Origin of the sequence: Methanosarcina flavescens, assembly GCF_001304615.2 — an archaeon.
GTDB lineage: Archaea > Halobacteriota > Methanosarcinia > Methanosarcinales > Methanosarcinaceae > Methanosarcina > Methanosarcina flavescens.
Window position 1 is genome coordinate 1,499,460 of record NZ_CP032683.1, and the last position, 57,671, is coordinate 1,557,130.

At 40.5% G+C, this 57,671-nt stretch carries 53 protein-coding genes, 1 tRNA gene and 1 other RNA gene (1 of these 55 only partly in view); 22 read left to right on the plus strand and 33 right to left on the minus strand.

Annotated elements, in window-relative coordinates:
* Positions 1-110: 110 nt before the first annotated feature.
* The 7 genes from AOB57_RS06725 to ffs form a co-directional block, all read right to left on the minus strand.
* On the minus strand, positions 111-296 hold the full coding sequence (locus AOB57_RS06725) for an MM0924 family protein (protein ID WP_054299902.1): 186 nt from the start codon (positions 294-296) through the stop codon (positions 111-113).
* A 200-nt stretch (positions 297-496) separates the two neighbouring features.
* Complete coding sequence (locus AOB57_RS06730) at positions 497-676, minus strand: MM0924 family protein (protein ID WP_054299811.1); 180 nt, start codon at positions 674-676, stop codon at positions 497-499.
* 1,314 nt (positions 677-1,990) lie between these two features.
* Positions 1,991-2,344 (minus strand): P-II family nitrogen regulator, encoded by a 354-nt coding sequence (locus tag AOB57_RS06735; RefSeq protein WP_054299810.1) that lies wholly within the window; start codon positions 2,342-2,344, stop codon positions 1,991-1,993.
* The gene (locus AOB57_RS06740; RefSeq protein ID WP_054299809.1) at positions 2,334-3,062 is read right to left on the minus strand and encodes a DUF1538 domain-containing protein; all 729 of its coding nucleotides are present in this window, start codon (positions 3,060-3,062) and stop codon (positions 2,334-2,336) included. Before AOB57_RS06740 ends, AOB57_RS06735 begins: the two co-directional genes overlap by 11 nt.
* Positions 3,059-3,751, minus strand: a complete 693-nt coding sequence (locus AOB57_RS06745; protein WP_054299808.1) for a DUF1538 domain-containing protein — start codon at positions 3,749-3,751, stop codon at positions 3,059-3,061. The genes AOB57_RS06740 and AOB57_RS06745 overlap by 4 nt, the downstream gene beginning before the upstream one ends.
* Positions 3,752-4,764: 1,013 nt before the next feature.
* A tRNA-Ser gene (locus tag AOB57_RS06750) sits at positions 4,765-4,849 on the minus strand.
* 155 nt (positions 4,850-5,004) lie between these two features.
* An RNA gene (gene ffs / locus AOB57_RS06755) (signal recognition particle sRNA) lies at positions 5,005-5,319 on the minus strand.
* A 303-nt stretch (positions 5,320-5,622) separates the two neighbouring features.
* Here ffs and AOB57_RS06760 point away from each other — a divergent pair.
* Positions 5,623-7,248 carry a methylamine methyltransferase corrinoid protein reductive activase gene (locus tag AOB57_RS06760; RefSeq protein ID WP_054299806.1) on the plus strand — a complete coding sequence of 542 codons (1,626 nt, stop codon included), beginning with the start codon at positions 5,623-5,625 and terminating at the stop codon, positions 7,246-7,248.
* A 66-nt stretch (positions 7,249-7,314) separates the two neighbouring features.
* Here the strand turns inward: AOB57_RS06760 and purB are convergent, their stop codons facing one another.
* Positions 7,315-8,661, minus strand: coding sequence for an adenylosuccinate lyase (purB, locus tag AOB57_RS06765; RefSeq protein ID WP_054299901.1), 1,347 nt, complete (start codon positions 8,659-8,661; stop codon positions 7,315-7,317).
* Positions 8,662-9,067: 406 nt separating this feature from the next.
* Here purB and AOB57_RS06770 point away from each other — a divergent pair, with 406 nt between their 5' ends.
* The 4 genes from AOB57_RS06770 to AOB57_RS06780 all read left to right on the plus strand — a co-directional run bounded on the left by AOB57_RS06770 (position 9,068) and on the right by AOB57_RS06780 (position 12,323).
* Positions 9,068-9,217, plus strand: coding sequence for a 50S ribosomal protein L40e (locus AOB57_RS06770; RefSeq protein ID WP_048167348.1), 150 nt, complete (start codon positions 9,068-9,070; stop codon positions 9,215-9,217).
* A 6-nt stretch (positions 9,218-9,223) separates the two neighbouring features.
* Positions 9,224-9,967 (plus strand): geranylgeranylglyceryl/heptaprenylglyceryl phosphate synthase, encoded by a 744-nt coding sequence (locus AOB57_RS06775; protein WP_054299805.1) that lies wholly within the window; start codon positions 9,224-9,226, stop codon positions 9,965-9,967.
* A 22-nt stretch (positions 9,968-9,989) separates the two neighbouring features.
* Complete coding sequence (locus tag AOB57_RS15030) at positions 9,990-10,112, plus strand: pentapeptide repeat-containing protein (RefSeq protein ID WP_394339705.1); 123 nt, start codon at positions 9,990-9,992, stop codon at positions 10,110-10,112.
* A 456-nt stretch (positions 10,113-10,568) separates the two neighbouring features.
* Positions 10,569-12,323, plus strand: a complete 1,755-nt coding sequence (locus AOB57_RS06780; protein ID WP_054299804.1) for an ABC transporter ATP-binding protein — start codon at positions 10,569-10,571, stop codon at positions 12,321-12,323.
* A 194-nt stretch (positions 12,324-12,517) separates the two neighbouring features.
* Here AOB57_RS06780 and AOB57_RS06785 read toward each other — a convergent pair whose 3' ends face one another.
* From AOB57_RS06785 to AOB57_RS14955, 3 genes are all read right to left on the minus strand, one after another.
* Positions 12,518-13,249, minus strand: a complete 732-nt coding sequence (locus tag AOB57_RS06785; RefSeq protein ID WP_054299803.1) for a flavodoxin family protein — start codon at positions 13,247-13,249, stop codon at positions 12,518-12,520.
* 93 nt (positions 13,250-13,342) lie between these two features.
* Positions 13,343-14,002, minus strand: coding sequence for a flavin reductase family protein (locus tag AOB57_RS06790; protein ID WP_054299802.1), 660 nt, complete (start codon positions 14,000-14,002; stop codon positions 13,343-13,345).
* A gap of 178 nt (positions 14,003-14,180) precedes the next feature.
* Positions 14,181-14,459 (minus strand): hypothetical protein, encoded by a 279-nt coding sequence (locus AOB57_RS14955; protein WP_054299801.1) that lies wholly within the window; start codon positions 14,457-14,459, stop codon positions 14,181-14,183.
* Between the two features lie 350 nt (positions 14,460-14,809).
* On the opposite strand from AOB57_RS14955, the gene AOB57_RS06800 reads away from it, so the two are divergent.
* Positions 14,810-16,147, plus strand: a complete 1,338-nt coding sequence (locus AOB57_RS06800) for an ATP-binding protein (RefSeq protein WP_054299800.1) — start codon at positions 14,810-14,812, stop codon at positions 16,145-16,147.
* Positions 16,148-16,388: 241 nt separating this feature from the next.
* Here AOB57_RS06800 and AOB57_RS06805 read toward each other — a convergent pair whose 3' ends face one another.
* From AOB57_RS06805 to AOB57_RS06835, 7 genes are all read right to left on the minus strand, one after another.
* Positions 16,389-17,642, minus strand: coding sequence for a COG1361 S-layer family protein (locus tag AOB57_RS06805; protein WP_054299900.1), 1,254 nt, complete (start codon positions 17,640-17,642; stop codon positions 16,389-16,391).
* Positions 17,643-17,691: 49 nt separating this feature from the next.
* Positions 17,692-18,561 (minus strand): ABC transporter ATP-binding protein, encoded by an 870-nt coding sequence (locus AOB57_RS06810; protein ID WP_054299799.1) that lies wholly within the window; start codon positions 18,559-18,561, stop codon positions 17,692-17,694.
* A gap of 601 nt (positions 18,562-19,162) precedes the next feature.
* Positions 19,163-20,377: an ABC transporter permease gene (locus AOB57_RS06815; protein WP_054299798.1), complete on the minus strand. Its 1,215-nt coding sequence runs from the start codon at positions 20,375-20,377 to the stop codon at positions 19,163-19,165.
* A 41-nt stretch (positions 20,378-20,418) separates the two neighbouring features.
* Positions 20,419-21,660 (minus strand): COG1361 S-layer family protein, encoded by a 1,242-nt coding sequence (locus tag AOB57_RS06820; protein WP_054299797.1) that lies wholly within the window; start codon positions 21,658-21,660, stop codon positions 20,419-20,421.
* A 12-nt stretch (positions 21,661-21,672) separates the two neighbouring features.
* Positions 21,673-22,380: an ABC transporter ATP-binding protein gene (locus AOB57_RS06825; protein ID WP_082384315.1), complete on the minus strand. Its 708-nt coding sequence runs from the start codon at positions 22,378-22,380 to the stop codon at positions 21,673-21,675.
* Positions 22,381-26,018: 3,638 nt separating this feature from the next.
* Entirely contained in the window at positions 26,019-26,852 is an 834-nt protein-coding gene (locus tag AOB57_RS06830) for an ABC transporter permease (RefSeq protein ID WP_054299795.1), read from the minus strand.
* Positions 26,853-27,839 carry an ATP-binding cassette domain-containing protein gene (locus AOB57_RS06835; protein WP_054299794.1) on the minus strand — a complete coding sequence of 329 codons (987 nt, stop codon included), beginning with the start codon at positions 27,837-27,839 and terminating at the stop codon, positions 26,853-26,855.
* A 1,248-nt stretch (positions 27,840-29,087) separates the two neighbouring features.
* Between AOB57_RS06835 and AOB57_RS06840 the strand changes: the two genes are divergently transcribed.
* Together AOB57_RS06840 and AOB57_RS06845 are read left to right on the plus strand one after the other, a co-directional pair.
* Positions 29,088-29,396: an Hsp20/alpha crystallin family protein gene (locus tag AOB57_RS06840; RefSeq protein WP_054299793.1), complete on the plus strand. Its 309-nt coding sequence runs from the start codon at positions 29,088-29,090 to the stop codon at positions 29,394-29,396.
* A gap of 123 nt (positions 29,397-29,519) precedes the next feature.
* A complete protein-coding gene (locus AOB57_RS06845; protein ID WP_054299792.1) occupies positions 29,520-29,729 on the plus strand; it encodes a DUF1059 domain-containing protein in 210 nt (69 codons plus the stop codon).
* Between the two features lie 13 nt (positions 29,730-29,742).
* On the opposite strand, the gene AOB57_RS06850 is transcribed toward AOB57_RS06845, so the two are convergent.
* On the minus strand, positions 29,743-30,225 hold the full coding sequence (locus AOB57_RS06850; protein ID WP_054299791.1) for a TspO/MBR family protein: 483 nt from the start codon (positions 30,223-30,225) through the stop codon (positions 29,743-29,745).
* Positions 30,226-30,587: 362 nt separating this feature from the next.
* On the opposite strand from AOB57_RS06850, the gene glnA reads away from it, so the two are divergent.
* From glnA to AOB57_RS06875, 5 genes are all read left to right on the plus strand, one after another.
* A complete protein-coding gene (gene glnA / locus AOB57_RS06855) occupies positions 30,588-31,931 on the plus strand; it encodes a type I glutamate--ammonia ligase (protein WP_054299898.1) in 1,344 nt (447 codons plus the stop codon).
* A 558-nt stretch (positions 31,932-32,489) separates the two neighbouring features.
* Positions 32,490-33,542 (plus strand): class II glutamine amidotransferase, encoded by a 1,053-nt coding sequence (locus tag AOB57_RS06860; RefSeq protein WP_054299790.1) that lies wholly within the window; start codon positions 32,490-32,492, stop codon positions 33,540-33,542.
* On the plus strand, positions 33,539-35,050 hold the full coding sequence (locus tag AOB57_RS06865; RefSeq protein ID WP_054299789.1) for a glutamate synthase-related protein: 1,512 nt from the start codon (positions 33,539-33,541) through the stop codon (positions 35,048-35,050). The genes AOB57_RS06860 and AOB57_RS06865 overlap by 4 nt, the downstream gene beginning before the upstream one ends.
* 5 nt (positions 35,051-35,055) lie before the next feature.
* Entirely contained in the window at positions 35,056-35,799 is a 744-nt protein-coding gene (locus AOB57_RS06870) for a GltB/FmdC/FwdC-like GXGXG domain-containing protein (protein ID WP_054299788.1), read from the plus strand.
* Between the two features lie 6 nt (positions 35,800-35,805).
* Positions 35,806-36,840 (plus strand): Coenzyme F420 hydrogenase/dehydrogenase, beta subunit C-terminal domain, encoded by a 1,035-nt coding sequence (locus AOB57_RS06875; RefSeq protein WP_054299787.1) that lies wholly within the window; start codon positions 35,806-35,808, stop codon positions 36,838-36,840.
* 71 nt (positions 36,841-36,911) lie between these two features.
* On the opposite strand, the gene AOB57_RS06880 is transcribed toward AOB57_RS06875, so the two are convergent.
* The 4 genes from AOB57_RS06880 to AOB57_RS06895 form a co-directional block, all read right to left on the minus strand.
* A complete protein-coding gene (locus tag AOB57_RS06880; protein WP_054299786.1) occupies positions 36,912-38,090 on the minus strand; it encodes an outer membrane lipoprotein-sorting protein in 1,179 nt (392 codons plus the stop codon).
* Between the two features lie 244 nt (positions 38,091-38,334).
* Positions 38,335-38,550 carry a hypothetical protein gene (locus AOB57_RS06885; protein WP_167829569.1) on the minus strand — a complete coding sequence of 72 codons (216 nt, stop codon included), beginning with the start codon at positions 38,548-38,550 and terminating at the stop codon, positions 38,335-38,337.
* Between the two features lie 644 nt (positions 38,551-39,194).
* Entirely contained in the window at positions 39,195-39,632 is a 438-nt protein-coding gene (locus AOB57_RS06890; RefSeq protein WP_054299784.1) for a hypothetical protein, read from the minus strand.
* A gap of 257 nt (positions 39,633-39,889) precedes the next feature.
* Positions 39,890-41,083, minus strand: a complete 1,194-nt coding sequence (locus tag AOB57_RS06895; RefSeq protein WP_054299783.1) for a M24 family metallopeptidase — start codon at positions 41,081-41,083, stop codon at positions 39,890-39,892.
* 384 nt (positions 41,084-41,467) lie between these two features.
* Between AOB57_RS06895 and AOB57_RS06900 the strand changes: the two genes are divergently transcribed.
* The 4 genes from AOB57_RS06900 to hdrB all read left to right on the plus strand — a co-directional run bounded on the left by AOB57_RS06900 (position 41,468) and on the right by hdrB (position 45,019).
* Positions 41,468-42,007, plus strand: coding sequence for a DUF2284 domain-containing protein (locus AOB57_RS06900; RefSeq protein ID WP_054299782.1), 540 nt, complete (start codon positions 41,468-41,470; stop codon positions 42,005-42,007).
* 217 nt (positions 42,008-42,224) lie between these two features.
* Positions 42,225-42,932: an NADPH-dependent F420 reductase gene (gene npdG, locus AOB57_RS06905; RefSeq protein ID WP_054299781.1), complete on the plus strand. Its 708-nt coding sequence runs from the start codon at positions 42,225-42,227 to the stop codon at positions 42,930-42,932.
* Positions 42,933-43,619: 687 nt separating this feature from the next.
* Positions 43,620-44,105 (plus strand): CoB--CoM heterodisulfide reductase subunit C, encoded by a 486-nt coding sequence (gene hdrC / locus AOB57_RS06910; RefSeq protein WP_054299780.1) that lies wholly within the window; start codon positions 43,620-43,622, stop codon positions 44,103-44,105.
* A gap of 11 nt (positions 44,106-44,116) precedes the next feature.
* Positions 44,117-45,019, plus strand: coding sequence for a CoB--CoM heterodisulfide reductase subunit B (gene hdrB / locus AOB57_RS06915; protein ID WP_054299779.1), 903 nt, complete (start codon positions 44,117-44,119; stop codon positions 45,017-45,019).
* Positions 45,020-45,126: 107 nt separating this feature from the next.
* On the opposite strand, the gene AOB57_RS06920 is transcribed toward hdrB, so the two are convergent.
* Complete coding sequence (locus AOB57_RS06920) at positions 45,127-45,594, minus strand: DUF1284 domain-containing protein (protein WP_054299778.1); 468 nt, start codon at positions 45,592-45,594, stop codon at positions 45,127-45,129.
* A 52-nt stretch (positions 45,595-45,646) separates the two neighbouring features.
* A complete protein-coding gene (locus AOB57_RS06925) occupies positions 45,647-46,180 on the minus strand; it encodes a DUF1847 domain-containing protein (RefSeq protein ID WP_054299897.1) in 534 nt (177 codons plus the stop codon).
* Between the two features lie 450 nt (positions 46,181-46,630).
* On the opposite strand from AOB57_RS06925, the gene AOB57_RS06930 reads away from it, so the two are divergent.
* From AOB57_RS06930 to AOB57_RS06945, 4 genes are all read left to right on the plus strand, one after another.
* The gene (locus tag AOB57_RS06930; RefSeq protein WP_054299777.1) at positions 46,631-46,969 is read left to right on the plus strand and encodes a DUF134 domain-containing protein; all 339 of its coding nucleotides are present in this window, start codon (positions 46,631-46,633) and stop codon (positions 46,967-46,969) included.
* Between the two features lie 52 nt (positions 46,970-47,021).
* Positions 47,022-47,864 carry an Mrp/NBP35 family ATP-binding protein gene (locus AOB57_RS06935; RefSeq protein WP_054299776.1) on the plus strand — a complete coding sequence of 281 codons (843 nt, stop codon included), beginning with the start codon at positions 47,022-47,024 and terminating at the stop codon, positions 47,862-47,864.
* Between the two features lie 501 nt (positions 47,865-48,365).
* Positions 48,366-48,932, plus strand: coding sequence for a thioredoxin family protein (locus AOB57_RS06940; protein ID WP_054299775.1), 567 nt, complete (start codon positions 48,366-48,368; stop codon positions 48,930-48,932).
* Positions 48,933-49,059: 127 nt separating this feature from the next.
* Positions 49,060-49,743, plus strand: coding sequence for a cytochrome c biogenesis CcdA family protein (locus tag AOB57_RS06945; protein WP_054299774.1), 684 nt, complete (start codon positions 49,060-49,062; stop codon positions 49,741-49,743).
* Between the two features lie 311 nt (positions 49,744-50,054).
* Here the strand turns inward: AOB57_RS06945 and AOB57_RS06950 are convergent, their stop codons facing one another.
* The 7 genes from AOB57_RS06950 to cbiT all read right to left on the minus strand — a co-directional run bounded on the left by AOB57_RS06950 (position 50,055) and on the right by cbiT (position 54,542).
* Entirely contained in the window at positions 50,055-50,786 is a 732-nt protein-coding gene (locus AOB57_RS06950; RefSeq protein ID WP_054299773.1) for a precorrin-8X methylmutase, read from the minus strand.
* Positions 50,776-51,576, minus strand: coding sequence for a precorrin-3B C(17)-methyltransferase (gene cobJ / locus AOB57_RS06955; RefSeq protein ID WP_054299772.1), 801 nt, complete (start codon positions 51,574-51,576; stop codon positions 50,776-50,778). Before cobJ ends, AOB57_RS06950 begins: the two co-directional genes overlap by 11 nt.
* Positions 51,545-51,898 (minus strand): cobalamin biosynthesis protein, encoded by a 354-nt coding sequence (locus tag AOB57_RS06960; protein WP_054299771.1) that lies wholly within the window; start codon positions 51,896-51,898, stop codon positions 51,545-51,547. Before AOB57_RS06960 ends, cobJ begins: the two co-directional genes overlap by 32 nt.
* A 78-nt stretch (positions 51,899-51,976) precedes the next feature.
* Entirely contained in the window at positions 51,977-52,495 is a 519-nt protein-coding gene (locus tag AOB57_RS06965; RefSeq protein WP_319592652.1) for a cobalamin biosynthesis protein CbiG, read from the minus strand.
* A gap of 23 nt (positions 52,496-52,518) precedes the next feature.
* Positions 52,519-53,247 carry a cobalt-precorrin-4/precorrin-4 C(11)-methyltransferase gene (locus AOB57_RS06970; RefSeq protein ID WP_054299769.1) on the minus strand — a complete coding sequence of 243 codons (729 nt, stop codon included), beginning with the start codon at positions 53,245-53,247 and terminating at the stop codon, positions 52,519-52,521.
* 71 nt (positions 53,248-53,318) lie between these two features.
* Positions 53,319-53,927, minus strand: coding sequence for a cobalt-factor II C(20)-methyltransferase (locus AOB57_RS06975; protein WP_054299768.1), 609 nt, complete (start codon positions 53,925-53,927; stop codon positions 53,319-53,321).
* Between the two features lie 60 nt (positions 53,928-53,987).
* Positions 53,988-54,542: a precorrin-6Y C5,15-methyltransferase (decarboxylating) subunit CbiT gene (gene cbiT, locus AOB57_RS06980; RefSeq protein WP_054299767.1), complete on the minus strand. Its 555-nt coding sequence runs from the start codon at positions 54,540-54,542 to the stop codon at positions 53,988-53,990.
* Between the two features lie 749 nt (positions 54,543-55,291).
* Here cbiT and AOB57_RS06985 point away from each other — a divergent pair.
* Positions 55,292-56,620: a homocitrate synthase/isopropylmalate synthase family protein gene (locus tag AOB57_RS06985; RefSeq protein ID WP_054299766.1), complete on the plus strand. Its 1,329-nt coding sequence runs from the start codon at positions 55,292-55,294 to the stop codon at positions 56,618-56,620.
* 23 nt (positions 56,621-56,643) lie between these two features.
* On the opposite strand, the gene AOB57_RS06990 is transcribed toward AOB57_RS06985, so the two are convergent.
* Positions 56,644-57,671 carry the 3' portion of an isocitrate/isopropylmalate dehydrogenase family protein gene (locus AOB57_RS06990; protein ID WP_054299765.1) on the minus strand. The gene runs 1 nt beyond the window's last position, so 1,028 of the gene's 1,029 nt are visible here — the last part of the coding sequence; only part of the start codon is in view: it crosses the right edge, with 2 bases visible at positions 57,670-57,671; it ends in the stop codon at positions 56,644-56,646.

The following is a 57,671-nucleotide window of genomic DNA, read 5'->3' on the forward strand; positions in this document are numbered from 1 at the left end:
TGGCAGGACAGCTTGAGTCTTTTGAGAGCTTAAAAACTGGTGGAAAAGGAGGAACTTCTTACTTCCAGACTTTTCCATTATATCCAGTATACCCTCATTCAGTAAATTTTTTATGGAGTTTGTGCACGCCATACAGCTATGATTTTATCCATTGCTATATACGTATACCTTCCATTCTGTTCAAGACAGAGCACATTGTCTGCGCAGCTTTCTACGCTTCCGCTAAAGACATCTGGACCCCCACAGTAGACATCTATAACCTCACCTCGAAGGTTTTCCACTATAAAAGACTGCATTTCTTTGCACCTCAGATATTTTCCCCATATGACGGACTCTCTTACCCTGCTGGTTTGAACTAACTTCTTTTTCCGGGAACAAAGTCCGATCCAGTCGCCAAGCACTTTATCCAATTTTATCCAGGTTTAGAAAACAAATAAGATTTCACCTGTTCCGGTTATCCCAATTAATATGATGTTTTTAATATATAATCTTGAGCTTATTGACCCCACAGGGCTATTATTTTGTCGATTGCTATATGGGTAAGTTTCCCTTCACTATCAAGCGTCAATACATTATCGGCACAGGCTACTACATTTCCCCTGAAAACGTCAGGCCCACCACAGTAAACATCTACATCCTTATTTAGATAATGTTCTACTATAAATGATTGCATCATAGATTACTCCTCCTGATTATTTTCTTCTTAACCTGTTTATTCAGGCTTCAGATTGACTGATGGCATAAGCTAGCAGTCGTTATATCCACAGATGCCCATTAAATAAATTATCTTCCATTCTATATAAATATATTTGGAAACTAAAATTGATTTTCGAGATGCTTTGCCATTAATCCATGGAAGAAAGATTAACTTACTAATCCGGAGCCGCACAGTTGCCAGGTCTCGTTTTTCAGGAAATAAAAAAAATTATTTTACTTTTTTTCTGCGGGTTTATTTGCCTCATGGAATCGGGAAAGCTAAGTTTATCTGAATAAATTTTATGGATTTAATATTTTGGTAAAAGAGATTAAGTTTCAGGCTTGCCACTAGTTTCTGATGAAGAAACCCTCTACCGTTAAATAAGCGATGTTTTTGTCTCAAAATGAAGCCAATCGAGTTTTTCATTCCGAACTGTCAGCTTCACAGCCTTCATACATGAAAATATTTTCAATACAAGTGCCGAACTTAAGACTGGGTGATAGAAATAGAGAAGCAGTTAGAAAGCATATTAAGTATGTGTATATATAAACTGAGTTTTTAAGCAGATTGTACATACTATCCTTTTGCCCAAATCTATTTTATAGCAATTTTAAGTTTACTCTAGTTATTACTTAAGTTTTTTAGGCTAGAGTATTTTGCCTATATGAGAATGCTCCGAAGATCAAGACGCAAATTAAGGATACATGTTAATATTTGAAGGTTTCAACCTTGCTTTGGAAATTTTTACATTTAAATTTTATGCTGTACAGATGAAACAGGAGAAATAATTTATAGGGGTTTAGTGTATACTAAAACTATGGAAGATAAGTTTTTAAAATATATTGAGATTATATTTTGTGTTTGCCTTACCATACTTTTTCTGATTTCTTGCTTTCATACTGCGTAAAAATCTAACTCATATTGCATAAAATCTAGGGTCCCATTCTCTCCAACAGTATATAAGATTAATAGGATCCTCTTAAATCTACTATTTAATCAGAAACTATTTTTCCTCTTTTTTACTAATTAAACCAGAGAATAGTTTCCCCCCAAAAAAGTGCATCTTATATTCTATCTAAATAACAATTAAAGCAGAAAAAACTGTAAATTTCACTAAGCGAAGATTTCAAACCGACTCTGTAGAAAGTTCATTTAAATTAGCTCAAAAAAAGAAAAAAATAAACAAGCAAGAAGACATCATTTTTATTAATTCAAATATTGAAGTCCTCTTGCTTTAGAGATCTCTACAGAACCAAAAATTATAAGCTTCATGAGCTCAGAACCCTCAAAAGCTCAGGTTTCTTTCTCAGGACACCCCATTTCATAAAAAGGATGACAAATCCCAAATACTTTATCCAGGGAAACTACAAATCCTATGCCAGTTCCGGGTTCGTTAAGGTTTATAGCCTCAATAATACTATTCCTAATATCATCTTCAATATCTGACTTGGCTATTGTAAGTACAATTTCTTTTTCCGGTTCAATCATCAAGCCAAGAATTTTTTTATTTTCATGAATCCCTGTACCACGACCAAATAAGATTGTTCCCCCCTGAGCACCGGCTTTTCTTGAGGCTTTAATAACCTCATCGCCCCAGCCCTTTTTGACAATTGTTACTATTAACACAAACTCACTCTTATTGCACATTTTTTATACCTCCATTAAATCTTATATAAACACCCAGCAACATAACAAAAATAATAGGTGCGAGTGCTATCATTGCGATCAGACCGAAGCCGTCTGCTACAGGGTCTGCACCCTCATATGCTGTAGCTACTCCTACAGCCATAGACATAAGAAAAGATACAGCCATCGGACCTGTTACAGCTCCTCCTGCATCGAACGCTATACCTATAAAATCTCTGTCACAAAGCCATAATAGAACAAGGGCAAATAAATAACCTGGAACTATTATGTACAGGAATGGAATTCTATAGACAATTTTTGCCATTGTAATAGCAGCAAACAGGGCAACTGCTAAGGAAAGCGTGTAAAGCATAAGATTTGATCTTATATACCCATTGGAAGACACCTCGACCTGATAACATAATACTCTTACAGAAGGTTCTGCAAGAGTAGCAAGTAAACCGAGGATAAAACCTATGGGGATCAAGAAATTTCTTCTAGAATCACCAAAAAATTCGCCTATTTTCGTTCCCGCAGGAAGAAAGCCATTATAGATTCCATAAAGAAACAAAATCAGACCTATTGCAGTGAAAGCTAACCCTGTATAAAGTTTCACCAACTGTGACGGTGGCAATTTTAAGTACAATATCTGGAATACTGTGAAGAAAATTATTAGAGGAGCAATTGACTGAATAACTTCTAAAATTACAGGTAAAATTCCTCCTATGCTCAAACTCATGAAGATAGAACCCCCAGAAGCATGAGACTCAGTATGGGACCTGTAGTCGCCAAGCCTATAAGCCCAAATCCATCCAGTTCAGATCTATCCTGCAATACTGAAGCTACCCCGACTCCAAGTCCCATAAGCACAGGCACAATTATAGCCCCGGTAGTTACGCTTCCGGAATCAAAGGAGATTGCCAGGAAATCAGCAGGTACGAAGAAGGACAGCACGAGTATAAATGAATAAATTGCAGCAAATAAATATCTGATCGGAGTTCCATAGATTATCCTCAGAATGGCAATAGCCATAAGGAAACCTACTCCAAAAGCTATGGAGAATAACAGTAAATTGTTATCTATGCTACCCTGCAGAGCTGAATCAACCAAGTTAATTAAAACAATTACATTGGGTTCCGCAATGGTTACAAAGAATGAGAATAAAAATACTGCTAATGCAATGAACCCCAGTGAGTTATGCTTAGGCAAGTCACCTCCAATTGCCACTCCTATCGGGAGCATACTTACCTTAACCCCCGTTAGAAAAAAAATCATTCCTATTGCAGTTATTGCCGTAGCTATTAAAAAGGAAATAAGATCGTTCCAACTTATACCGACGAACAAAATCAGCAGCAACCCTATTGCTAGCGCTAAGGGAAAGACCGCTTGGGCTACTTCCTGAAAAGTTTCTTTAATAATATTAGTCATAAAAGCTCCACCAGATTATATATATATTAAACAAGATGCGTATATATTACTGTTTGTGTGTACAGGAATGCATTAAAAATTCAGTAAATATATTAATTCTCAATTTGACTCCCAGAGAGATTAAGATTTAATTTGACCCGTTAGAGAATTGAAGCCTGCATCTTAAGCTCTTTATGTAATAACTTGGATCTGTATGTACAAATCTATCTGAATTAAAATCTATCTGAATTAAAATCTATCTGAATTAATATGATATAAAGATTCATCTTGAAAATTGACGACTTTTATGATAGAAACTCCAAAACTGAAGACTTAATATTTCCTGACAAGGATTCTAAACACGTTTCGCACGTTTACAGGTTTTCTCCCTTTTCTGCATGTGGTCCCTGTTGATTGCCTTTAAATTTTCTTTTCCAAGAACCAACAAAGACCTTCAGATTTTCTGGTTTTAACCGATTATTTTCAGTTAGTTTGGTTTTCAAACAGGAAGGCAATACAAACAAGGGTTAATATCATATTATTCTAACGATAATATGAAAAAGTATAGCAATAGAAGAAAGGATATGGTGACTAAAACCTCCAGCCTCAAAAACCACGGGGTCTATGTTTTTTTATACAGAGAGTATTTGATTTTTATTCCAAACTATCTTCGCAAAGCTTTCTAATCTCATCGAGCAATTAGTGTTTTTACGACCTATTTTGGTGTTTTTACGATCTATTTATATCTGTACTAATCTCTGACACCTATTTTGGTCATGCTTTCAATACTGAGGGATTCATCCTGCTGTAAGGTAGCTACGTTAAAAAGGTGTATTCGAGAAGTCTGATAAGTTTCGTATGGGAATAGTTAGAATCTATGAGTTCAGTATAAAAATAATCAGAAACCAGAATCTATGAATTCGAGATGAAAACCTGCCAGGATAACAGTTTGTATAGAATCCAGTTGCAGATTGCTATAAAACAGATCAGGAAATTAAAAAGAAATAATTCAAGGATAAACTTGAAAAAGAGAACGACGAGAGGGGGATTCGAACCCCCGAGATGCGGAGCATCACGGGATTAGCAATCCCGCGCCATACCGGGCTTGGCTATCTCGTCACAAAGGATTTTAAGAAGCGCGTCCCCTTAAACGCAGTCCATATATTTAATCTTTTCCGGGGAAAAGGTCTCGCACAGACTATCTTTTAAGAGATACATAATTGTGCTATAAAACTAAATTACCTTATTTGTTCCAAATTACCTTATGTGTTAAGTGATGAGCACGCCTCAGGTTGCTGCATCTTGGAGACCCCAGTAGGCTGGACCCTCTCCTCCACCCCGCACCCCTGCAAGCGACAGTTGCCCACGGTAAGTCTGCTCCCTTCCGGGCCTCGACCGGTTTCCGCAGTTAGGGTATGAGAACCTGCTCTCCAGCAAACCCTCATACCTGCACCATCCCAGCAGGACGGGGCTTCTCCGTTGAGGTTCCAGGCTGGAACCCCTTCGACGCATCTTCCCTTGGCTTCGTCCCCCGCATATCGGCGATTTCGGGTTACAGGTAACGCCGGGCTACCCGGACTAGCTCATCAGCTATAGAAAGACACTTTTAATATATAAGTATATCGTAACCATATTCCTCCCGATATCTATTTTCTAATTATAGAATCAAAATGTTCAATTCCTCCAAAAGAAAAGGACAAAGATAAAAAGGCATTCTTTAAAAAACTGAGAAGAAGTAATAAACTGGAACTCAACAGATCTTAAAATATAAGGGGAGGAATAAATCCCCCTATTTATTTATACGTTATTTTTCAAAATAATGTATAATAAATCTCAAACGGCTTATTAGCAAATTAAATACCCGGCAAAATAGGGAGATAAAGGGGAGTTCTATGAGTTATGGAGTTGCAATTGACCTTGGAACCAGCGGGTATCGAGCTCAGAAAATCGATCTGGATACAGAAGAGATCCGAAGAACAGTGATAACTTTGAGGAACCCTCTGCCCGGAGCGAATGTGATGGATCACATGGACTTTGGAATTCGCTACGGGCAGGCGCTTGCACATGGGCTTTCCATAAATGCGGTGAAGATTCTGTTCCGTGCTCTTGATGTGAAAAGTGAGGAACTTGAAAGACTCTCAATCTGCGGAAATCCAATCCAGCTATCCATCTTTCAGGGGATAAGCATTGAAGACCTGGCCTATGCAGGGGAACGTAAGAAAAAGAAGTACAACATACAGGAACAGGATAGAAGCGCCAGAATAATACATAGCAGCGAAATCTCCGGGCTTGATGAGTATGATTGTGAAGTCGTAGTTCCTCCTGCAATAAAGCACGAAGTCGGGGCAGATGCTCTTGCCCTGATAGTAAAATCTGGAATGCTTGATAGCAACGATATCTCAATTGCTACGGACTACGGGACAAATGCAGAAATGGCCCTTAAAGTAAAAGATATAATTTATACGGGGTCTGCAGCTGCCGGCCCTGCTCTTGAAGGACAGCAGATAAAGCACGGAAAACTTGCATCTCCATATGCCATATCAGATATCGAATTTGAGGATGGAGCATTAAGGAATTTTGTCCTTAGCGAAGAGATGAAATCTGTTCAGGGAGATCTCGTAGACCCGGCAACAGGAGAAGTGCTTAATGAAGGTCAGATCAAAGCTAAAGGAATTACAGGTACCGGAGTTATAGCGCTAATAGAGAAAGGAATGGAAAGCGGCCTTATAGAGCTCCCTAAAATTAATACCCCTGACAGACTCATTCATCTGCAGAACAAGATAGATTTCTCTGAGAAAGACCTGGTAGAAGCTGGAAAAGCTATAGGTGCTATCCGTGCAGGGCATATTACGCTCTGTTCCGTTGCAGGTATTGAAATGACGGATATCGACACAGCTTATATGGCGGGCGCTGCCGGCACATATATGGATGCGGCAAAAGCTCAGAAAGTGGGGTTGATCCCATACGCGACAGGAAAAATCTGTCAGCTTGGGAACACCTCACTTGCAGTAGCCCGCGAAATCCTCCTTTCAGAAGAGAGGTTATGGGAGCTCCAGGACATTGCAAGCAAGATAATAGGCACACACATAATGTTTGCTACCGCTCCGGAGTTCAGGGATACATATGTACTCGAACTTGCATACTGGGAAGAGGGTATGCCCTTTAAGATGTTTAAGAAACACCTCAAAAAGAAGGGACTTCCTGCGCTCGGAGATCCTATAGAAAAGCCCAGTATTGAGAAACGTGTGGAGAGAGACATTCCGGTTCTCGGAGAGGAGGGGCTTCATGTACTTGAAAGAGTCGGAACCTACATGACCATGGTTGTCGATTGCCCCGAGTGTAAGAAGTGTATTAAAGTCTGTCCAACTGGAGCCATATCAATTGATGAAGAAAACAGAATTATGATAAGTACTGATCTGTGTGAAGGTGCCCATTGCCAGCGATGCATACGAGCCTGCCCTCCGGAAGAATTTAGCTGGGAGAATCTTGAGGTTTTCGAGCAACAGTTGCAGGAATAAAAAGTGTGCTCTCATGACAAGTGTTCTCAGGATCTCTCGTCAGGTGGTTTCAAAAAGAGAAAAAGGTTAGAGGGAATAGGTCTCGCGAAGTTTTGTAACAAGTACTTCAACCTGCTCAACTGCAGTCCCTATGTATTTGTCGGGGTTTACAAGGTTCTCAATATCCATAACGGTTAGATATCTTGCAATTTCGGGGGTTTCCAGGAGTACGGTTTTAAAATGCTGCCCCGTATCATGGGCTTTCATTGCCGCAGTCCGCACAAGTTCGTGGGCTTCCTGCCTGCCTACTCCTCGCTTTGCAAGCTCGATCATTACAGCTTCGCCCATATTGAGACCTCTGAGCAGCTCCAGATTCCTCCGAATGTTCTCAGGATAGAACCTCAGGTTTTCAATCACGTCTATCCCGAGCTTAAGGATGTGATCCGTAAGCACGCAGGCTTCAGGGAAAATTATCCTCTCAGAGGAAGAGTTTGTCAGGTCTCTTTCATCCCACAGGGTATTATTTAAAAGCTCAGGCTCGACCATAGCCCTTACAATTTTTGCAAGTCCGCATATCTGCTCGGACTTTATAGGATTACGCTTATGAGGCATGGTAGATGAACCTACCTGCTTTTTTCCAAAACTTTCCTCAATCTCAGCAATTTCACTGCGCTGGAGAGTCCTGATTGCTATACCTATCTTATCCAGAGTCGTGACTGTATTTGCCATCCACATTACAAATTCGGCATGCCTATCCCGCTGAATAATCTGGTTGGAAACATCTACAGTCCCGATTCCAAGATGCTGCATAGTAAGTTTCTGGATAAGAATTCCGGCCTTTCCAAAGGCAGCCTGGGTCCCGACTGCTCCGGTCATCTGCCCAACTGTCACTCTCGGAGTGAGTTGATTGAGACGGTCCAGATGCCTTGAGATCTCCGAAGCCCAGATCGCAAAACGCAATCCGTAAGTTGTTGGAACCCCGATTTGTCCATGGGTTCTTCCGCAGCAGACCGTCTGCTTGTGTGCTTCAGCCTGGTTAACCAGGGCCCTGAGTAAAGTTCTGAGTTTATCTTCCAGAATATCGATTGCGTCTCTAATCTGGAGAGCTGTCGCCGTGTCCAGGATATCATTTGAAGTAGCTCCGAAATGTACCCATTTTCCGGCATCATCTCTGCACTGTTCAGAAATCGCAATGACCACAGCCATCATGTCATGGTGGATCTCAGCTTCAATTTCATCAACCCTTTCGGCTTTTACAGAAGAAATACTCTGGGATATGATTTCAGCCGCATCTGCTGGAATCAAACCCATATCTGCCTCAGCAAGGGCAAGGGCAGCTTCTACCTGCAGGATCTTTGCAAGTCTGTTCTCCTGGCTCCATACGTGTTTCATTTCTGCCGTACCATAACGGTAGTCTATAGGATGAATCGCCACATCAATCACCATTCATAAGATAAGAATTAATTAATTCTGAGGGAATTAAATTAATAGGGAATTATATTTCGAATCTGAAAGTCTCAGGTTAAATTAATGATTTTAGCCTTAGTTAGCCTTATTGATTCTTAGTATCATTAGATTTCGATTAACTTAATTATAGCTCAATGCCAACTTGATTACAGTTTAGCTTTTGGGTTAAGCATAGAGCCAGGGAATAAACAACGTAACCAATAAATAAACTTTGAGTTGGCAGGACAAAAGAACAACGAATTTGTTAAAAGTAAAAAAGATTGCAAACTCAATAAAAGACGGGCTTTTTTGATGAAAAACGTTATATCCCTTAACATCCATTAAGCGGGCTATATACCTTATCAATATTGAAAAATAATAGCAGGTTACAAAAATGGCTCGTTTTCCAGAAGCAGAAGAAAGATTATTAAATAAGAAGATTTGTATGAAGTGTAATGCTAGGAACGCAATAAGAGCAACCCGCTGCAGAAAATGCGGCAGCAGTGCTCTTCGGGTTAAATCCAAGGAATCCAAGGGAGCATGATCTTTTTTGCAGGTGGAAGCACACCTTCAGAAAATCATTGATCAAGAAGGAAAAGTTCATCTTACCCTTATAGATCCCGCTTCCCAGACGCCTGAACGAGCCGCTGAAATCGCCCTTGCAGCAGTTAAGGGAGGCACCGATGCCATCATGATAGGGGGTTCAACCGGAGCGTCGGGAACCCTGCTTGATGAAACCGTCATAAAAATAAAAGAAAAGGTAGATGTCCCAACCATTCTTTTTCCGGGAAGTTCAGCCGGGCTCAGCAGGTATGCAGATGCCGTATTTTTCATGAGCCTGCTGAATTCGAGAGACATAGGGTATGTGATCACAAATCAGGTGCTTGGAGCTCCGCTTGTGTACAGAAGCAAGATCGAACCTATCTCCATGGCATATATTATTGTCGAGCCCGGAGGAACGGTTGGCTGGGTAGGAGACGCAAAACTGATTCCCAGGAAGAAGCCTGAAATTGCTGCTGTATATGCCCTTGCAGGCAAATATCTTGGCATGCATTACACCTACCTTGAGGCTGGCTCTGGAGCTGATACGCCTATCAGCCCTGAGATGATAGGAGCTGTCAAGCAAGTACTCGGAGAGAACAAACTCATAGTTGGCGGTGGGATCAGAGACGCAAAAACTGCAAAGCTTTGTGCTTCTGCAGGTGCAGATATGATAGTTACCGGCACCATTCTTGAAGAAGTAAAAGATGTTACTGCAAAGGTGGCTGAAATTGTATCAGCGATAAAAAGATGATGCCTGAAAAAAGACTCGGGATGTGCTGCCTGCTCTAAAAAGAACTTATTTAAAAAAAGCTCATTTAAAAAGAGCTTATTTAAAAAGAGCTTACTTAAAAAGAGCTTACTTAAAAAGAGCTTATTTAATTCCATACTTCTTTTAAAATATTTATTTTTCCAGAAAACTTTTCCAGAGCGGAGACTATCTTTAACGCCTGCGCAGAAATTAAAATTCACTTTTTAGTAGCTGAACAGGAATGAAAACTCATTTATTTGATTAAGTAGATTTTATTAAGATCAGAAGAGGCTAAATAAAAATAAATAAGGTTTTCAGTCCTAGGAAACTTCTCATTTAGTTTTAAATTTGAGATATTGTTGTTCCGGAAAATTTTGAACATTCAGGGCGAAATTGTATGCTGTTGAAGCCCAAGTCACAGCAGCCGATTGTAATAAATAGTTATAAGGTAATATTTGACTCCTATTTTAGTATAAGACTGTATGGCGCAAAAGGATCCGAAAAATGGAGAGAATGAAAACAAATTACCACATACGATTGGCAGAATTGCAGAACAGAGTACGGGTCCGGCATTAACTTGCGATCAACACTAAGAGGTATGATTATGCTCAGAATTTCCAACCTGGTTAAAGATTATGAGGTACGTTCCGAAAAGATAAGAGTGCTGGACAATATCGACCTCACGGTGGAAGATGGAGAAATTCTCGGGATTACAGGTCGAAGCGGAAGTGGGAAATCAACACTGCTGCGCATTATCCGGGGAGTGGAACCCTTTCAGCAGGGAACCGTGGAGGTCGATGGAGAAATTATAACCCCTGATTCAGGAATTGAAGGGGAGAAATTTCTAAAAAGCGTAAGTGCAATACACCTCCAGCGGAATTTCGGACTCTGGAACGGACCTGCAATTGAAAATGTAATGAGAAAACTAAATTACCTTAGAGTAGGGCACGAAGCCCTCCCCCCGATTGAACACCTTCCTCATGAGATAACTAACGATTACGATGAACTCTTTGAAGAAGCAATGGAGTACATGAAGCTCGTGGGCCTGGAGCATAAAGCACTTCATTCAACCAATCTCCTTAGCGGGGGAGAAAAGCAGAGAGTCGTAATGGCAAGGCAGCTTGCCGCAAAGCCAAAGCTCCTTCTCCTCGATGAGCCTGTTACAATGACCGGGCCAGACACAAAACAGGAAGTTCTTGATGTAATAAAGAGCCTGAAAAAGAAATTGAATATCCCGATTATAGTGGTTTCTCACCTTCCGGAAATTCATGCCTATCTTGCTGACAGGTTAATCTTTCTTGAAAATGGAAAAATCGTAGCCGACGGAGACCCTGCGTGGGTGCTAAAAAATTTCCTCAGGAATATGAAACCAAGGGAAGAGCTTGCACAGCCTGAGAAAAAAGAGGTCTGCATTAAAGTTAAGGGAATCTCGAAACGCTATTCCCTTATCCGGATGGGGGAAGTCCTTAATATAAAAGATTTTTCTCTCGACATTTACAGAGGAGAGATTCTTGCGCTTATAGGCTCATCTGGAGCTGGAAAAACAACGCTTATGAAGCTTATGGAAGGGCTCATCAAGCCGAAGGAAGGAACTGTTGAGTACCTCTGCAACGGAGAATGGGTAGATGTCACCCAATATAGCAAAAAGCGTATGGAACTCAGGCGGATTATGAGTATCATGAATCAGGAGTTCTCTATGTCCGTTAACTCTACTGTCAGGGACCAGATCCGGTTCAGGCTAAGCATGAAGAAGCAGGGTGCAATCGAATACGCAAGGAAAAAAGCTATGGATATGGGGCTTTCAGATGAAACCCTTGATACGATATACCGCTTGCCTGATATGCCCGAAGATGAAAAAGCAACTGCACTGCGGGAGTTAAACCTGAGCGATACCATCTATTCCGAACTCTTTCCTTCAATCCCGATAACTGATGTTGATGCATATGCAAAGCCCGTCTTTGAAGCACTTGATCTCCCAATGGAGGTTCTTGACAAGACACCCTACCAGATCAGTGGAGGAGAGCATGTCAGGGCTTTCATTGCCTTAAGCCTCGCAACTTCTCCCGAGTACCTTATGCTTGACGAACCCTTCGGAGACCTTGACCCTGTAACCCTCAGGGATGTCACAAACTCCTTAAAAAGAATCAACGAACGCTTTGGCACAACCATTGTGCTTGTGAGCCACCATATGGATTTTGTCCGTGAAGTTGCCCATAGAGCCATATTGATTGAAAACGGAGCTCTTATAATGGATGGAAAACCGGATGAAGTCTGCCAGGAACTTATTAACAGGAGCAATGCCCCTTACATGGAATACAGCCTGCAAGACCTTGTAGAAGGCAGTTCTTGGGCTAATTAAAGACAGCAGATGGTCTGTAGAAGAGCAGTCCACAGGTCAAAAAAAGCCCAGCTGAATTATTTAGTGAGGAGAAAAAAGTTTTTTTTCTTTTCTCGTAACTAAAAGAGAGTTCGGTTTACCAGAACTGCTCCTTTTTTATTTATTTTGAGTACCCGATAATGCTTGAGATGTCTTCATGCTTTTTGCAGCCTCTTTCAGTCAACCCTGTTTTGCTCGCACAGTCTATCCCATTCTTCATTCCCGAATTTTATATACAGGCTTGCGGGCACAATTTGTTTTTCAAGTTCACGGACTACTTTTTCTGAGAGCTTCTGGTTTTCGACAATCTCTCTTCCTGCGCACCTGAGCAATTTTTTATATTTTCCCAGAAGAGGTTTTAGTATGATATTGCTTTTGCCCCTGAAAATCTCTCCTTCTTCCCTGTAAATCTCAGCAACGAGTTCAGTGTGAAAGGTTCTTGCAAGCCTCCTGAAAAAAAGGCTTTCAACCTCAAAATTTGTCTGACCGGGCAACCCGGCATTTGAGATTACAGCAATTTTAGGAAACTTCTCATAGCGTTTTGCATGCCTGTACTCACCCCTTTCGTCCTCTTCAAAATGAGGCAAAAGGACAGGAGCAAGCCTGTCTATGAAATTTTTCATAACAGCTGGCACGTTATCAAAATAAACTGGGCATGCAAATACTGCAATATCCGATGCCATAAAAGCCGGAAGCAGGTCATCCATATCATCCCGCATCGTGCACATTCCAGGTGTCTTGAGCCAGCACTCAAACTTTCCTTTACAGTACCCAATGTTTTTCTCGATCAGGAAAATATTTTCGGTTTCTGCTCCTGCTTCCTCTGCCCCTTTCAGGAATTCCTCAACCATAATTAGAGTGTTTCCTTCCCTGCCTTTATGGCTCCCGCTGAATACTGTTATCTTCAATTACTAAACCCCCATTCCCCCATAAATAAAGTACCTGTGAGCTGAACCAGTGATCAGGATAGTCTTTCCAGTAAAAGGCCGATTTTATATTTCTTAGTTTTTGCTTATTTCCTTCCAATCACACCTGCAATATTTATTTTCCTTCAGCTCATTGTTTTCAGCTTTTTTTTCATTACTGCTCTCGCCGAACTTTTTCCCGGCAGACCAGGCTTTGCCCAGGCGCTCTCCTATTCCCCAGTAATTGTTATCATACATTGAAAAAACTATAGGCTCGATCTTCTCGATATCAGGAATCTCATTACAGAGAAACCGTTCTTCTGCATAGCTCTCAATAATTTCTCCTATGAACACTTCGCTCGCGCCTCCGAGATCCAGTGTATCTACAAGCCTGCACTCAAGATTCACAGGGCATTCCCGAATCATTGGAGCCTTTTCAAGTTGTCCATAGAAAGTTTCGAAAATTTTGGATTTGTCAATTCTTTTTCCGGAGACTATGCCGCAGTAGTCTGTGACCTCAATCATATGCCTGGAAGGGATATTTACACTAAAACACTGGTTTTCCTTTATTCCTACGTTTGTATAGTGCATCTTCCCCAGGGTCACCGCGATCATAGGAGGGCTTGCCTGTACTATTCCACAAAATGCGACTGTCAGGTAATTCGGCCTTCCATTTACTTGAGCCCCTACGAGGGTAGTAGGCATGGGATAAAGAAAGTTCTTGGCTCCAATTGCCCTTTTCTCTCCAGTTTCCATATTCAGTCCTCCTCAAAACTGCGCAGGTCAACCCTGGTTCTGGCTTAAGTTATATAGCGAAATCTGTCGGCAAAATACACCGGAAGTTATATTTTCAAAGTTATTCTCAGGATACATAATTAGTGTTCCGGTTTTTATCAATATAAATTAGGATATAATTTACCGGAGAAAATCCTCCTTAAAGTCCGAAATTAGAGCCCTGAACGCTTATCTCCTGCTCAAAAAGAACTTTGAAACTCTCCTCAAGAGAGACATTTGCAGCCACTGCAGCAATTCCTATAATAATTCCGAGCGTTGTCAGGGCTGAGCGCAGTTTTGCACCTCCAATACTCCCAAAAGAGATTTTGATAGCTTGCCTTATACTTACATAAAACCTTCCAATTCTTATCCCTGACGCCGTAACCTTACTTGAGACTTCATATCTGAACTTTAGTTTTCGGATGCAAAAATGCAGCACAGACTATTTTTTGAGAATAACGTAAAATAAGGCATGTTTCGAGCAGTTCCTAGAAACCCAAATAAATATTAATTGCCAGATATTAAGCTGCTTTTAAAAAGAACAGTATAAACTAGAATACTTCTTATATATGCTAACGACATACATAGAAAAAATGAAATGTAGGTGTAAAGTGTTATAAATTTAGAAAGAGAATAATATTGCTTGGAATTCTTTGATCAATCTAATACACTAAGTCACCTTAAACTGCTGAATATTAAAGCTTATGCCTCTATAGAGTCTGTCTCATACCCTATTCAAACTCCGTTGCAAAATATTAGAACACACTTGAGATGTTAGGGGGAAAGATTTTGAGAAAAAATATTGTTGAAGACCCCAGATTTTTTTCAAACTCTCCGCAGAGTCCCCGGATTTCTGCTATATACAAGGATATCGAAGAATTGACAGAACTACTTGTCGCCTATTTTAAGGAAGGAATTGAAAGGGGAGAATACTGCTTATGGATTTCCCCTGATAAACTAACCGCTGATCGAGTAAAACTTGAATTTGAGAAGGCAGGATTGTGCGTCGAGCACTCTCTCGCTTCCTCTCAGCTGGACATTTTACCGGCGCATCCATTCCCCGAAGACCTTACCCTCTTTGCATCAGCAGTAAAAGAACTTACAGAAAACGGATATAGGAAGACCCTTTCTGGAGGATTTTCAGGATTTAGAACAAACTTTGATTTTAAAGGGTATGGAGACCTCCTTAAGCCCTGTCTTGAGACGTGCGAGAAGGCTGTCGAAACAACGGCTTTCGAGAATAACAAACGTCTCACACTGCTCTGTACCCTCCCTCTTGAAGAACTTTCAGGTAAATCATTGCTTGAAATAATGGAAGAAAATAATGTTCTTGCCAAAAGAAAGGGAAAATGGAAGCTTTTGAACAAACCAGAAGGCAAAATAGAACTCAAAAATATCTTTCTCGAAGCAGAAAAGAATATAGAAGCCACAAACTGGACCAAGAACGGGTTAATAATGAATATGAGTCATGAACTTCGAACTCCCCTTAATTCGGTCATAGGTTTCTCGGATTTACTGTTAGAAGGGGCTTTCGGATCCCTGAACACAAGGCAATCAAAATATGTAGGTAATATTCTCATAAGTGGGAAGAATCTTCTGGAAATTATCAACAATTTGCTTGATATCTCAAAGCTTGAAGCCGGTGAAAGAAGCCTTCACTATGAAGATGTGGATATTGCCAGCCTTATAAGGGAAGTGAGAATGAGTCTCCTCTCATTTGCCTCAAATAAGAAAATCAGTATGGAAGTCAAGGTTGATGCTTCCCTTGAGAATATCCGGGCTGACAGAATAAAACTAAGACAGATCCTGTACAATCTAATGAATAACGCTATAAAATTCACCCCTGAAAAAGGAAGAGTTACAGTAAGTGCCCGCAAAAATGAAGGGATGCTCGAGATTAAAGTTTCTGACAGCGGGATTGGGGTGTCAAAGGAGGATCACGAAAAAATATTTATGCCTTTTATTCAGGCTGATTCTTCCACGGGATACGGTGGCGCTGGACTCGGGCTGTATGTTGCTAAAAATTTCATAGATCTTCACGGAGGAAAAATATGGGTGGAATCGGAGGTGGAAAAAGGCAGTATGTTTATCTTTACTCTTCCGTTGGATCAGAAAGAGAGAATTTGAAAGAATATTGACTAAATTGGTAATCGTTTTGTACTCTCTATCAGGATACAATCTTAAAGGTAAAGAACAGTACAAGGCTGACTCTATATTCCAAAGAGAGCTGACTGGCAACCGTTTCTTTCAAAAGAAACGGTTGACCGAAAGACTGAGATGCCTCTATGTTCTAAAGAGATCCGATTGGATTTCCCGACCTTTAAATCTTTTGAAGTTTAGTTTTTAGGAATTTCTATCCCGGAAATACTCATTTTTTGCTCTTTTTCTTCTTTCTGTAAATTAAAATCCCTACGACAGCAATAAAGGCGAGTAATAAACCCTGGATAAGCAGGTTTGAACTGCTCCCTGTTGATTCCTCTACAGGCTGAATATACAGGTTGCTTACTATGTTTTCGTGCTTGTTTATTCCATTGTTATAACTTGCTGAGAGTGTCAGGTTTACAGGCTCTGAGGTTTCTCTAGTATCTGATGAATCGTCTGCTACTGCATTGAATTCAATGGTAAAAAGCTCGTCCGGATTCATTGGACCTATGAAATATTCAGCAGGGAAAAATCTTATACCCTCAGCTTCAGGTTTTATGCTTACTGAATTAAACTCATTAGGATGAGTATTTGCCACATCAAATTCAAGGGTAGATTCACCATTTACTATCTGGAGCTCCTTTGAAGGGATTACTTTTATGTTTGAAGAGTCGACCTTTAGAGGAATGTTCTTTCTGCTATTGTAATCGAAGGAGTTACCCTCTATTGCGAGTTCAAGGTTATGAGTTCCGTCTGTAGCTTCCTCTGTAACCTTTACATTGAAGGTCAGCTTGATACTGTCTCCAGGCCCCAGAATACCCATATCCCCGTAGGGGGCGTCAAGCACAACTATCCCGTCAGATAAAGGCCTTAAAACCGCAGCCTGAATTCGGGCATTGGTATCAAAATCACTACCATCAATAGTAACAGTCGGGGTGGTTGCAGTATTAGTGAGAGTTACAGTGATTGTACCCCTGTCCCCTGGCATGAAAACCTGAGGCTCCGAAACGACTTCCTTAAGTTCAACTGTACCTTTGCTGTTAAACGTTTCAGTACCTATTCGTATATCAAAACTTTTCTCACTCCAGGGACTGTCTTTACCAGTTTTTGTACGGATATCAATAGAACGTACACCTTTCTGTGCATTCTTGTCTACAAAAAGGTAAAACTCCTTTGTAGCAGTCCTGCCAGGATTGAGGGCTCCAACATTCTTTACAGCATTTGCCTGGGAATCAAGAGAGAAAGGATATTGAGGTACGATTTCTATATCAACATTGTCAGCTTTATCCCCTCCGATATTCTCCACCTGAACGGTTAGGGTCAGGTATTCTCCTATTTTAGCCGGATAAGGATTTGTTTCGATTATTGTAACTTTCAGGTTGGCTCCCCCAACAGCTGCACAGGCAGGAACTGCAAAAAGAGAAGAAACAAAAAGCAAAGATAATACAAGAGGAATAAGTGAGTTTTTGATTTTTATCATTACAATTTCACCCCTATTAGCTTGAATCTCGAGATTTGAGTGCCAGAGATTATTCCGCATTGCTCTGAATTATCCCATCCTTTAAGAACACTATCCTGTCCGCATACCCTGCAATTTCTGAATCGTGGGTAATCATTATAATGGTTCTGCCATCTTCGTTAAGTTTTTTAAATATATTTAGAATTTCACAACCTGTTTTCGAGTCAAGGTTTCCGGTCGGTTCATCTGCAAGAAGGATCGCAGGGTCATTTATAAGAGCTCGGGCGATGGCAACTCTCTGTGATTGCCCTCCTGAAAGCTCACCCGGCTTATGGTGCATCCTGTCCTCCAGCCCCACGAGTCTAAGCAACTCCTTTGCTCTCTCATGAGTATTAACCCCACTCCTCGAGTTAGCATAGGTAGGAAGTTCAACATTCTCAAGAGCTGTAAGTCGGGGGATCAGGTTGAATGTCTGGAAAATAAAACCGATCTCCAGCCCTCTGAGCCTGGCAACTTCTTTGTCAGATAATTTATTGATATCAAGACCTTTAATTATGATTTTCCCCCTCGTAGGTCTATCAAGAAAACCTATAAGATTCATGAGTGTACTCTTCCCCGAACCAGAAGGTCCCATGATGGCAAGGAATTCTCCCTCCCGTACTTTTAGGTTGATATCGTGAAGAATCGGAACTTCCACGTCTCCAAGAATATAACTCTTTTTGACATCAATCACTTCAATAATGGGAGCTGCTGTCAATAATATTTCGTCACTCTGTGGTTTTTTCAAACGGCGCAAATCACATTTAAACGGTTCTTCATTTGAAGTAACCATGTTTTCTCCTGAGGGCAGTTGTCCTTCAAGTCTGGAATTTTCAGTTCCTGTCTCCAATATTGAATTTCCGGGAGCAGAAACATCATTAATGGATGTCTTCGTTTCCATATCTACTCCTCTATCTTTCAAATGATCTAATCAGCTCATACGTACCTAATATAGCCTAGTATAATATCCATGTTTTAAATTTCAAGTAATAGGACGAATTTTCAGGATGCTAAAACCAGAACTATAGAGAAGTAATTACTGTTTTTCGAATTAGGAGAGATCACCTATTCAGTGCCACACATGTTTTTAGTTTCTCTTAGGTTCCATCTTCGTTCAGGTTTTATATATCTGTCATACTGTGATATCTTCGGAATCCTCACAGTATGAGACTGAACTGCCAGGGAATAGGCAGTCTCTCGAGAGCTATCCAGTTAGCTTTCTATTAGAAGTTTCCTGTTATTCGGCAAAGTTTGAGTCCTTGCACCTGAGTTGTTTATAATATAGCTTTACCAGCGTACTGACAGATGTAATAGTTTCCTGTCAACCTGCCGATAAACGTTCATGTAATTTTGTTAAAGAAATTTAAGGAGTTAAACGTTAAGGAGTTACTTAGAAGCTTTGTTTAGCCATCCAGTGCCTGAATGGGCTTGTCAGGAAGATAGGATTGAAAAAGAAAAGGGCTTTTCTCCAAGCAGAACAGCCCTATTCAATGGACAGATTCTTACTCATATCTCAAAGCATCCACAGGATTCATGCGTGCAGCCTTTCTTGCAGGATATAAGCCAGCAGTTATCCCCACAAGGATAGAAATTACAATCCCGATTTCAATCAACTTTAAGGGGAAAACTGGAGGAAGATCAAGGGCACTCTCAAGAGCATAAGCTCCCAAACCACCGATTACAGTGCCTACAATCCCTCCAAAGAGACTGACCATCACAGATTCCAGCAAGAAAAGGGATAGAATATTGGAATTGCTGTAACCTACAGATTTCATTATCCCGATTTCTCTCGTTCTTTCAGTTACGGTTACAAGCATAATATTCATAATTCCTATTGAACCCACTAAGAGAGATATCAGGGCAAGAGCCAGCAGGAAAGAGTTCAAAGCATCTCCAATTATTCCTGTTTGTTCAAGAACTTCCTCCTGATTAAAGACGTAATAGGGTTTTGAATCCTCGTCACCAATTTCTCTTTCCGGAACTCCGAAATTCCGGGCTAATCTTCTATCCACTTCATCTGAAATATCACGAACTTTCTCAGGACTGTCCGCCATTGCAAGGAAAGCTCCATAGTCTTTTTCCCCGATCATCTCATTCATAGTGGAAATGGGAATGAAAACTGTCAAATCGTAGTCACTGTCCTGACTTACAACCGTTGGCTCGGAATCTTTCAATACCCCTTTTACCTTAAAGGATTTCGTCACAAGAGTGCCGTCTTCCTGTCGAAAAGCAATTTTCACAGTGCTTCTATGAGAGATTTTCTTACTGAACTCCTCGTTTGCAATATTGTATCCAAGGACAGCAGCAAAGCTGTCTTTATCCGATAGAAAAGTACCTTTTTCCATTTGCAGACCCTGGATCTCCTGAAAATCTTCATTGATCCCTGCAACATTGACACTTTTAGTTTCTGAAAGATACGTTAGATCTCCACTCATTGTCTTTCTGGGAGATACGCCTGTAATCCCTGGAGTGTTCTTCATAAGATTATACTCATTATCAAAGAAGAGATTTGGCTGCTTGCTAGCTGCAATAATAAAGTTAGAGCCTACAGAAGAAATCTCATCAGTAAAAAACTGATTAAAGCTAGCACCAAGGGATGCATTAACAACTACGGCGGCTACACCGATTACTATTCCTAACGTCGTAAGCGCAGACCTTAGCTTAGCGCTTCCTATGCTCCCAGATGCTATACGAACTGCCTGTGCAAATTTTATCATATCCCACCCCATAAATATGATGGTCAGTTGACTTTTTCTGATTAATGTTTTCTTCTTCTGTAGAACAAGAAGGCTGCGGGAACAGCAATTATGATAAGTCCGCCTGCCAGTACGGCTTTTGGACTAGATTCCGTAGATCCCGAAACATTTGTAAAGTTCAGATTGCCTACAGTATTTACATGCCTGTTGATCCCATTATTGTAATTTGCAGTGAGACTCATGTTTGTCCCTTTCTCGCTTCTGGGATTCCATGAATCATCTGCCACTGCGTTGAATTCGATAGTAAAGAGTTCGTCCGGATTCATTGGTCCTATGAAATATTCAGCAGGGAAAAATCTTATACCCTCAGCTTCGGGTTTTATGCTTACCGAATTAAACTCGTTAGGATGAGTGTTTGCAACATCAAATTCAATTGTGGATTTTCCATCGATCATTGTAAGTTCCTTTGAAGGGATTACCTTTATGTTTGAAGAGTCGACCTTTAGAGCAATGTTCTTTCTGCTATTGTAATCGAAGGAGTTACCCTCTATTGCGAGTTCAAGATTATGAGTTCCGTCTGTAGCTTCCTCTGTAACCTTTACATTGAAGGTCAGCTTGATACTGTCTCCAGGCCCCAGAATACCCATATCCCCGTAGGGGGCGTCAAGCACAACTATCCCGTCAGATAAAGGCCTTAAAACCGCAGCCTGAATTCGGGCATTGGTATCAAAATCATTTCCGCCAATAGTAACAGTCGGGGTGGTTGCAGTGTTAGTGAGAGTTACAGTGATTGTACCCCTGTCCCCTGGCATGAAAACCTGAGGCTCCGAAACGACTTCCTTAAGTTCAACTGTACCTTTGCTGTTAAACGTTTCAGTACCTATTCGTATATCAAAACTTTTCTCACTCCAGGGACTGTCTTTACCAGTTTTTGTACGGATATCAATAGAACGTACACCTTTCTGTGCATTTTTGTCTACAAAAAGATGAAATTCCTTTGTAGCAGTCCTGCCAGGATTGAGGACTCCAACGTTCTTTACAGCATTTGCCTGGGAATCAAGAGAGAAAGGATATTGAGGTACGATTTCTATATCAACATTGTCAGCTTTATCCCCTCCGATATTCTCCACCTGAACGGTTAGGGTCAGGTATTCTCCTATTTTTGCAGGATAGGGATTTGTCTCGACTATTGTAACTTTCAGGTTGGCTCCCCCAACAGCTGCACAGGCAGGAACTGCAAAAAGAGAGGAAATCAACAGTAGAGAAAAAAATGTTGCTATAATATTCTTCTTAATCATTTGCATATACTTCCACCTTCAATTGTATTGAATTATTCCATCCTTTACCAGGATAACTCTATCAGCATATTTTGCAATCTCAGGGTCGTGTGTAACGATTACTATTGTTCTTCCTTCCATGCTCAAATCCATAAATATTCGAAGGATTTCGGCTCCTGTTCTGGAGTCGAGGTTTCCAGTCGGCTCATCTGCAAGAAGAATCGCTGGGTCATTAATAAGTGCACGTGCGATTGAGACCCTCTGTGACTGACCTCCTGAAAGCTCTCCCGGCTTATGGTGCATCCTGTCCTCCAGCCCCATAATTTCAAGGAGTTCCCTTGCACGCTTTTTTGGATCGATACTACCTCTATAGTTGGCAAAAGTAGGGAGCAAAACATTCTCAAGAGCAGTCAGGCGCGGAACAAGATTAAAAGTTTGAAAAACAAAACCTATCTCAAGCCCCCGAAGGCGAGCAAGCTCCTGATCTGACATTCTATTTAGATCCCTTCCCCTTACAAGAACCTGCCCTTCGGTAGGCTTGTCAAGGCAACCTATAAGGTTCACAAGAGTACTCTTTCCGGAGCCAGATGGACCCATAATAGCTAGGAATTCTCCCCGTTCAATTTTAAGATTGATATCTGAGAGAACGGGAATCTCCAAATTCCCAAGTACATAGGTTTTCCTGACATTGGAAACTTCGACAATAGGAAGTCCGTCATCAGGCAAACTATTTTTGTTAATATTCACTTCCCCCTGTCACAAAGTTACTGAAATGTGATAGAAGAATCACATTGAATAATCTCAATGTTTTTACTAATTATGTAAGACAGTCCATTTTAACTTATGCTTTATTAATTTTCGCCAGAAGTTCTCATATAGAGGTATAGATATTGATTATTTGCATTGAGTGCAATGTTTCGAAATGGATCTACAAAAATATCATGAAATATTCAGCTTCCCACTTTATATAGATTTGATCAATATAAAATTAATTACTTTGCGAAAAAATATTGAAAATATAGTTAGTTAAAACAGAGACAGTGAGAACAGATAGCAGTAATTACTTCATTAGACAGGGGCTTTTTTAGAAAATTTATAACTGTTTCCTTGGATTAACCTTCATAAATTTACATTGTATTATTTATAAAGATTTCATAAAAGTCACTTGCAGACTTAGAATAGTTAAACCAATCATTTCAAATATTTTTTTATTAATACTGGGAAAACAGTCTAATATTTATATTAAAGTGTGAATAAACTCTAAACTTTTAAACATTATATAATTCTAAAAAATATATGGGTGTATGTAGAAACTTTACTCTAAACATTTAGAAACTATTATTCATAAGGAAATTAAATTCTATTGAGCTTATATAACTTGCTTTATATAGCTATATACAGTCACTGTTAGCTAAAATTTCAAACGGTGTATCTCAAAATAAGAGAAAACGCATCATAGAATATTGATAAGTGGCTGACAGGGACCTCGAAAAATGTACCATCTACAGTATACAGATATTGATATAAACATGAGATATGGAGGGAATAGAAGTGATCTTCACATTCAACTTTAGTCAATTGTTCGCATTCATGAACAATTTCTGCTTCTCAATCAAACTGTGGTAACTGAATTTCTAAAGCGGAAGAGAATAGGTCTCTACGGAGAATGGTCATAAGGCCTTATACTCCTATTGCAAAAGACCGGGTATAACGAGGGTTGAACAATCAAGAAAGGAGTGAGGGATTGAAATGATCCTAAGTTTCGAATATTCAAAGATTACAAAGTTCTTCCAGGCAGAATGCTTCAAATTCTTCTACTGCTTCTAAATAAGCTGTGAAGAAATGGGTTCTGCAGGGGAGATGAGTTATAAACCCAATTGCATAACCGGGATGTAACGTAGGACGAACAAAATAGAGAAAGGAGTGAGGGATTGAAATGATCTTAAGTTTCGAATATTCAAAGATTACAAAGATCTTCCAGGCAGAAGTTTTCAAATTCTTCTACTGCTTCTAAATAGGATGTAACGTAGGACGAACAAAATAGAGAAAGGAGTGAGGGATTGAAATGATCTTAAGTTTCGAATATTCAAAGATTACAAAGATCTTCCAGGCAGAAGTTTTCAAATTCTTCTACTGCTTCTAAATAGGATGTAACGTAGGACGAACAAAATAGAGAAAGGAGTGAGGGATTGAAATGATCTTAAGTTTCGAATATTCAAAGATTACAAAGATCTTCCAGGCAGAAGTTTTCAAATTCTTCTACTGCTTCTAAATAGGCAGTGTTTGGATGAAGAGATAATAAGAATATATGAAGTTGCCTGCCCTTCGGGCAACTTCATCTTTACAAAATAAATATAATATTACCACTTTTCTACTTACTTTTTATTTTCTAATTGCTAACTCTTTTTAATAACGCTGTGATTCTGAACAAACTTATTGAGATATTAAAAAGAAACAGCGGTAAGGTTTCAGATTGGTTATGAGGGCCCTAAATTTGGGGAAAAATAATATTTTTAGAACATTATGGCTTCTGAAGGGACAATTTACCCCAGAGAAGTTAAAATTAAATTTAAAAAACGAGATGCTGGGAAATCTCATATGATAATTACAGCAAAAACTTCTGTTTCCAAATATTGGAAAACTATTATTTGTAAGGAGTTGTCATTCCTCACGTTATATGTAAATTGATAGTATACCTTAGTATTGATGCTTATATGTGAATTAAAATAGACTATCCTGATTATATTTTTTCAGGTTATCTATATAATATTCTGTAAGAGCATATATACAATCCAGATATAAGATTAAAGATACTTTAGATCCTTAAATCTTTTAGCTGGAAATATCCAAAATTGTTTATACCTCCCTGCAATCCCAAAAATTGGTTTCCGAGGGTATAACTTGGGAGTATAATAAAAATGGGAATTGAAGGAGGTTTGGAGAAAGCAGATCATATCCAAGAGATCCGAAAGTTGAGTTAAGTAAGTAGGAAACCATCAATTGAGTGAGGATAAACAAAACTACAATACTGGAGGGAATTACAATGTTCTACTATATAAGTTATACAAAAGTCACAGTGCTTGTACAGATAATAAAGTTTAAGTTGATCTATATTGGCGGCCAGGGTTTTGGCGGCTTTGGAAGATTCCTCAGATGAAACAAATAGTATATGTCTACTGTCAGCAACCGTTAGCAACCATTATTAAGTGGTGCCACAATACAGGCTCAGACTGTATGCTCAGGCAACAGTGTAGCCTGTATAATCTTTTTTTCAGAATAATTGATGATTTTCTTAAACATAGATGGAAGGATTCAAGCCTTTTCCTGAATACTAATACTATCATTAACTAAATAACATGAAAGTTCAGCTGCACAAATTTTTAATGTAAGTTCTTTTTTGAGTGCGATTAATGATCCATCGAATGGTTAATCTTGGCGTAAATAGTAGATGACCCTGACATAAAAATGGAAATGTCAGGGATTTTTGAAAAACAATCAAAAAATTGTAAAGTATAGAAAAATTTAAATTTTTGAGAAATAGAGAGCTTGAATTTTGAAAATGAGAGAAGTTTAGGTTTTTGAGATGAGAAGAGGTTTTACTATTTTAATTGATTATACTAGGTGAAACATCTCTGTGGAACCGTCTATAAACATTTTTATCATCAAATTTAACCGCCATCAGATAATCGATGTAGTGAACTGACATTATAGGCAAGGCTATAAACTTTCATAAGCACCCCATATTTACGATCGTTTCAGATTCTATAATCATAAATGACAGAACTCCGTCTAAGCATCATAAATACAAGATCAATAGCTTGAAAATTTATGTATTATTTTTATATTGTAAATTTTTAAAATGAATTGCCTGCGGTTTGAGATATAGTAAAAATGCTCCTGTTTTCTCTAGTAATAGTAGATCTAAACCGAATGATGGAAATGAAAATGAATCCTTAACTTAAAATTACATTAGGGATGGATCTGCCGCATATAGCCTCTAACAGTATGATACTATTCACGCTTCAGAGAAAGCATGAGAGTTTGAAGTCCTTAGTCCAGAAAGGGTTTCCAGGCCTAAATGATTCTTCCAATATCCTGCTAGAAAAAGGGTCAGACTCAGAGCCCCCAGGAGAGAAATTACTTACACAATTATAATCGTTACTTATATAATTCGAATTGAGTGATTAAGCACGTTAAAAAGCCTGGATTACTCGGAAAACAAGAACTTAACTGCATGTTTTTAATTATAACCTTAAGCACTTTTCTGAATTATAGAATTAGGATTGTAAACTTACAATTAAAATTTGGGAATAAGATTGCCTGTTAGACAAGCAATCTTTATAATTTCCATGGTAAAAAATCGAGGGGAATAAGGATATACATACTTATATATCCACCTTATTAAACCTCCACATAGCAGCAGATAGCATTGTAAGGGCGAAGAAAATGAGGCCCAGGAAAGAGAAGGTGATATCTGCGGTTGTATAAGCATAGTGATTCCCCATTACAGAGAAATTGGATCCTAAAGCAAAATAACGGATCCCATCTGCCAGCAGCGTAAGTGGGTTAAACATTGAAAGAAACTTGAGTATAGTAGGAAATGAGTCGATAGGATAAAGGGCGTTACTTATAAAGAAAAGAGGCATGCTGAGCAGGGTAAGGATTGACTGCATCCCTTCAGGATTTTCAATAGTAATCGCAATGGAACCCGAGAGGAAAAGGAATCCCAGAGTAAAGATCGCTACCAGTAGCATAATTCCCAAGATTGCGATAAAGGTCTCAGCAAAGCTATATCCATTAAAGAAATCCATTCCTATAAGTTTCCCAAATCCTATTATTATAAAAGTTTGAATAAAGGCCTTGGTCACACCTGAAAGCCCAATCCCGAGAATTATGTGGAACCTGGGAACCGGGCTTGCCAAGGTTTCCCTCAAAAGGCTGAACTTCTTATCAAACATAAGGGTTGTGCCCCCAAACAGGCTGCTGAACAGGACGTCCATTGCAATTATTCCTGCGCCCATATACGAAAGGTAATCTACTACAGGAACTCCGGATGCACTGGAAACAAGCGAAGTTAATTTGTCAAAACTATCTGACATAGCAAGCCCGAAAAACCCCAACCACATCACAGGCTGGATCAGTGAACTGAAGAGTACCGATTTAAATCTAAAAAATTTCACCATTTCTCTCCAGTATATGGCATGAAATTCGAAGTTCATTCAGAAATTCCCCCCTATTTCTGTTCCTTGCTGTTTTCCATTCTCATCGCCTTCTCTTAATCCATGACCTGTGTAATGAACAAAAACATCATCCATTGAGGGCTTTTTAATATTCACAGTTGTAATATCTATCCCTTCTCCCCGCATTTTTTCCATAATTTGAGGAAGTGCATGAGTAACATCTTCCCCTATTATGACTCTAAGAGACTTAGTATCTTCTGTTACGCTTTTTACTGATCTAAGAGACCTTAAAATCTCTGCAGCAATTTTATTATTAGTAGTTTCTAGGTAAATAAGGTCTTTACCAAGTTTATTCTTTAATTCATCCGATGTTCCGGTGACAATTATTTTTCCATGATCAATTATGCTTATTCTGTCGCTCAACTGGTCTGCTTCTTCCATATAGTGTGTTGTCAGAAATATGGTTGTGCCTTCTCTCTTAATCTCTCTAAGATATTCCCACATTTTCATTCTCGTCTGGATATCGAAACCCACAGTCGGTTCATCAAGAAAGAGGACTGCGGGTTTTGTCATTAATCCTCTTGCAAGTTCAAGCCTTCGCTTCATACCACCACTGAGATCTTTTGCCAGGGTATTCCTTTTACTTTCCAGATCTGTCAGCTTTAAGAGCTCCTCGATGCGTTCTTTTCTTTCCTTCTTTGACATGGAATAAATTTTACCGTGATATTCAAGGTTTTCAGATACTGTCATCTCATGATCAAGGCAAAGCATCTGGAAAACAATGCCTATTGATTTTCTTACAGATTTTGGTTCTTTTGCGACATCATACCCATTGACCCTGGCCTCCCCCTTCTGGATCTTTTTCAGCGTTGTAAGAATATTAATCACGGTGCTCTTGCCCGCCCCATTTGGACCAAGAAACGAGAAAATTTCCCCCTGTTTTACATTAAAGCTTATGTTATCGACTGCTTTTATAGAACCATATGAATGTTCAAGATTATTTACTTCTATGACATTTTTGGTCATTGATAAATCAACCCCTTCCCTCTACCGTATCAGATCACTCCTGTCATTTATACTAGATCCGATTATTAGATCTGTTAACCCCATTATTAGACCCCCAATCTATAATGGGTATGGATTTAGTAAGCAGATTGTTGTAACAATTGAGTTTGGATAAATATCTTAATAGTTTTACACAAGTAGTTATGCTTCTGATGGTTTATATAAATAGGAAATAAAGATTCTAAACTAACTTCTGATAAGCTCCCCATTTTCCGTTTAGACGTTTCAAAGATACCAGATAGATTGTCGAAATCAATTTCACTTATTGAAATATCCCCCCAATAACTTCTCCTTTTGTTTTTTATTGAGAAACCTCTTCCTTATTAAACTTAAGGTAGAAGACTAAAAATATAAGAAAGATAACTTTATATCATGGGACATGCCTCAAGACGAGCTTCCATTAAGTTTAAATTCAAATTCCTTTTAAAAATAATTGTGGATATATATTAATATTACTCCCAGTTAAAGAACAGATTTCGCACTATGTAAAGTAATTTTCCGTTTCAAGAATTAATGCTATCTTTTACCCACAAGTATCTCATACTCCAAATAATACTCTAACGAGCTTTATAATTTAAAGAGTTTATCTATATAAAATATATAAACATGAAATATATTCTAATGAGATTAAATAAAAACTAAGGCTCCTAATACCAAATGCTTAGAAATTTTTATACAGAGTAGGATTATATGAATTCAAATAATGAGTTTGAATAAGATCTTCCTCACAAATTTACTTGTTTAAAATGAATTTATCTGGGTTGAAGCTTATATAAACAAATCTCCAGCTTGCATATTTTAAGGATGTTCGATTCGGGTATTTGGAGAAGAATATAAATACATTAATCGGTGATGTTATTTTGGGATAGATAATAGCAAATACTTTGAAAATCCATTAGCATCAGTGCATATCCTTACAACGAGATTTAGAACCTGCAAATTGAAGTAATTCCTTCAGGAGTGGAAAAGAAAGATATTACTTTTAAATTATCAAAAACAACTTCTACATAAAGCTACCAAGGAAGGTACTGGGTATGCAGACCGTTATATATCTGCTGCCCAGTAAGCCCGGAAAAAAGGGTGCTAATTATCCAAAAGCATATTTAAAGTAAAAGTGATTTATCAGCAGGCTTTTGAAAAAGCAGTGGACATAAAAACTGATTGAGTAAAGGAATTTCACGGCAAATCTTTTAAAGGGGAGAGAGTGCAATGGACAGTACTATACCCAGAATATTGAAAACTCCAATACTAGCAATGTATCACGATGACAGACGCCAGCTTCTTACTCTGGAAGTTGAACTTCCCGATGTAAAAAGTGAAAACATAACGCTTTTGATGCATGAAAATAGCTTCTACCTTAAAGCTTTCAGTGAAACGGTAGAGTACTTCGGGTCATTCTTTCTAGATGGACCCGTTGATCCAGAAAAAGCAACCGCTGTCAATGAAAAAGGCATGCTTACTATCAAAGCTCCCTATAAAGAGAGCTTCACGTGTGCAAGATACGTTCCGATTCAGTAACTCAACAAGAGATGAACTATCGGAAAAATAATCTGAAAAACTAATTTTGCACCCTATTAATCGTTATTATATTTTCTGAATAAGATAATTTTGATTGAGAGCGGTTTGCGCAGAGGAAATATTATGAAAATAATAAAATGCGGGGATCTGGGGTTCAAGTGTAACTTTATGGCTGTTGGTAGCAAATTGGAAGAAGTTGAAAATGCTATTTTAGATCATATAGAAAAACAGCATGGAAAAGAACTTCAGAGTATGTCCGAAGATGACCGTCGTCATTTGAAGCATCGGATATCGACCCTTCTGGGAAGAAGTTGCGGCTGTGGAGCTCTGTAATATAAACCTCCAGTTACGCGTTAAGAATCCAGAGATAGTAGTTAAGCAGCATAGCGAAGCTAACCCAAAGGATATAGGGGAGCAGCAAATAAGAAGCTGTTTTTGAAACTTCCATGAATTTCACTATTGTCAGAAAAATTGCAAGCCATAGCAAGATAATCTCGATAAAAGCATAGTAGGGGGATTGTAGCCCAAAGAAAATAAAAGACCATAGGGCATTAAGGATTAACTGAACACAGAAAATAAACATCGCCATCTTGACCCCCTCTTTTTGGAGCCCTTTTTCCCACACAAGGTAAAATGAGATTCCCATAAGCGTATAAAGCGTAACCCAGGCTGGAAAGAAGACCCAGGATGGAGGACTGAAAATCGGCTTTTGCAGTAAAGGATACCAGTTCTCTAGAGATGAAGCTGTAAACACCGAGCCTATTGCCCCTGCAAACTGGCAGAGCAAGATAGAAACGAGAAGTTTGAAAAAATTAATCTTTTTAACCATACTATACCCGGAAATTATTCTGTATTCCAACCATTATAAATATTAAGTTTAAAAGGAAAGCTTTAAAATTTTTTTCCTTATAGTTTACAGTCTTTTTGCAAATATGTGCTGTCAGAAAAAAACTTAAATTGCGTTAAGAGATCGAATCTTTTGGTAGCTTTAACGACTTTATACATACTAGATTAGAAATATGTTCAACAGAGTGGGATAAGGCATACGACTATTTTTACGTGTGACATATTTTTCGATAATCTAATAGGTTAATGCTTTATGGAGGCATAGGAAAGTTATATATATTTTCAGATAGGTAATAGGATACCTAGTGGGTAGTTATCTAAGGTACATTTATGGATGGAAATCAAATGGTGCAGACAAAAAAGTGTACAACCAAAGAAGATGTAATAGAGACTGTAAATGAAAGAGACGTAAAGTTTATCCGGACCCAGTTTACGGATATACTCGGCACCATTAAAAGCTGGGCAATTCCAGTTGAACAGCTGGAAGAAGCTTTCGAAAACGGGGTAATGTTTGACGGATCATCCATCCAGGGCTTTACAAGGATTGAGGAGTCTGACATGAAACTTGTACTTGACCCATCGACTTTCAGGATTCTTCCCTGGAGACCTGCAACCGGTGCAGTAGCCAGGATACTCGGAGATGTGTATCTGCCTGATGGCCGGCCTTTTGAGGGAGACCCTAGATATGTGCTTAAGAGCGCAATTGCAGAAGCCGAAGAAATGGGGTACTCAATGAATGTAGGTCCTGAACTGGAATTTTTCCTTTTCAAACTTGACGCAAATGGAAATCCGACCACAGAACTTACGGATCGGGGGGGATACTTCGATTTCGCACCCCTTGATCGGGCACAGGATGTGCGCAGAGATATTGACTATGCTCTCGAACATATGGGCTTCCAGATTGAAGCCTCCCATCATGAAGTAGCACCTTCCCAGCATGAGATTGATTTCAGGTTCGGGGATGTACTCAGTACTGCAGACAATGTTGTAACTTTCAAATACGTGGTAAAATCGATCGCATATCACAAAGGCTATTATGCCACCTTTATGCCAAAGCCTCTCTTCGGAGTAAACGGCTCAGGCATGCATACCAACCAGTCTCTATTCAAGGATGGCAAGAATGCGTTCTATGATCCAGACACTCCTGCCCAGCTTTCTCAGGAAGCCATGTACTACATTGGTGGTCTACTGGAACACATAAAGGAATTTGCAGCAATCACAAATCCGGTTGTTAACTCCTATAAGAGAATTGTGCCCGGATATGAAGCACCGGTTTATATCACCTGGTCTGCAAAGAATAGAAGCTCCCTGATTCGTATTCCTGCGACCCGAGGCAATGGGACAAGAGTAGAACTGAGATGCCCGGACCCGGCCTGTAACCCATATCTTGCTTTTGCCCTTATGCTCAGAGCTGGAATTGATGGGATAAAGAATGAGATCGACCCGGGGGAGCCTACTAACGCGAACATCTTCCATCTGACAGAGAAAGAGCGAGAGGAGAGAGGTATTCGCTCCCTGCCTGCAGATCTCAAGGGGGCAATTGACGAAATGCGAAGCAGTAAATTCGTAAAAGAAGCACTTGGAGAACACGTTTTCAGTCACTACCTCTGTGCTAAAGAAATGGAATGGGACGAATATAAAGCAATCGTTCACCCCTGGGAACTTGACAAATATCTTCATATGTTGTAATCTTACCAGCTCCTGGAACCCATGATATCAAAATTCACTGAAGCAGATTGAAAAAAATTCATTCAGAAGGCACCTTCGGAAAGATGTGTCCCAGATTTATAAAAAAATCCAATAGATCAGAGAAGAGTCTTCTCACTCAATCAGTTAGTTCCCGTTCAACCGGTTAACACCCGGTTCAACAAAAGATCATAACACATTGTGCTTTGCTGGTTTCCCTTAAGAATTTTTAGCTGGAAAAAGAAACATATATATATTGTCAAATAGGTACTAAATTACTTGCTTCCCTTAGTGATAACCCTCTCAATGTATGTTAAGAAATGAAACCATATATGGGAGCGCTATTAATCACTCACATTAATTAGATAATTTAGATGAGACAAATTTAGTTAAAGCTCCTCAAATCGCGGAAACTGGCAAAAACTATCCCTGAAACCCAGTTTTTCCAGCTGGCAAGTTTTTTGAACTATTTCTCAAAAATGAGCCGTAAAAATAATCCAGAAAGTTATTGATGAATATACCACGTTACGTTCATTCCTATCCATTTCCAGAGTGATAAAAATGTGTGGAATAATAAGCTTAATAGACCGAACAAAGTCCAGAATGGACGGGTCGAGCATAAAAGCTGCCCTCAGCCTCATGAATGAAAGAGGTAGTGGAGATGGGGCAGGATACGCTGCATATGGAATTTATCCAGAATATGCAGATTACTATGCTCTTCATGTTTTCTTTGACAATCTAGGTGAACCAAAAAGGAAGGTAGACGAACTCCTTGAACAGTGGGGAGAAATTGCCCACCAGGAAGAGATCCCGACAACCCCTCAGCCGGGCATGAAGAAAGTGCACATCCCATGGAGATACTTCTTTAAGCCCTCAGAAGACCTGATGGCAGAGAGGATGGATTCTGAGAATGATGTTGTCACTTACATAGTTATGGAAGTAAATACCAGCATAAAAGGAGCTACAATCTTTTCCTCAGGAAAAAATATGGGTGTTTTCAAAGCTTCCGGCTGGCCCGAGGATGTGGCAAACTTTTACAGAATTGAGAGCTACAAAGGATATATCTGGCTTGCCCATAACCGTTATCCTACAAATTCCCCTGGCTGGTGGGGAGGTGCTCATCCTTTCAATCTGCTTAACTGGTCAGTAGTGCATAATGGAGAAATTACCTCTTATGGCACAAACCGGCGCTATGTCGAAGGATACGGATACAAGTGCGCCCTGTTTACTGACACTGAAGTTGTAGCTTATCTGTTTGACCTGCTTGGAAGACAGCATGGACTGTCACATGAAATGATTGTCAAGGCTTTAACTCCTCCTTTCTGGGACGATATAGACCGGATGCCAGCAAAAGAGGCAGAGTTGAACAAGGCAGTCCGCCTTACCTATGGACCTGCCCTCATGAATGGACCCTTCGCAATTGTGGTCGGATCAGAAGATGGTATTGTCGGCTTTACTGACAGGATTAAATTGCGCCCTCTTGTAGTTGGTGAGAATGGAAATCGGCTCTACATTTCCAGTGAAGAAGCCGCAATAAGGATCATTGACCCCGAAGTTAAAAATATATACACTCCCAGGGCAGGAGAACCAATAGTAGTGAGGTTTATTGAATGACGCTTGGAAGCGTGCCCACAAAATTTAAGGTAAGCATTGACCGCGACCAGTGTATGGACTGTGGACGCTGTATTGAGAATTGTTCTTACGGCGTTTACAGGAGAGAAGGCGACAGAATCCTAGTGGAATCCAGAAAATGTACAGCCTGCCTCCGATGCGTTGCTATGTGTCCGAGGGACGCAATTACACTTACAGAGAAACCTGTTGACTATCGTAGCCACCCCCTCTGGACCAGAGAAGTAAGAGAGGATATTATTAATCAGGCTCGCAGCGGAAAAATTATTCTTTCAGGAATGGGAAACGCCAGGGATTTGCCAGTTGTCTATGACCGCCTTCTCCTTGACGCCTGTCAGGTTACAAACCCGAGCATTGACCCCCTGAGAGAACCTATGGAACTCAGGACTTACATAGGAAAGAAACCATCCAGACTCAAGTTCAGGAAGACCAAGAGCGGAGACATAGAACTTGAGACAAAACTGGCTCCAAACCTCAAACTCAATACTCCAATCATGATTGGACATATGAGTTTCGGAGCTATCAGCCTTAACTCCCACCTCAGCATGGCAAAAGCTGTAAAAGAGACAGGAACCTTCATGGGAACAGGAGAAGGAGGTCTGCATAAAGAACTCTACCCCTACCAGGACCGTATGATTGTTCAGGTAGCATCAGGCCGTTTTGGGGTCAATATTGACTATCTAGAAAGAGGAGCAGCCATTGAGATAAAAATCGGTCAGGGTGCGAAACCGGGTATCGGAGGACACCTGCCTGGTGAAAAGGTGAACGAAGAAGTCTCAAAAACCCGTATGATTCCACTTGGTAGTGATGCGATCAGCCCGGCTCCTCACCATGATACTTACAGCATCGAAGATCTTGTCCAGCTAATTCGAAGTCTCAAAGAAGCAACCGAATGGAAAAAGCCTGTCTTCGTGAAAATTGCAGCCGTGCATAATGTAGCTCCAATTGCAGCAGGTATCGCCCGCTCCTCTGCAGATGCAGTGGTAATTGATGGGTTCCGAGGTGGAACCGGAGCAACCCCCAAGGTATTCAGAGATCATGTGGGAATACCGATTGAAGCTGCAATTGCAAGTGTTGACCAGAAACTCAGTGACCAGGGCGTAAGAAACGAGATCTCGATTATTGCAAGCGGTGGAATAAGAAGCAGTGCAGACCTTGCTAAATCAATTGCACTTGGTGCGGACGCTGTGTATATTGGTACTGCTGCACTTATTGCTCTGGGCTGCAGAGTCTGTGGTAATTGTTATAGAAATCTCTGCCCATGGGGCATTGCTACCCAGGAGCCACATCTCATGAACAGAATCGACCCTGAAAGAGGTGCAGCCCAGGTTGCAAACCTGATCAAGGGCTGGACTTTAGAACTCGGCGAACTTATGGGCGCTGCAGGCATTAACAGCATTGAAAGCCTGCGTGGAAATAGAGATCGCCTGCGTGGATATATGCTGGATGAAGGAATGCTTAAAATCCTGGATGTACTGCCAGTGGGAGCCTGATTGAGATGAAGACGGTAAGAATTAATGCAAAAAGTATGCATTACACCCCCCTGAACCAGAAGATCCGGGCTGCAGTTGCGGACGGAGCAGAGGAAATTATACTCGATAATGTGCTTGGACAGCGCTTTATAAGTGGTGGATTAAAAGGCAACGTCCGGGTAATAATTAACGGAGTCCCCGGTGGGGACCTGGGGATGCTCATGAGCGGGCCGACATGTATTGTAAATGGGAACGCTGAACACGCTCCTGGCAACACTATGGACAGCGGCATGCTTGTAATTCACGGAAGCGCAGGAGATGCAGTTGCCCACAGCATGCGAGGAGGAAAAGTCTTTATAAAAGGCAACATTGGCTATCGGGGAGGCATCCACATGAAACAGTATGAAGTGGAAGCCAGACCTGTACTTGTAGTCGGTGGTACAGCCCACTCCTTCCTCGGAGAATATATGGCAGGTGGTCTTGTGCTCGTACTGGGCATCGGTAAGGACAAAGCGATGATAGATAGGGGTATAGGAAGCGGAATCCATGGTGGAGAAATTATCATCCGTGGAGAAGTGGATGATTACCTGCTTGGAATAGGAGCCAAGAAGTTCGAGTTTACCGAGAGCGATCTTGAACGCATTGCCCCGATTATAAAGACCTTCTGCGAGCAGTTTGGATATAACCCTGCAGAGTTCCTGAATACCAGCTACACGAAGATCGGACCTGCAAGCAGCCGGCCTTTCGCAGGCAAATATGTCTGGGAGTGATGAGAGATGGCAGAACAAAAACCAATAAGCAAAAATTACCTTGATCTCAAATCAGAAGTCTGGGACGAAGGCCTTTGTTCAGGCTGCGGGGCCTGCATTGCAGTCTGCCCTGCTGATTCCCTGTACTTTGAAACCGGCGATGATTCTACACACCCAAAGAGCAATAACTACTGTAAAGCCGCTGTTGATGGAGTCCCCTGCGGAGCCTGCTATGAAGTTTGTCCTAGACTCGATGAACAACCCTCAAGCCTGCTCGGGGATTACCTGGAAATCACTGCCGGAAGAGCCGAGTTCGATATCCCGAAAAAACAGAGCGGCGGAGCAGTCACAGCAATCCTTGTAAACGCGCTTGATACAGGCCTTGTAGATGCCGTGGTTACGGTTACGGAAGATCCCTGGACTCTTAAGCCGCATTCCATGGTAATAACCAGAAGTGAAGCCCTTATCGGTCAGGCAGGAAGCCGTTACAACTGGTGGGTTCCTCTTGTTTCTTCCCTCAAGGAAGCAGTCGTAAACAGGAAGTACAGAAACATTGCAGTTGTCGGAGTTCCCTGTGTCGTCCAGGCAGTCCGCAAAATGCTTGAAACCGACCACCAGCTTGTGCAACCATACAAAAAATCCATCCGTTTCGTTTTCGGGCTTTTCTGCACGGAGAGTTTCGACTATGAAAAACTTATTGCAGGCAAGCTGAAAAGCGAGTACGCCCTTGAGCCTATGAAAGTATGCCGTATTGACGTTAAGGGCAAGCTCGAAATTACCTTAAACGATGGGATACAGTATGTAATCCCTCTTAACGAACTTGAGGACACTGTCCGCCCAGGCTGCGGCGTCTGTACGGATTTTACCGCTCTTAAAGCCGATATTTCTGCCGGGTCTGTTGGAAGCTCGGACGGCTATACTACCCTTGTCGTCCGCACGCTCGTAGGACAGCACCTACTTGAAAGTGCAATTGCCAACAAGAAACTGAGCGTCGGCGGTGAAGTCAGCACCGGCATAATTGAAAAGCTTGCAAAGAAAAAAATGATAAGAAAACTGGAATAAACTACAGAAACTTAAAAGATGAAGCTTTAAACTTCATCTTCATTCATTCTTTTTTGAGAACTCATTAAGCTTCAGGAAAAAGATTCTGCTATATTAAGCAACTCTGCCTTATCGAGAGAAGAGACAATAGTGACTTCAAGCTCTTCATTTTTCCAGGTCAGAGCTTTCATATTTCCACCAAATATCGGAGAAATCGTACCGTTCATGTTATTTACCTGAATATTTTCTCCTTCACTTCCAAAATTCTGAATTTCAGATAAACCTTTTTCAGAAACGCTTTCGATGATACGTATTTCATTGTCTCCTTTTGTATACACGAGGGTGATTTTTTCGTAATGCTGACCTGCAAAAACACTGAAACCACTATGGACAAAAATTGAATAAGGCGTATCCGTGCTGGAAGAGATAATTGAATAATCAAACTCATAGCCCTCAGGGAGATATTCAGGAGTGAGTATTTTAAAATCAATAAGCTCCTTTGCCTCTTCAAATGTCATTTTTTTAGGTTCACTTTTTAGATCTTCAGGCCCCAGTACTTTTACCTGCGCGCCATCTGGAACTTTAAATTCAAATTCAAAGTCTGGGATTCCAGCATTCAATTTCACATCCCGGATTTCTATCTCAAGATAAGGATTCCCTTCATTGTCATACAGTTCATACCTGATGAGCATCCAGTTTTCGCCGTCAACCCATATTTTTGATTTCCATTGGAACAATTCATTTTTCTCGGAAGGGGTGAGCTCAAGTACATACGCGTTTTTCCCATCGATATTCTCAGTCCCTAGGAGGGAAGGTAGTTTCCCATTAAGAATAATTCCATTTAAAAACTCAGCATAAACATCAGGCTCGAAGAGTTTCAAATCATTAAAATCATCATAAATCTCTGTTTTGAAAACAGTCCCAGGCTCGGAATTATAGATCCACTGGAAATCTCCGTCAGATATCATGATTACTTCCGTATCTTTATCCGGACTTAAAATAGTCGTTTTCATTAAATCGGATTTTTTCCATATAATTTCATGCACTTCTGGATTCTGTCGCCTTGAAGTTGAATTTACATACATGGTAAAAGAATAGTCTTCAAGACTGTCCACTTCCATCTGCATGTTAGACACAATTTCTTCAACATTGAGTTGAGTGTTAGATGAAACTTCTTCGGCACCGGACTCTTCTGCGCAACCTGAAATAAAAATGGGGAGGGTTATCAGGGACAGGGTGAGCAGTAAATATCTTTTGGAATTAATCTTCATTTATTTACCCCAATTTAAAGACATTTTGTATTAATTCTATCTTCCAAGAGATCCCACACGGCTTATATTTTAAATAATAGGTAGAAATTTAGATTTACACCCATCCAGCTTTTGAGTCTAACCTATTAGCTCGAAATCAAGATATTATAGTTTAGATAATCCCAAATACCAATCTGGAGGAGTGTAAATTCAAAATAGATACTCAACATTGCCTTTTCAACACATCAACTTTCAAAAATTGAGTTTAAATAACACAATTGCAGGAGCCCTCTTGAATTGCGATTAAAGTCTTTACAGGCAGATATGCGTAACATCTTGCTTCCAATTTCACGTTTGTCCTGTAGTTCCCACTGCTTGGTACATCGATCATCTCTGCCCCGGAAGCTGTACATGAGCTTGGAACCTGGTGAACGATTGCAGGCAAATTAATTGGTTCACTTATCCAAATTGTTATTTTCATCTCACAAGGGGCAGGAAAAGGAAATTCTTTAGAAGTTGTTTGACAGCCACTTACAAACCATGATACATTCATGTATCGACTTCCATTAGGACGCTGGTATAATTTGGAAGAAAACTTTAGATATATGTCTCCAGTACCATCTAGATATTCTCTAGTGCAGCTATTTATAAGTGTATCTGCTAAAACAACGTTTGGCTCTAAGAGTTCACTTTTTTGCTTTTCACACATATTATGCACTTCTTTTCTTTACTCCAGAGACAGGATCAAGCAAACCTTAAGTGCTCTTAAAGCTATCATTTACTTGCCACAGCGCATGTAAAGTTCAAATGTGTTCTGGAAGGTTTGTTTGAACTTCAAATTCAAAGATAATTTTAAACTTTTTCTATAAATTTATTGTGATGATGAATGATTCATCAGTCTGATTAACACTCATTAAACCACTTCTTTCTTATCGAGAACAACAGAATTTTAGAGTTCTAATCGACGTTTGAAATTTGACCTGCTTTTAGCAAATAATCTTGATTCCCTTTTCTTCACTAAACCATAAAACTAACAAAAAACATAGCAACGTACATGCCCAACAAAAGAAAAGAATAACGCCAAAACAATTTGGTAAGGAAGTAATAATATCTCGAAATGTAAGGTTAGATATAACTCTTTCTCATCAAAAAGTAAACAAAAATTATCGTAATATATCCACCGACTATATTGAAGGAATAAGTAACAGTAATATTAAATAAAAAACTTATTATTGTTATAAAAAGCCACAGTACAAAGCCTATTAATGCGCTTTTCATACCGATAATATCGCGATTTTTTTCAATCCTGCTCATGTTCTTACTACATAATGAATAGTGTCCAAAAATTAAAAAAAATAAAATAAGACCCGCTACAAGCCATTGATCTATTTGACCCCAATATTGAGCCTTGATTATCTTGTTGCCATCTACAAGGACCGCTTCTGAAAAAAACAACATTTTTATTTTATCTATAAATATGAGCCAAAAATAAAATAATACAAGTCCAAATAAAACTCCGACTACTTCAGGAGCTTTATTTAGAGCTGATCTCATATATACCATATAATAAAGCCTCTTAACATGAATTCGCGACCATTAAATCCCGTGCATTTTCCAAATACATCCTAAAGTTTCATAATATATTGCTATACACTTATTAGAATTTATATCTTTTATTTCCATTACAGTTTCTGCACAACATAATCGCATCAAGCAATATATCTATCTAAAATTTTCAGAAAAGAAAGATGCCGTTTTCAGGCATCTGGAAATAAGATTATCCAGCTGATAAGGAACCTCCCTACATGCTTGATTCGAAATTAAAATACAGGAATCAAGCCCGGATTGTTCCCTGTAATGCATTCTCCACCTTTAGCAGTCACTATAAAAGTGTTCTCGATTCCTACCATTCCGATGTTTTCAATCCCTTTTTTAGGTTCCAGGGCAAATACCATTCCTTCCTGAAGGGGTTCATCAAAACCTTCTGCGATTACAGGAGTTTCATCAATTAGCAGTCCGACTCCGTGCCCGAGGAATTTTACTTTACGGTCGCCAAAACCCATAAAGTTTTGCAGGAATTCTGAATCAAGCTTATTCATGATTGTAGTGTAGATTTCTGAGGGAATTGTGCCGGGTTTTAACATTGAGGCAGCTTCGTTTTGTATAGCCACACATTTATTATGGGCATCTATGGCATGTTGTGGAAGGGGAGAGCCAAACATATATGTCGTGGTTTTATCCGTGTGATAACCATCAACCCCACATCCGACATCAACAAAGACAAGGTCTCCTTTCCTCAATTTTCTGTCACGGCTGCCTAGCACAGGTGCTGCAGGGCATAACCCGTACTTCCCTCCGGGCCCGTTAAAATAAGTCGGATAGATGGAGCTTTCACCAAAACAGACATTTCCCAGAATCATTTCTGTATCAAACATGCCAAAACGGCATGCTCCGTGATGACCTTCTTCTACAAGAACTGAAAACAATTTGGTTGCCAGGTCGCTTTCACTCATTCCTTCCTGCAGCATTTCAGGTACAAGCTCTTCCAGCACATGCTGGTGAATCCTGCCGGCTTCTCTTATCAGGGAAAGTTCATATTCGCTTTTTATTGCTCTGACAGCACAAATCTGGGGGTCTACGGGTTTGAAATTATTAAAAGGGAAGTATTTCTGGAATCTCTGGTACAGAGCCAGAGGAACTACCTCCGTTTCCAGGTATACCGTATCCGGAAGCACATTTATACTTTTTGCAGCATCACGAAAGCTATTCATAGGTTCTATGCTGGGAAAAAGAGATTCGTCCAAGGCTCTTTCATAACTGCGGCGTGCCCATAAGGTTGCTTCCCCGTGCCTGGGAATAATTAACATTCCATCCTGCATTGTACCCGTAAAATAATAAAGGTTTATTTTACTGAAGATGACAGCTATCTCCCATTCTGGATTTGAGATATCCATTTGCTTTCTAAAATTATACATGCGATTTTTCAGTTCGGTTAAAGGTACTTTCTTAATCATAAGGGTCCCTTTTACTAATATATCAGTTGTCAATTATAGAAGTGTAACCTGTAGTGGGGAATATAATGGGAAATTATAATGATGTATAAATGTACATAATAGATATGCATAATAACTGTTATTCCTCGTAACAAAAACTTTATTTCATTCTGGTTTTCTCGCAGGATTTCTTATTCCCTACCCCAGTAATTGTTACTTCTCCAACAAAAATTTCTATTTCTTACATCGCTCACTTAAAAAGATAGAAAGGATTTTCGAGGTAGTAGAATTTCAGTTCACTTTTGAAAACAGAAAAAATAATTAGAAAGGAAGCAAATTAAAAGGATACAAATTAAAAAGTAGCAATTAAAAGGATACAAAAGGGCTTTTTGATAAGGGGTTATCATGTTAGGAAAATTCGAAGGTCTTATTGAGAAGGCTTCAGAGATGGGGCTCAAAGCTTATTTCGTGAATGCAGGGGATATTCCGGTTGAGAACAGGATTGCCCTGAAATGTGCTTACGGTTGCAGAGGTTATGGAAAGAGGTTGAGCTGCCCTCCTCATATCATGACGGTGGAGGATTTCAGAAAAATTATAGGGGAATACAGCAGCGCGCTTCTACTTGTCGATGAACGCGATACTTCACAGATTCCAGATATACTGGAAGCCTGGGGAGAAATTCGTAAGGATTCTTTCCATAAAATGTTGGAACTTGAATATGAAGCCTTCAGGGAAGGTTTCACTTTTGCCCATCTCCTGAGACCCGGCTCCTGTAACGAGTGCGATATATGTAACCTTGAAAAGTGCATAAAACCGGAATTGAGACGCTTTGCACCTGAAGCTGTAGGAATAAACCTTCAGAAGGCAATGGAAAAAGCAGGACTTGTACTTGAGTTCTGCAAGCCTGAGAGAACTACATGTGTCGGGGTTTTGCTGCTTGAATGAAAACTCGGGTAACAGGATTTTGAAGAAATACACTGCATACATCTCAAAACTTCTCCAATTTAACAGGGGTATTGAGGGGAAGAGAAGAAGTATGTGAGAGAAGTGAGGCTAATAATTAAGCTTCTTAATTCTGGAAATTCACTATTGAAGACAGAAGTTATATTAACTCTCGGATATATTTTATGGAAGATATAGCAAACTGGAGGTATAGTTCAAATTGGATTCTGAGAAATTGAAAATAGCTGTCCTGGGAGGAACCGGAAACATAGGGGAGGGTATGGTGCTCAGGCTGGCACTTCAAAACCTTATGGCTGAAGGTGTAAAAAACGAGGTAATTATAGGGTCCAGATCCAGGGAAGCAGCCGATGAAGCCGCAAAAAAAGCTTTATCCGAACTTGAGAACTGCGGATTTGATACATCCGAAACAAGCGTAACAGGAAGCAGTAACCTTGAAGCCGCACAGGTTGCTGATGTAGTAATCCTTACTATTCGTTTTGACCATGTTTTACCTCTGCTGAATGAGATTCAGGAGGCTATTGAAAATAAGATTCTTATCACTCCAGTAGTCCCGATGGTAAAGGAAGGAAATTTATTCGTATATAAGCCCCCGGAAGAAGGCTCAGCCGCCCTTGCAATTCAGAAAAGAGTCCCGTCTTCTACGAAAGTTGTGGCAGCCTTCCATAATATCCCTGCAGGGAAATTGAGGGATATAGTAAAATGCAAGGCTGTACATGACGCAATAGTATGCAGTGATGACGAAGAAGCAAAGAAGCTGGTCATGGAGCTTACAGAGCATATGGGATGCCTGAAGCCCCTGGATGGAGGACCTCTTAAACAGGCAAGCACTATTGAATCGCTTACACCACTGATGATAAACCTTGCAAGGCTTAATCAACTTAAAGACCTGGGAATAAATTTTTCCTGATAGGACCTTGCAAAAAGATGAAAAATATACAGAAAAAAGAACGATGAAGGGATAATTTTAAATCCGAGAGAATGAACACCGCTTAGAAAACTTATTTTTATATAATAGAAGATATAATATATCTAAAGGCACAGATGATGAATCAAATAATAATCTCTGCCTGAAGGTACAATTTATAATTCACTAATGGAATTACCGATAAAATAAATTATTTAATCTGGTCAGTAAAGCAAATTCACAATTCTTGATAAATGAAGACAAATTTATAATTCTTGATAAATAAAGACAAATTTGTAATTTTTAGTAAAAAACTTATAATTAATCAGTAAAAAATAATTCTAATAAAAGTGATTCTGATAACTGATGAGTAAAAATAAACCTTGATAACTCATAATTGCCAGTCTTTATCCGAGTTTTTAACTATTATCAATAATTCCGAACAGATTTAGTTTATGTTAAATATTATGAGAGAAATAATCAGTATGAGAAAAATTTGTGATTAGAGAATTGACGAGTAAGGAAGCTGGAAAAACGCTTGTTACGAGGAAATTTGACAGGAAAATGTCTGTTTATTGTGAAAATTCGCAGATCACTTCCTGCTGCGGAGTTTTCTCTTGATCTCATTATTTTTTGCTTACCTTTCTTTTCTAAAAAGGATGAATCGATTGAATCAGACAGTGAACCTGTATGAGTGAAGAATTGTCAAAAGAATTAAAGGCTGCAGGGCTTGACTTACTCTCCTGCATGCAATGTGGCACATGCACAGGAAGTTGCCCTTCTGGAAGGCATACCGGGCTTAACACGCGAAGAATTCTTCGGGATGCACGCAAGAACAGGGTGGCAGTCCTTTCAGATGATGCTCTCTGGCTCTGCACCACCTGCTATACCTGCCAGGAGCGCTGCCCACGCGACATACCAATTACTGATGCTCTCCTTGAACTCAGGAGGCTCGCGATAAAAGAAGGTTTCATGCTTCCCGAGCACAGGCGAATATCGGAAATGGTTGCAGAGTGCGGGCATGCAGTCCCTCTGGACGAAGAGACAAAACATAAAAGGGAAGAGCTTGGGCTTGATCCCATACCTGAGACCGTCCAAAAGTATTCTGAAGCCCTTCAAGAGGTAAGAAGTCTTCTCAAAGCCTGCAAATTTGACGAACTGACGGCTGAAAATTAAGGAGGCAGAATATGGAGAAACTATCTCTATTTCTTGGATGTATTGTACACAATCGTTACCCGGGAATTGAAAAAGCAACTAAACTCTGCCTGCAGAAGCTTAATATAGATGCAGCCGACCTACCTGGAGCCTCCTGCTGTCCCGCTCCAGGAGTCTTCAAGTCCTTTGATAAAGCTACCTGGCTTGCCCTTGCCAGCCGGAATATAGTTCTCTCAGAAAAGCTGGAAAGGGATATCCTCACAGTCTGCAATGGCTGCTATGGCTCCCTGGCAGATGCCAATTTAGAGTTGAAAAAGGATCCTGAGCTAAAGGCGCGCACGAACAGGTGCCTTAAAGAAATCGGAATGGAATTCAAGGGTACTGTTGAAGTGAGGCATATAGTCGAATTTTTATATAAGGAATTTGGACCTGAGAAACTCAAGGAGCATGTCACAATCCCGCTTGGCCTTAAAGTGGCACTGCACTACGGATGCCATCTTATCAAACCTTCAAAAGACCGTAAACTTGGGGAAACAGATGCTCCGGTTTTCTTTGATGAGCTTGTTGAAGCTACAGGTGCAAAAAGTGTAGATTATACCGACAAGATGATGTGCTGTGGAGCAGGAGGAGGAGTACGTTCAGGGCATGCTGCCGAGTCCCTTGAGATGCTTGAGCATAAACTCGCCTGTATTCGGCAAGCAGGAGTGGACTGTATTGTCAATGCATGTCCTTTCTGTCATCTTCAATTTGATAGGGGACAGCTTGCAGTCAATGAGAAATTCGGAACGGACTATTCAATCCCGGTTCTGCATTATACCCAGCTACTGGGTCTTGCTCTTGGCATTACCCCATATGAACTCGGGATAGAACAGAACGCAGTTCAGAATATCGAGTTTCTTTCAAAAGTCTACGAGATCAATGCGGGTTTAAGATAATAGTATCAGGTAGAAAAATCCCATGTAAAAATTTGAGAAAAAATAGTCAAAAAGGGTTTTTCATTTTTACGAATCCGAAAAAGGTTTCATCTTTCATAGCCTGTAGTTCAGGTTTTGTTTTCATAATTATCTTTATCCCGTATATACCAGAGGCATTTCCGTCTCCATTTGCAGGTTCCACAGACTTCCTCAATATCGGATGCATTGGCAAGTTGTGAATTGATTAACCTGAAGGCTTCATCTGCCTTCATAACAATTCCTTCTTTTATTTTTAATTTCTCCATAACAACAAGATCCATATTCCTGATCCTGCGGGAGGCTATTGATTGCTGTGCAATGCATTCCCTTTGGTTTGGGCAGGAAGCGCAGATTACATCACATTCGGATACAAGTTCCAGAGGTCTTGAAGGGGAAGCCTTTATGTCCGAAATTACAGCCCGCAGATTGGCTACAAAAGCCGGGCTGTACCCATAGCCCTGAAAACCCTGGATGCAGCAAAGGTGATGGGCTCGAATCTTCAGGCATTCAGATCCGATCTCAGAATCAGGTCCAGATGTGTTTGACTTTTCAAGCATGTGTATCTCCAGGATTTGAACTTATAGAACCAAAGAATTTACTATATAAGTCTCATTCTATAATATCGATTTCTGAATCGGTTAACTGAGGCAATTCCTTAACAGGCAGTGTTATCGAAGGAGCTTCCGAATATTTTGCGAAGAGAATATCATAACCTGTCTTAAGCCCAATCATGATATTGAGATCGGTGAGGTCGTCATTTAGGAGCTGAGCCTGGCCTATTGGATTACAAATTGCTTCAAACTCCAGATCTTCAGATTTCTTAATTCCGAGGCTGGCTTTTTCGAAGCTGGAAACTTTACAGCAAACTGAGAACACATCAAAATATCTCGAAAGGATGTTATAAACTAGCCTGGCTTCTCGCTCATACTCAATACAGAATGCGATTCCTATTTTCGTGTATCCAAGTTTTTTTGCATAAATCGTTATTTCTTCCAGTTTTGTCCTTTTTAAATGATCGGATTCGAGCCAGGCAGAAATCTGGATTGATTTCAGATCGTCGCCCGTATACTCAAGCCCAAATTTAATGACAGAACAGTTTTTGCCTTTCACGCATTCCTTAATCCTGCACAATGCACACTGCACACTTTTTTCTCCCGGGTAATTAACATAAATAGGGTTTATAGTCACAAGTAAGCTGTAAAGATATAAATATTCCTAAGAGGGATATAATAATATATTCATAGAGTGACAGATGAAAAACCAAATGTAGATGAAAAATCCGAGCAGTAAATTCCAGAAACAAGAATTCTGATTAATGGTCTCTATATTCACGTTTTGCTCAGGCAGTCCATGTTGTCACCCCATTGAAGAGTTCTGTCTTTTGTGCCTGCAAAGATACGGATTCCAAAAGAGCCGAATATATCAAATGCTTTCTGCCTGATCTTTCTGCATGCATACTCTCATGAGAATTGATCCTAACTGGGGTGACAGGCATTTGATTTAATTTCACTCTTTTGTACGGAAATATTTATATTTTTCTACTTAAAAAGAGAAATTGTTATATATTTATTCTGCAATGTGCATAAGTAACCTATGAAAAAATGCAGAGGAAGACCAAAGTGCCCTAGGCGTGTAGAACAAACGCCTAATGTCACATATTTCAAGCCCAGAGGGGTCCCACTGTCGAATCTTGAGGTTGTATCCATTACAGTTGAAGAGCTTGAAGCCCTGAGACTCGTAGACGTTGAGGGACTCAGGCAGGAAGATGCAGCCATCAGGGTAGGAATATCAAGGAGAGCTTTCTGGGAAGACCTGAAAGCTGCCAGAACAAAGGTAGCTCTCGCCCTTACCACAGGAAAAGCAATCGAAATAAAGGGCGGCAATTATATCAATCCTGAGAACGCTGACATTAGTGAAGATGCTGACACGTAAACGAGAAATCTAAAAACCGGGAAAATACGTAAATATTAAACAGGCGGTAAAAATGACAGATAAGGTTCAACCACTTGAGAGTTTATCTAAAAAGCCAGAGGAGCCAAAAATAGTAGTCAACCTCAGGCGCATCAAACGCAAGATTATGATAATGAGTGGGAAAGGGGGAGTAGGGAAAAGCACAATTGCAGCAAACCTTGCTGCCGGGTTAGCTCTGCGTGGACACAGAGTTGGGCTTCTTGACTGCGATATCCACGGCCCAACTATTCCTACAATTTTCGGACTAGAATCTGAAAGGCCCAATGTTAATGAGGAAGGTATTCTTCCAATCCAGGTACTTCCCAACCTTTCAGTAATGTCTGTCGGTTTTCTGCTTGGAGACAAAGATTCTCCTATAATCTGGAGAGGACCTGCCAAAATGGGGGCAATTAAACAGTTTCTGGAAGAAGTTAGCTGGGGAGCACTTGATTTCCTGATTATAGACCTGCCCCCAGGCACAGGAGATGAACCCCTGAGTGTAGCGCAGCTGATTCCCAATTGCGATGGTTCAGTGCTTGTTACAACCCCTCAGGACGTAGCTCTGATAAGCGTCCGAAAATCAATTAAGTTCTCCGAGAAACTTAACGTACCTATTATAGGACTAGTTGACAATATGCATGGGCTTATCTGCCCCCACTGCGGCAAGCCAATAGAAGTGTTCGGAACCGGAGGCGTAGAAAAAGCCTCAAAAGACTTCAATATTCCTATTCTTGCCAGACTTCCTATTGAACCCAAAGTAGCAGAAATGGAAGATAAAGGCACTATTGTCCAGGGTCTGCTTGAACACAGTACTGAATGGCAGAAAAACTTTGAAGCCGTTATTACCGCAGTAGAAAAGACTCTGGAAGAGGAGTAAGGTAGAACAGAAATAAGAAAAGAATAATACAAGGAAAAAGTTTGCAATTTTTCCTGATTTTTAATTTTTCCAATCGGCTAACTTCTTAGCAGCTAACCTCTTTCAAGAGGCTGACTAAGGCTATATAATTAGCTGCTTTGAGATTTCTTTTTCTTCTTATATTATTTTTCCTTCTCTATTTTTCCTTCTCTGTTTTTCCATGAATTCTTACTTTTGTTTTCATAATTCTGTCATTTAAGTCTAATTTAATATATTTTCTGCATACTGAGAGCCTCTTAAACTGGTCATTTTTCCCTCTCCTAATGGTTAATTATTTGAGGTTTATTGATGAATTCTACTTCAGAATTAGGATTTCACAATCAACAAAATAAAGGTTGTTTGTGAAAAGAGAGAACTATTTGCACATAACATGTGGTTGTTGCGTTATGTGCAATTACAACATATAGGTAAAATACAACATATAGGCAAAATATTACAAAATAAAAGATTAACGTTGAGAACATGAAGAAATCGGTTATACTATTGGTTCTCCTTGCAGCTATAATTTTTACTGCGGGCTGTACTGAAGAAAGTCAGGAAAACTCTACAAGCACCCAGGCAATTAAGGAAGGAACTGGCGTTATTGAGGCAACCGAGCCTGAACAGAACGCAACCCTTCAGGAAACCCAGGAGGAAGGTGGTGTTGTTGAGGTGACCAACCTTGAACAGATAAACACATCCATCCATCAGGGGCCAGTTCTTATGAAAATCGGGTCTGAAAGATGTGGGCCATGCAATGCCATGAAACCCATGCTTCAAGAACTGGCAACAGAATACGAAGGAAGAGCCAGGGTCATCTCTGTAGATATAGACAGGAGCCACGAGCTTGCAGTCTATTTCGGAATAGGCTATATCCCTGACTCGACTGTAATCGTGGGTATTAAGGACGGAAAATACATCTATATGAAGCCAGATGGAAGCGTTACCACAGACAGGCTCCAGGCAAGGATTCTAGGTGCCACAGAAAAAGGCGTACTTGAAGATGTTATGAATCACGCTCTTATCCAGGCTGAGAAAAATAAGTCTTAACCGAAAAAAGCCTACGAATAGACTTACCTAAGAGACCTGCATACTTGAAGACTGGTTTCCAGCAACCTTAAGATTCGATAAAAACTGTACTATAAAACAAAAACTAAAACAACAAACCTGAAGAACCATGTTTTATGATGTAATTTCCCCTCAGGCTGCATTTGGCACAGGAATTATCAATATCTTAGCTGCATTTGCTGCAGGAATTCTCAGTGTCTTCTCCCCATGTATTCTCCCACTTCTGCCTGCAGTCCTGGCAACGTCTGCAGGAAGAGGAAAACTAAGGCCCTTTGCGATAGTAATCGGAGTTTCGATATCCTTTACTATAATGGGAGTAGTAACATCGGCTTTTGGTGCAGCTTTCCAGACTTATATAAACCAGTTGAAGATTCTGGCAGGGAACTTTATCCTTTTAATGGGTATTGCAATACTTTTTAATATAAGCCTTTTCAATGTATTTTCAAGATTCCCCCTGCTATCAGGAATGAATGGAGAGGGATCTCTTTCCGGACTTTTGCTCGGGTTTTCCCTCGGTGTGCTCTGGATACCGTGTGTTGGCCCGTTTCTGGCTTCTATCCTGACTATGGTAGCTCTGGAGGGAAACTTGGCTAACGGCGCATTTACGCTTTCAATTTACTCACTGGGATTTGCTATGCCAATGCTCTTGCTCGCATATTCAGCCCACTTTTCTTCCTCTAGAATTCGACTTATTTCAAGGTGGGATGCGATTCTCAAAAAGGGAGCGGGAATAGTACTTATCCTGGTAGGACTCTGGATGATACGCCAGAATCATATTCAGTGGTTTATTTAAGAAAGCTAGATAGAGATAAAAACCAGGGGCTTTATGGATCGGTAGGTTCTGATCCATCCCCTGAAGGTGCAAATCCTGTTCAATTAGATAAATATAAGAATACCTTCAGCTACCATTTATCACACCTTACTTTTTTCAGAGGATAGCAGTAACATACTCAAAACAAGATCTACAAATTTATCCTGCTCTAATCATAGCTTTTCTTATATATATCAAATGAGAAGGAGTATACTAGGAAGTAAAACAGTTAACTGAACTCATTGAAAGTAAAAATGAGGGAAAACAGAAAAGAGAAGAAAATAGAGAAAGTATTACTCTTCACTTTCTCTTGCGATTGCTACGAGCTCGTTAACACATGCAACTGCCATAGGTGTTCCACCTCTTGTCCCTACACAGCTTATAGAGGGCACGGGAATACTCAGGTTTCTGACCATTTCTCTGGATTCGGCTGCGTTCACAAAACCTACCGGGAGCCCGATGATAAGAGCTGGTCTTACACCTTTTTCTATAAGTTTGCAGACCATGATAAGGGCAGAAGGAGCATTTCCTATTGCAATAATACTCCCATCGAGTCGGTCGCGGGCAGCCAGGAAACCTGCTGATGTGCGCGTAATTCCGTACCTGTTAGCAATTTCAGCATTCGGATCTTCATCGAGCACGCAGATAATCTCGGATTTGTGTCCGGTTTTTGTAATTCCGGCTTTTACCATGTTAATGTCCACGAAAATCGGGGCACCCTTTTTAATTGCATCCACACCTGCAGGGATGGGGTCATGCATAAAACGCATAATATCTGCTACGGAAAGGTCTCCTGTTGCAATAACGCAGCGCTGGCGGAAGCGATCTTCAGGTGTCTTGTTGCCGATAATTTCCTGGATCATTGTCCGGCTTTTCATATAGATGGCTTTGGCTTCTTCAGTTCTTGCCCCGGAGTCTTTACAGATACTCACAAGTTCGGGATTAACATCAACCGTAAGCTCGGTAAATTCTTCGAGGTTTTCGAGGTTTCCAGCCTTCTCAGTGGCATTCTGTTCAGTAGTCATACTTCTTGTGATACCCCCTGGGAGTGATTATGAAATCCTTCTTTTGAGAACTCCAGATTCTGGAGTCTCCATTTCCGATAAGGATCGTAGTGCTCATATCTACCCAATCTTCGTACTCCATGACCTTTCCGAGAGTAGTTACAATCCTGCCCTCGCCTTCTCCTCTCAGAGCGTTCTTCACAAGCCCTACAGGCACGGAGTCAGCTTTGTACTGTCGGATAATTTCAATGGCTCTGGAGAAGTTAGACTGTCTCTTGCGGCTCTTTGGATTGTAAAGAGCTATAACGAAATCGGCTTCTGCAGAAAGATTAAGCCTTTTTTCAATAACATCCCAGGGAGTAAGGAGATCACTCAGGCTTATCACTGCAAAGTCCGTTACAACCGGTGCACCGAGCATACTAGCCCCGGCTAAAATTGCCGTGACTCCAGGAAGAATCTCTATATCAACTTCAAGTTCCTCGTGCTCAGCAACCTCAAGCACGATACCTGCCATGCCGTAGACGTTGGTATCTCCGCCGCTGACCATAACAACATTCGCAACTTTTGCGAGCTCCACAGCTTTTCTTGCTCTATCCACCTCTTTACCCATATAACTGCGGATTACTTCCTGGGTTCCGAGAAGGCTTGCTATCTGGTCCAGGTAAGTGCTGTTCCCGAGAATATAATCGGCGTTAAGGATTACATCCCTGGCTTTGACCGTCATCTGTTCTACAGATCCCGGCCCGATGCCTACGATGTAAAGTTTTCCTCCGGTTGTTTTATCTTGCGATTGCGATTGTGACTCTGCCATAGACTTTCTTCCTGCAAATTAATTGTTTTTCTTCAGAAAGGGCCAGAGCTGCAGGTTCTGCAACTCCTTTTAATCCAAAGCGGGAAGCCTGGGAGGATGAAGGGGGGTTATAGCTATTTAACAGCTCATCCGGTAAAAAATTCACCGGAATGCCGAGCATCTCTCCCGCTTCCAGAAGCCCCTGTTCATTTTCCTTAAGTTTCGCAGAAGCTAAAGCTGTAACTTCTATAAGGCTCAGGTTGTACTCATCAAGAGCCTGCTTTACAGCTTCAACAACCTCTTCTTTTGTAATGCCCCTGCGAGTTCCGATTCCTATAATCATTCGTTATCGTCTCAGACTCTTAATATAGTCCCGATCAGGCTAATTCACGTAAGTATAAAGAAGTAATTGACAGTTCAGTTAGCTATTATTACTGCTGTCACCTTTTACTCCTATATTCTCCTGCCGCCTTTTTACCAGCACTGATACATCTTCATCCACAACAACAATTCTGGGACCCTTAACTTCAAGAACTTCTATTTCCTGATCAAGGAGTGCACAGTTTACAGCTACAGTGGATTCTTTATTGAAGATCTCGCAGCTTAACCTGTCGGCAATGCCCTCGACTGAGGGCTTACCATGAACTTCGGTCGCCGTCGTAAGTACAGGGACTGCTCCGAGTTCAGAAATTTTTCGAGCAATCTCATTCGCGCCGTGATGCCCTCCAAGCAGTGGGATTGCAAAGTTTAAATTTGAATCAACCACAACCACGGCGGGATCAGACCACTTGTTATTGAGAAGGGGAGCAATATCCCTTACCACTATGCCTGTGGCAAAGACTGCAATTATTGCACCATAGTTTTCAAAAGCTTTTTTGAATATGCCCTTCTCATAGAGGAGCAGATCGGCTTTAAGGTGTTCTGCTATCCTTGTCGCAATCTCCCTATTTCTCTCAAAAGTGATTACAACGGCTCCTGGGCTACTCCGTATAAGTAGGACCTCCTGTAGTTTTTAGGATCAACAACTCCACCGATAATTATCATTGCAGAGCGTTTAATTCCTGCTTCTTTAACCTTGTCTGCAATATCTTCCACTGTTCCTGTAATAATCTCTTCATCCTCCCAGGACGCGTGGAAAACCACTGCTACAGGTGTGTCCTTCGGGCAACGGACCTTCTCCATAATTTCCTTGATCTTCTGTGTACCAAGGAAGATTGCCATAGTAGTATTGTAGGCAGAAAGCTCAGGGATAAGGTCTTTTTCCAGGGTTTTTCCGGCAGGGCGAGTAATGATGAGAGTATCTGAAACGCCGTTAAGAGTCAGTTGTGTACCAAGAGCAGCAGCGCTTGCAAAAACCGAGGAAACTCCGGCAACCCTTTCGACTTCGATATCATACTTTCTAAGTTCTTCCATCTGCTCTATGACGGAGCCGTAAAGAGATGGGTCTCCGCTGTGGAGACGAACAACGAATTTTCCGGCATCAACTGCATCCACAATTATTTTAGTGGTTTCGTCAAGGGTCAGCCCATAGCTGTCCACTGTTTCTCCCTGCGTATAATTAAGGACTTCGGGATTTACCAGAGAACCTGCATACATTACAAGGTCGGCTTTTTCAAGCAGTTCACGCCCGAGCACAGTAATAAGCTTCGGATTCCCTGGGCCTGCCCCCACAAAATACACTTTTCTTTCCATCTGACCATTCCCTCTATTTCATGTTTTTGTTCTAGATTGTACTGAGTTCCGCGATTATTACGCAGGGTGATTTATTTCTTTCCATAAATGATACTGAAGTAATTCCCTTCTTCCGGGATTTCTTCTTTCTTGCGGATTATAAGCTCGTTGTCCGAAAAGAGTCTTTCTGCAAAGATAAATTCCGTGTATCCTTCAGCTTCAAGCTGTTTAACTATAGCTTTCGGCTGCGTCGCTTTCAGGTGAATCTTATACCCCACCTCAGAGCCATCGCTAACTTCAAAAGAGCTCTCAACCGCGACATCAGTCCTAGCAGCAAAGGAGGTAATTGAACTTATTCCAGGCACAGTTGCAAGTTCAACGTCAGGATAGTATTTGCGCATCACCTTTTTTAGATGAGAATACGTAGAGAAAAAGTTAGGGTCGCCGATAAGCCCGAAAGCCACAGTGCCTTTTCTCGCCTCTTCTGCCACCCTGTCAGCATTTTCCTTCCAGAGAGCATTGAGAACTTCAATGTCTCTTATCATGGGAAATTCCAGGATTTCGGCATCTGCATAAGGAGCCACCAAATCTTTTGCCATGCGGCCTGGGACATATACCTTATCGCTATTTTTCAAAACGTCCACTGCTTTGAGGGTCAGAAGTTCAGGGTCTCCGGGACCAAGTCCTACTCCTATTAACATACTATTGCTCCGTAAGTTATAAAAATAAATCTAAAGCAGGATTAAATTATAAGAAAATTTTCAGTTTTGCTTTTTTCCGACAATAATATATACGGGATTTTCGGGTTTAAACATCGTTTCTCCGGCAATTGGTGCACTTCTCGAGACCGAAACGTGAACTACCTCATCAAAAATCCCGAGTCTTTTCATTGCCTCAATTGTTCTGACAACCGTCTCGATACGGACAGCATTTACCACAATACTTCGAGCTTTTTTCTTAACGAGTATCTCCAGTACCGAGTCAATGTTCTTTGTTCCGCCGACAAAAGCACAGTCGATAAAGTCAGTAAAATCTTCCGAATTAAGGAGATCCGAGGCTTCACCAGCTAAAATTCTGGCGTTTTCTATATTGAAATTCTTGAAATTAGTTTCAGTAGCTCTTAAAGCTTCATTTCGCGCATCTATCGCATAGATATTCAGGTTTCGGGTAATTTTTGCTGCTTCAATTGAGACCGATCCCGTTCCGCAGCCTACGTCTGCAAACCGATCTCCATCCCGCAGCCCCAGTTTGAAAAGGGATACCGCAATGATTTCGGGCTTTGTCGGACCTCCACTAACACTTACTATTTCGGACATGTTCTACCTCTGGAGAAAGTAAAGCAAATATATGAGATGTAAATTAAATATATATCGACATAATATTCAATTTTATTAAATAGAATATATATTAAGTTGAGCAGGAAGACGCGCTTCATTCAGAGATAATTATAGAGTACATAATCGAAATTGGATATTTAATAATTCAAATCAGTTTTTTCAGGTAAGCTCGATTATAAATATAACTTGTTATAGATATACCTTATTATCGGCAAGAAGGGCAGGATAGGAAAATAAACTTTCACAAAACTATGGAAAAAAGCGAGAAAAATTTCCGTGAGAAATGCTTATGCTAATTCTTTATTAATACCATACCGTTTTTATTCCAGAGAAGATATCTGTAAGTTATTTGGAAGAAAAAGAAATGGTATCTTTTATCAATCTTAATAAGATAAAGAGAATAAATAGATAAATACATTTTGTATTTTAAAAGAAAGAGATTTTAACCATAAGAACATATCATAAACTGATCGCGGTCGTATAAAGTAAGCACTGGCGTTTAAAAATCAGGGCACATAAAAGGATATATAAAGTAAGATGCTGTTTGATGAAAAAACCATAATTGCCTCCAAAAAGTGTTTTTTTTAAACAAAAAGCTAAAGTTCTTCGGTTAAATACAACTGATTTTTTGATCGGTATATCTGAAACATATTTTCATAGGAAAAGCTAGCAGTAAAAGCCCTCTCTCGATGCAGGGCCTTGCCGCCTGAAAGAAAGGAGGAAAAGCGATGAAAATTTACGAATCATATGACGATCTGCCCAAATTAAAGCTGCCTTATGGAAACGATGTGTACATAAGTGACAGCACTATTCGTGACGGCTCCCAGATGCCGGGAATAGTCCTGAGCAGAGAACACAAGCTTCAAATTTATGAGTACCTGCACGAGATAGGGATTGAAAAACTCGAGGCATTTGTATTCAATAAAAGGGATAGAGATGCCGTTAATCTTATGTTCGATATAGGGTACGAGTTTCCCGAAATCACAGGCTGGGCAAGAGCCTCAAGAGCCGACATTGACAAAATTCTTGAGGTCGACGGGATAAAGGAAACTGGAATCCTGATGTCAGTATCAGATACCCATATTTTCTCCAAAATGAGGCTCACAGGCAGGGAGGAAGCCGAAGAGAAATACCTGGATGCCCTGCAATATGCGGTAGATCACGGACTCCGCACAAGAGCACACCTTGAGGATATGACAAGGGCAGATAATTACGGTTTTGTTTTCCCGCTTGTTGAGAAAATCATGGAAATCGACCCTGACTGTATTATTCGCGTCTGTGATACTGTAGGATACGGAATGCCCTTCATGAATATTGATGAGCCTTACGGAATTCCGAAAATTGTTCAGCACCTCAAAAAGGAAATCGGGGTTAAAAACATAGAAACACATATCCATGATGATTACGGATTAGGATCGGCAAGCTCAATTGCAGGTTTCTGGTATGGAGCAAACTGGACAAGTGTGACTTTCTTGGGCATAGGAGAACGTGCAGGGAATAGTGAAATGGAGAAAATTCTGCTTTTCCTGGCAGATAGGGTAGAAGGCTTTGATCGATACAACCTTGAGCCGGTTACTCGCTTTGCAAGGTTCATGGAAAAAGAACTCGGGCTGCGGGTTCCGAGAAACAAGGCTGTGGTTGGGAAGAACATTTTTGCCCACGAGTCCGGAATACATGCCGCGGGCGTCCTCAAAAATCCCTTCAATTACGAACCCTATCCTCCGGAATTGGTGGGAGGAAAGCGGCTCCTGCTTATAGGTGACTCTTCGGGACTGGAAGTTATACGATATAAGGTTCAAGAGACCTTAAATGACCTTCTTGATGTTGAGACAATAGTGGAAAAAGATGACAGCCGACTCCTGAAAATCCAGACCGAAATCCAGAAGCTCTATGATAAAGAGGAAAGGGTTTCCTGTATCTCTGATGAAGAACTGCTTGCTTATGTAGAAAAATACTTCCTTTACCAGCCTATCTGCGATCCTGTGCATACAGGTCGTGGAAAACTGAAAAACAAAGGGAAAATAGCTGAGTGTGAGGAAGGAAAATTGAAGGAATAAAGGAATTTTCCTTCAGTACCTTCTTATTTGAGAATTTCTGCTGTATATTTTGCAATCTCGCCAGCCATCTGACTGAGTTTGGCATTGCCTCCGAGATCATAGGTTACATATTTGCCTTCAGAAATTACACGTTCCGTAGCCTTAAATATCGCTTTGGACTTCTCCTTTTCTCCAAGGTAATCAAGCATCCATGCTCCAGCAAGTACGGTTGCGACGGGGTTTACCTTGTCCTGACCTGCATATTTTGGAGCTGAGCCGTGAGCAGGTTCAAACATTGCGAAGGAATCCCCGATATTGGCAGAATAAATCAGCCCGATGCTGCCTACCAGAGCCGAGCACTCCTCACTGATTACATCCATAAAGAGGTTTGTAGAAAGAAGGACTTTTTTATTGAAAATCTGTGGGTTCTTAATTAGCTGCTGAGCAATATTGTCAATATGATAAGGCCATATTTCGATATCCGGATAGCTCTGCCCGACCTTTTCGACCTCTTCTAAGAAAGAACCGCAAGTTAGTTTCAGGATATTGCTCTTATGGATTGGCACAACAGCATCATAGCCTCTTCTCTTAGCTTCCTCGAAAGCGTAGCTTGCAATCTTCCTAGATGCTGTACGTGTAATTTTGCGGATTGCAATAGAAACGTCGTCTGTGAGCTGGATCTCCTCTCCAATGTAGAGACCTTCTGTGCCCTCGCGCACGCAGACCATTTCCACATCCCCAAGAGGTGCATTTGAGTTAGGGAAAGTTTTGATTGGCCGCACGTTTGCATAGAGATCATACTTTCTCCTTATGGATACAGCCACACTCCTTGGAGAGCCTATGCCTCCAGGTGTGGTTGTCGGGCCTTTAAAACAAGCATCAGAACTGTCAAGAATTTCCCAGGTCTCATTCGGGACAAGGGAAATGCCTCCGTGCTTTTCCCACCATTCAGCCCCTGCCTCACACATAACAAATTCTATATCTGTGCCAGCGGCTTCTACAACATTAAGCATTGCATCCACAAGTTCGGGACCTACCCCGTCACCTTTGATTACTGCTGCGGTTTTACTCA

What these genes read in the sequence shown, in the direction of transcription:
- AOB57_RS06950 (WP_054299773.1), bottom strand. Translation starts at nt 50,786, where the DNA reads ATGACTACTGAACAGAATGCCACTGAGAAGGCTGGAAACCTCGAAAAC.
- AOB57_RS06810 (WP_054299799.1), bottom strand. Translation starts at nt 18,561, where the DNA reads ATGGAAACGAAGACATCCATTAATGATGTTTCTGCTCCCGGAAATTCA.
- AOB57_RS06725 (WP_054299902.1), bottom strand. Translation starts at nt 296, where the DNA reads ATGCAGTCTTTTATAGTGGAAAACCTTCGAGGTGAGGTTATAGATGTC.
- AOB57_RS06875 (WP_054299787.1), top strand. Translation starts at nt 35,806, where the DNA reads ATGGCAGAACAAAAACCAATAAGCAAAAATTACCTTGATCTCAAATCA.
- AOB57_RS06860 (WP_054299790.1), top strand. Translation starts at nt 32,490, where the DNA reads ATGTGTGGAATAATAAGCTTAATAGACCGAACAAAGTCCAGAATGGAC.
- AOB57_RS06900 (WP_054299782.1), top strand. Translation starts at nt 41,468, where the DNA reads ATGTTAGGAAAATTCGAAGGTCTTATTGAGAAGGCTTCAGAGATGGGG.
- AOB57_RS06820 (WP_054299797.1), bottom strand. Translation starts at nt 21,660, where the DNA reads ATGCAAATGATTAAGAAGAATATTATAGCAACATTTTTTTCTCTACTG.
- hdrB (WP_054299779.1), top strand. Translation starts at nt 44,117, where the DNA reads ATGGAGAAACTATCTCTATTTCTTGGATGTATTGTACACAATCGTTAC.
- AOB57_RS06790 (WP_054299802.1), bottom strand. Translation starts at nt 14,002, where the DNA reads ATGGAAACTGGAGAGAAAAGGGCAATTGGAGCCAAGAACTTTCTTTAT.
- AOB57_RS06730 (WP_054299811.1), bottom strand. Translation starts at nt 676, where the DNA reads ATGATGCAATCATTTATAGTAGAACATTATCTAAATAAGGATGTAGAT.
- AOB57_RS06930 (WP_054299777.1), top strand. Translation starts at nt 46,631, where the DNA reads ATGAAAAAATGCAGAGGAAGACCAAAGTGCCCTAGGCGTGTAGAACAA.
- AOB57_RS06835 (WP_054299794.1), bottom strand. Translation starts at nt 27,839, where the DNA reads ATGACCAAAAATGTCATAGAAGTAAATAATCTTGAACATTCATATGGT.
- AOB57_RS06805 (WP_054299900.1), bottom strand. Translation starts at nt 17,642, where the DNA reads ATGATAAAAATCAAAAACTCACTTATTCCTCTTGTATTATCTTTGCTT.
- AOB57_RS06890 (WP_054299784.1), bottom strand. Translation starts at nt 39,632, where the DNA reads ATGGTATATATGAGATCAGCTCTAAATAAAGCTCCTGAAGTAGTCGGA.
- AOB57_RS06895 (WP_054299783.1), bottom strand. Translation starts at nt 41,083, where the DNA reads ATGATTAAGAAAGTACCTTTAACCGAACTGAAAAATCGCATGTATAAT.
- AOB57_RS06935 (WP_054299776.1), top strand. Translation starts at nt 47,022, where the DNA reads ATGACAGATAAGGTTCAACCACTTGAGAGTTTATCTAAAAAGCCAGAG.
- AOB57_RS06815 (WP_054299798.1), bottom strand. Translation starts at nt 20,377, where the DNA reads ATGATAAAATTTGCACAGGCAGTTCGTATAGCATCTGGGAGCATAGGA.
- AOB57_RS06760 (WP_054299806.1), top strand. Translation starts at nt 5,623, where the DNA reads ATGAGTTATGGAGTTGCAATTGACCTTGGAACCAGCGGGTATCGAGCT.
- AOB57_RS06960 (WP_054299771.1), bottom strand. Translation starts at nt 51,898, where the DNA reads ATGATTATAGGAATCGGAACTCGCAGGGGCATTACAAAAGAAGAGGTT.
- AOB57_RS06945 (WP_054299774.1), top strand. Translation starts at nt 49,060, where the DNA reads ATGTTTTATGATGTAATTTCCCCTCAGGCTGCATTTGGCACAGGAATT.
- hdrC (WP_054299780.1), top strand. Translation starts at nt 43,620, where the DNA reads ATGAGTGAAGAATTGTCAAAAGAATTAAAGGCTGCAGGGCTTGACTTA.
- AOB57_RS06745 (WP_054299808.1), bottom strand. Translation starts at nt 3,751, where the DNA reads ATGACTAATATTATTAAAGAAACTTTTCAGGAAGTAGCCCAAGCGGTC.
- AOB57_RS06865 (WP_054299789.1), top strand. Translation starts at nt 33,539, where the DNA reads ATGACGCTTGGAAGCGTGCCCACAAAATTTAAGGTAAGCATTGACCGC.
- AOB57_RS06740 (WP_054299809.1), bottom strand. Translation starts at nt 3,062, where the DNA reads ATGAGTTTGAGCATAGGAGGAATTTTACCTGTAATTTTAGAAGTTATT.
- AOB57_RS06940 (WP_054299775.1), top strand. Translation starts at nt 48,366, where the DNA reads ATGAAGAAATCGGTTATACTATTGGTTCTCCTTGCAGCTATAATTTTT.
- AOB57_RS06970 (WP_054299769.1), bottom strand. Translation starts at nt 53,247, where the DNA reads ATGGAAAGAAAAGTGTATTTTGTGGGGGCAGGCCCAGGGAATCCGAAG.
- AOB57_RS06885 (WP_167829569.1), bottom strand. Translation starts at nt 38,550, where the DNA reads ATGAAAATAACAATTTGGATAAGTGAACCAATTAATTTGCCTGCAATC.
- AOB57_RS06840 (WP_054299793.1), top strand. Translation starts at nt 29,088, where the DNA reads ATGGACAGTACTATACCCAGAATATTGAAAACTCCAATACTAGCAATG.
- AOB57_RS06735 (WP_054299810.1), bottom strand. Translation starts at nt 2,344, where the DNA reads ATGTGCAATAAGAGTGAGTTTGTGTTAATAGTAACAATTGTCAAAAAG.
- AOB57_RS06975 (WP_054299768.1), bottom strand. Translation starts at nt 53,927, where the DNA reads ATGTTAATAGGAGTAGGACTTGGTCCCGGAGACCCTGAACTTCTGACC.
- AOB57_RS06780 (WP_054299804.1), top strand. Translation starts at nt 10,569, where the DNA reads ATGCTCAGAATTTCCAACCTGGTTAAAGATTATGAGGTACGTTCCGAA.
- glnA (WP_054299898.1), top strand. Translation starts at nt 30,588, where the DNA reads ATGGTGCAGACAAAAAAGTGTACAACCAAAGAAGATGTAATAGAGACT.
- AOB57_RS06880 (WP_054299786.1), bottom strand. Translation starts at nt 38,090, where the DNA reads ATGAAGATTAATTCCAAAAGATATTTACTGCTCACCCTGTCCCTGATA.
- AOB57_RS06845 (WP_054299792.1), top strand. Translation starts at nt 29,520, where the DNA reads ATGAAAATAATAAAATGCGGGGATCTGGGGTTCAAGTGTAACTTTATG.
- cbiT (WP_054299767.1), bottom strand. Translation starts at nt 54,542, where the DNA reads ATGTCCGAAATAGTAAGTGTTAGTGGAGGTCCGACAAAGCCCGAAATC.
- AOB57_RS06985 (WP_054299766.1), top strand. Translation starts at nt 55,292, where the DNA reads ATGAAAATTTACGAATCATATGACGATCTGCCCAAATTAAAGCTGCCT.
- AOB57_RS06770 (WP_048167348.1), top strand. Translation starts at nt 9,068, where the DNA reads ATGGCTCGTTTTCCAGAAGCAGAAGAAAGATTATTAAATAAGAAGATT.
- cobJ (WP_054299772.1), bottom strand. Translation starts at nt 51,576, where the DNA reads ATGGCAGAGTCACAATCGCAATCGCAAGATAAAACAACCGGAGGAAAA.
- AOB57_RS06870 (WP_054299788.1), top strand. Translation starts at nt 35,056, where the DNA reads ATGAAGACGGTAAGAATTAATGCAAAAAGTATGCATTACACCCCCCTG.
- AOB57_RS06920 (WP_054299778.1), bottom strand. Translation starts at nt 45,594, where the DNA reads ATGCTTGAAAAGTCAAACACATCTGGACCTGATTCTGAGATCGGATCT.
- AOB57_RS06850 (WP_054299791.1), bottom strand. Translation starts at nt 30,225, where the DNA reads ATGGTTAAAAAGATTAATTTTTTCAAACTTCTCGTTTCTATCTTGCTC.
- AOB57_RS06830 (WP_054299795.1), bottom strand. Translation starts at nt 26,852, where the DNA reads ATGAACTTCGAATTTCATGCCATATACTGGAGAGAAATGGTGAAATTT.